This is a genomic window from Streptomyces viridochromogenes DSM 40736 (assembly GCF_000158955.1).
GTDB lineage: Bacteria > Actinomycetota > Actinomycetes > Streptomycetales > Streptomycetaceae > Streptomyces > Streptomyces venetus.
In genome coordinates this window covers 2,391,914-2,435,721 of the sequence record NZ_GG657757.1, presented here as the reverse complement: position 1 = coordinate 2,435,721, position 43,808 = coordinate 2,391,914, and the positions used below count along the sequence as shown (strand labels likewise).

The window sequence follows — 43,808 nt, the reverse complement described above, 5'->3', positions numbered from 1 at the left end:
TGCCCGTCGTGCACTTCTCCGCCGCCGCGACCGCGCCCGGCGACCGGTGCCGGGGCCTGGACGCGGGCGGGGACGCCTATCTGACCGTGCCGGCCGAGCCACAGGAGATCCAGGCCGTGGTGCGGGCCGCCGTGCGCGGGGCGCGCCGCGCCACGGGCGCCGAGTCGGTCGTCCAGCGTCTGACGCTGCTGTCCGAGGCCATCATCACCGTGCAGGCGGCGCGTTGCCCGCAGGAGCTCGCCGCCGCGGCCGCCGAAGGCACCGCACGGCTCACCGCCTCGCCCGCCGTGGCCTTTGTGATCGGCCCGGACGGCGAGACGCACCGGGGCACGGCGCACTGCCGCCCCGCCCCGGCGGACAGTGCCGCCCACCGCACGGCGGCCCGGCTGGTCACCCGGCTCGCCGAGGGCCGCACGGGTGTGCACAGCGCGGTCGTCCCCGCGCCGCTGTGGCCGTCCGGGGTCTTCCGGCCGGGCGTCGAGGAGGACGCCCGCCTGACCGTGGCGCCGGCCCAGGACGGCCGCTCGGCGGTGGGCCTGGCCACGCCCGTACGGCGCGTCCCGGCCACCGACCCCGCGGACGACGGACTGCTCGCCCGCCTCGCCCAGGCCACCGCGCTCGCCGCCGAACCGCTGCTGCTGTACCAGGTGGAGCGGCACGTCGCCCTCACCCTCCAGCGCAGCTTCCTCCCGCAGCCGCACAAGCTGCCCGACCTGCCCGGCGTCGACATCGTCGTCCGCTACGTGCCCGCGTCCCAGGAGACCGAGATCGGCGGCGACTTCTACGCCGCCCTGCGCACCGGTGAGGGCGTGCTCACCGCCGTCGGGGACGTCGTCGGGCACTCGCTGGACGCGGCCACCGTCATGGTCGAGATCCGGCACGCCCTGCGCGCCTACTGCGTGAGCGAGAGCGACCCGGCGGTGCTGGCCGGGCGGCTCGACCGGATGCTCCAGCTGTACCACCCCGACGTCACGGCCACGGTGTGCCTGACCCTGGTCGACCCCGGCAGCGGGCGGATGCGGATCGCCAACGCCGGACACATCCCGCCGCTGATCCTGAGAGGCGGAGGCGGCGCGCGGTACGTCGACGCGTGCGGCCCACTGCTCGGGCTCGGGCTGGAGCGTCCCCCGCCGACCGAGGGGCAGCTGAAGCCCACCGACCGGATCCTCATGGTCACCGACGGGCTCATCGAGACCCGCGGCATCCCCCTCGACACCTCCATGGAACAGCTGCGCACCGCCGCCGCCGACGCCCCCGACGGCCTCGACACCCTCTGTGACGTGCTGCTCGGCTGCTTCGGCCACGACCGGGACGACGACATCGCGATGCTGGCCCTGCGGTTAGGGTGAGCCCGTTGGCCGCCCACAACAGGAGTACAGATGCCGCAGATCACCGTCGACTATTCCGCCGACCTCGCGGACGACTTCGACCGGCCCGGGTTCGCGAAGGCGCTGCACGAGGCCACCGTCGAGATCGCGGCCGCGAAGCCGCCGGCGTGCAAGACCCGGTTCCGCCCGACCGAGGACATCGTGGTCGGCCCGGAGGCCGAGGGACACTCCCATGTGCACGTCCACCTCGCGTTGCTCGCCGGCCGCACCGAGGAGACCAAGGCCCGGCTCACCGAGGCCGCCCTCGAACTGCTGCGGACGTACCTCAAGCCCGCCGCGGGGATCGTGCTGCACGCCTCCGCCGAAGTCCGTGACCTGGACCCGTCGTACCGGAAGTTCGAGGGCTGACGCCGGGCGGGGTCAGGACGCCAGCGCCACCAGCCGGCCGGCCAGGTTCGCGAACGGGCCGTCGGCCGGCTCGTCCTTGACGATGCGGCGCAGCAGGGCCGCCATCTCCTCGTCGTAGGTGGCGCTGACGGCGGCGAGCGCGGCGAAGTCGTTGACGAGCTGCGGTTCCAGCTCGGCCCGCGGGATGCGCCGGCCGTCCAGCCAGATCAGGGCCGTCGACTCGGCGAGCGAGATCCAGGACCGGACGACCAGTTCCAGACGCGGCGGCGGATCGGTCACGCCCAGGTGCGAAAGGATCTGGACATACGCGGCCTGCCGCACGGAGTCGATCAGGGCGTTGGTCCTCGAGGAGCCGACAGCCGGACCGCCGCGCATGAGGGCGGCGAAACCGGGTCCGTGTTCCTCGACGAAGTCGAAGAAGCGGTGCATCACACGCAGCAGCCGCGCCCCCAGCGGGCCCTCGTGCGGCTCCACGAAACGCGCCGCGAGCTCGTCCGAGGCCCGCTTCAACGCGGCCTCGTACAGGCTGAGTTTGCCGGGAAAGTAGTGGTAGACCAACGGGCGTGAAATGCCCGCGGCCGACGCTATCTCGTCGATGGAGACCTCGTCGGGCGAGCGGCGGCTGAACAGTTCGAGGGCGACGCCGATCAACTGCTGCCGCCGCTCCTCGACTCCCAATCTGCGGCGAACCCCGGTAGTCATGCGAACACCTTACCGATTGATTCCGGCCGCGAACGGACCGGATCGATCGGGGAGGTTCGGGCGCACGCGCCGGGTGGGCACCTCAACTGCGCTCAGCGCAGTCCGCCGACCGGCCGTCCGTCCCGCAGCGTCCCCTTCAGCTCGGCCCGCACCCCCCGCTCGGCCGGCACGCTCAGCAGACTGCCCCGCGCCGACCCGCTGACCCCGCCCTTCGCCCGGATCGACGCGGTCTCCCGGCTGCCGGCGGCCAGCAGATACCAGTCGCCCGCCCCCGACTTCCACAGCACACCCGCCAGCACATGCGGATCGCGGGCCCCGCACGCCGGGACGTCCTCGGCCTTCGCCGCGACCGCCCCGTACGTCCCGCCCGGCGTGTGGAACTGCGCCAGCACCCGCGCCCCGCCGCCCCGCCAGGTCTCGGCCCGCGTGCACACCCACGCGGCAAAACCGCTCACGTCGGGCAGCCGCTGCTCGTTGAACGCCCAGGCGTTGACGCTGCGGACACCCGCGGAGCGCACCGTGCCCAGTGAGCACGCGTACGGCTTCCAGGTGCGCAGCGCCTCGGCACCGGACACCTCGCGCGGGGAGCCCGGCCGCCCGGTGGTGAGCCGGGCCGGGACCAGTTCGCCGAGGTCGGTCAGCAGGCGCTTGCCCGTGCCGTCGGTCAGTTGCAGCACGTTCCACGAGGTGCACCCGCCGGAGCGCAGGACCGGGCTGGCCAGCGGCGCCGTGACCCCGTCGGTGAGGGCGAGGTCCATCGCGCCCGAGCCGGGCTTCATCAGGTCCCGCTCGCCCGCCTTCTCCACCCAGGGGGCGGTCAGATAACGGACGTTGCCGTCGGCCCGGCCGAGGACCACCGCACTCGCCTCGGCCCGGCCGGCGCCGTCGACCCGCGCGAAGTCGAGCGCGGCGCCCTGCGTGCCGTCCTTCGGTTCGGCGTACCGGGCGACGCGCCAACCGTCGTGGAGGATCACCACCCGGGCGGCGTCGACCGTCCCCGCGTACAGCAGCTGCGGCGGTCCGGCCGGGCCACCGGACGGGGTGCCGGGCGTCGCCGACACCTGGACCGTCCCGCCGGGGCGGGCCCAGACGGCCAGGGCGCGGCGCAGCAGGGCCGTGTCGCCGGTGAGGTCGCCGCGGGCCGGCCACACGGAGAAGTCGGTGCGCGCCGAGCTGCGCCAGACGGCGGGGGAGACCCTGGTCAGCTTCGCCGGGTCCAGGGCGGCCTGGGCGGCCGGGTTCCGCGCGTACGCAGGCGCGGCGGCGCCGTCCGGGCCCCAGCCCCCGCCGGGCAGACCGAGCGCCCCGCAGACCAGCAGCGCGGCCCCGGCGGCCAGCGCCGCCTTCAGATGCTGGCGGCGGCGCATCAGGTCGGTGGGGCGGGCCTGGAGCGAGCAGGGGTCGAACTCGGGCGAGTCGAGCAGCCCGTACTGGGCGGGGATCCCGTCGGCCTCCAGCAGCGCGCCGTCCGGGTCGGCGACGCCCGCGGCCGTGAGCACCTTGCGCACGCCGTCGTCCTCCAGCCGTTCCAGTCCGCGCAGCGCGTAGGCGGCCCGGGCCGGCCCGGACAGGGTGGACAGCCGCTGGTCCAGGGCGAGTTCGTCGGCGCCGCCGGAGCGCGGGAACAGCTTCAGGCCCCACACCTGCGGCAGCAGCGGCGGCAGCTGGGCCCGCCTGGGCCACGCCTTGCGTGTCAGCGGCAGCCCCGCCTCCAGCGCCGTACGCAGCACCTGGAGACGGATCAGGGCGTAGCCGGGGTCGCCGTCACGTCCGGTCGACTGGGTGGGGATCACCGGTGCCGGTGTGCGGTTGCCGCGGGGCAGCGCCCGCTGGGTGAGGGCGTGTGCGGTCAGGACGCGCCTGCCGCGGCCCGTGCCCGGCGGCAGCACCAGGTAGGCGAGCCGCACGAGCCGCGGGTAGTGCTCGACGAGCGCGGCCTCGGCCTGCTCGACGTCGACGACCGGGCCGGCGGGGGAGGGGGACGCGGGGCGCTGGGCGACATCCTGTGACTGCACGTTCAGCAGAACGAGCGAATCGTTCGATGGTCACCTGACCGCGGAGCGTCACGCCCCCGGCTGCTCCTGCGGGCCCGGCTCCACGAGCAGCCGGGCGTAGTTCGCCATCGACCGCTGGTAACGCGGCAGATGCGGGGCCAGGGCACCCAGGGCGAGCGACAGTGCCTCGCGGTCCCGGCCCAGGCTGGACAGACACAGGGCGAGACAGGCGCGCACGGGATCGTCGAGTTCGTCGGACGGCGCGACCAGCTCGGGCGTCAGCAGCGCGACACCCTCCTCGGCCCGGCCGGTGTTCCGCAGCGAGCTCGCCAGCTGGATCTTCGTCCGGCGCGCCTTGTAGGGGCTCACCTCGGCGAGCCCGCGGGCCAGCGCCTCCCGGTACAGCGGGACCGCCTTGCCCGAGTGGCCCGTGGAGTCCCAGGCGCAGGCCTGTTCGAAGGGCCCGTGGGGACTGCCCTCCGGCAGCTCGGCGACGAGGGCGTCGACGTCGGCCCGGAAGCGCGCCTCGGCCTCCTCCCCTTCGCCGTAGTCGTCGAATCGGCTCCACAGGGCGGCCACCCGGTCTTCCCAGTCCTGGTTCACCGGGACACCCTCGCACGGACGTGCCCACCCGGGCACCGGAAATTTGAGCACCGGGCGCTCCCCAGCCGTACCGAAGGCCAGAGAGCCTCTTGCCGGGGCTCCGTGCGGCATGCGTCCGGACCGTGCCGTGACAAGGACCGGAGGAACAGATGAGGGTGACCCGACCGATGCTCGCGCTGAGCGGCGCGGTGGCGATACTGGCGCTGGCAGGCTGCGGATCCGGCGGCAAGGACGAGGCTGCCGTCCCCAAGGAGGTGACCGGCAGCCTGGAGCACATCGCGGCCGAGGCCGAGTGCAAGCCCAATATGCAGACGGACGCCGACACCATCCGCCAGGCCATCTGCAAGAAGGGCAAGGAGAAGTACATCCTCGCCACCTTCGCCACCGACCGCGGCCAGCGCGAGTGGCTGAACAGCGCCAAGGACTACGGCGGCTACTACCTCGTCGGCCGCAAATGGGTCGCGGTCGGCCAGGAGAAGACGGTCACGTCGCTGCAGGGCACGCTCGGCGGGACCATGGAGGAGGGTTCCGAGCACATGAACCCCGGCGGCAGCCACAACAAGGGCGGCCACCACGGCTGACCGCACGGTCCGGGAAGACGAGAAAGCCGGCGGTGGGAGATCCCACCGCCGGCTTTCTTCTGGGCGAGGACTACTTGCAGTCCTGCCCGCTGTTGATGCACTGGACCATCTGGTTCATCACGTTCTCGTCGAAGAAGTTGATGAAGTCGTTGTGGTCGGTGATCGGCTTGTGCAGCTGCTCCGGGAAGGAGTCCACCGCGAAGGCGTTCTGCACCTGCCCGTTGTTGATCTGCGGCGCCTGGACGTCGTAGACCAGGCGGACCTGGAGCTGGGGGATGGCCTTGAAGCCGTTCGAGCAGCTGCCGTCCGCCTCCACGAAGTCCACGTGGGTGCGGTGGTTGGCGCTGTCGATGTTCTGGCCGTCCCAGCAGCTCTGGAAGTTGGACAGCCGGACCACGCTGCTGCCGTCGGGGCAGATCGGGTACTTGTCCGTCACCTGACGGTCCTCGAAGCCCGTGCAGGTCCAGGACGTGTTGGCGTTGTTCAGGCCGTTGGTGAAGGACTTGGCGTCACCGGTGATGATGCGCAGGGCCTTCGGCATGGCGACGACGTCGCTCGTCTTGTTGCCGACGAACTTCAGCTGCGCCTCGGCCGGCTGGACGATCTTGCCGACGTTGCCGTCCTGACCACCGCCGGGCTGACCGGCGTCGATGTCGTCCGAACCGTCCTGGACGCGGATGACCGGCCAGAAGTACGTCGACTTGTCGCCCTGGTTCTGGCAGGTCGTCTGACCGTTCTCCAGATCCTGGTCGCTCGCGAAGGCGTTGTTGTTCTGGTTGCCGACGTAGTCGTGCTGGTGCTGGGCACCGTTGGACACGCCGGGCGCCACGATCACGTTGTCCGAGTTGCGGTTCTCGTTCTCGTTGGTGCCGCACTCCGTGGTGAACGTACCCGTGGAGCCGCCGTTGCCGTTCGCGGCAAGACCGTTCGGCAGGTTGCGGGAGTTGGGCTGGACGTCCTCGATGTTGATGAAGTCGTCGGCCGCCGGGCCGTTGCCGCCCTGACCGCCGTTGCCGCCCTGCCCCTGGTCCTGACCGCCCTGGTTCTGACCGTCCTGGTTCTGGCCGTCCTGGTTCTGGCCGTCCTGGTTCTGGCCGTCCTGGTTCTGACCGTCCTGGTTCTGACCGTCCTGGTTCTGGCCGTCGTTGTTCTGCCCACCGCCGGCCTGGCCGTCGGTGGTGTTCGCGTCGGCGGCCATGCCCTTGCACTCGGCCATCTGGGCGAGGTTGTCCGGAGCCTTTCCGCCCACCCGCTTGATGTTGATGCCGATCCGGTCGATGACCGCGGTCCGCTTCGACTTCAGCGGGCTGAGGATGGCGTTGTTGACGAAGCCGGAGTCACCGGCCTGGGCCTGACGCGTGGAGGCGAGCCGGGTGTAGGCCTCGCTGATCTGCTTGTCGAGGTTCGCCAGCTCCTTGTCCACGCCCTGACGCGCCCCGTCCGGCACGTCGGTCAGCTGCTGTCCGACGTCCGGGCACTGGATCGTGGCGACCTGTGCGCCCGCGGACTTCGTCTGGTTCGCCGAGTTCTCCTCATGCGCCGAGGCATAGAAGTTTGCCCAGATCAGCCCGCCCCCACCGAGCGCTAGGGCTGCCGATGCGGCTATGGCCTTGGTGGCCAGCGGCGTCCGGCGTTTTCTTGTGTTGCTTCCCATGGAACTCCTCTGACTTCCTTTTTCGGGGGCATCGAGGCGCCCGACAGGAGTGAAGCGGCTCCCATCCATACGGAGGTGGTCCCACAGGTGTTCAGATGTCTCGGAAATTGATGCGAGATGCGTGAGGGCCTTCTGCCCTCAACAGCCCCTTTGCCACCGGGAGTTGTTGATCACCCACAGCGGGTGCATGGGCCCGTCCGGTTTCACCGGCCGTGGTCGAGATACGCGAGAACCGCCAGCACGCGACGGTTGTCGTCGTCCGAGACCTCCAGTCCCAGTTTGGCGAAGATGTTCGCGGTGTGCTTGGCGATCGCCCGTTCCGTCACGACCAGCCGCCCCGCGATCGCCGCGTTGGTCCGCCCCTGCGCCATCAGCTCCAGCACCTCCAGCTCCCGGGGCGTCAGCCGCGCCAGCGGCCGGTCGTCGCCCGAGCGGCGCGCCAGCAGCTGCTGGATGACCTGCGGATCCATCGCCGTGCCACCGGCGGCGACCCGCCGTACGGCGTCCACGAACTGCTCGGCGTCGAACACCCGGTCCTTCAGCAGGTACCCGACCCCACCGCTGCCGTCGGCGAGCAGTTCACGCGCGTACAACTGCTCCACGTGCTGGGAGAGCACCAGCACCGGGAGCCCGGGCCGCTTCCTTCGGGCGTCGAGCGCGCACTGCAGCCCCTCGTCGGTATGCGTGGGCGGCAGCCGGACATCGACCACGGCGACGTCCGGCTCCAGTTCGGCCAGCGCGGCGGCCAGTTCCGGACCGGACTCGACGGCCGCCGCGATCTCGAACCCGTGCGCCTGGAGCAGCCGGACGAGTCCGTCGCGCAGCAGGAAGAGGTCTTCGGCCAGGACTACGCGCAAGGGATCTCCATGGTGACCATGGTGGGACCGCCCGCGGGGCTGCTGACGGCCAGGACGCCGTCGAATGTACCCAGCCGCCGCTCCACCCCGGCCAGTCCCGAACCGGCCTCGATCACCGCGCCGCCCTTGCCGTTGTCGGTGACGGTCGCCCGCAGCATGCCGTCCGCCCGGTGCAGGTCGACCCAGATCCGGTCGGCGCCGGAGTGCTTCACGGCGTTGGTCAGCACCTCGCTGACGGCGAAGTACGCGGCGGACTCCACGGGCGCCTTCGCCCGCCCGGGCAGGTCCACGCTCACCTCGGTGGCCACCGGCAGCCGCAGCGCCAGCGCCCGTACGGCGTCGCCCAGTCCGCGCTCGGCGAGGACCGGCGGGTGGATGCCGCGCACCAGCTCGCGCAGCTCGGACAGGGCCTCGACCGAGGAGGCACGGGTCTGCGCGATCAGCTTCTTCGCCTGGTCCGGGTCCTTGTCGAGGAGCGCCTCGATGGTGCCGAGGTCCATGCCGACGGCGACCAGCCGGGCCTGGGCCCCGTCGTGCAGGTCCCGTTCGATGCGCCGCAGTTCGGCGGCGGAGGTGTCGACCGCGTCCCGCCGGGTCTCGGTCAGGACCCGTACCCGCTCGGCCAGTTCGCCCTGGTCCGCGCCGAGCACGGCACGGGTGAGCCGGAAGTGGACGTCCAGCAGGCGCGGGGTGAGGAAGTACGCGCTGAACAGCAGGGCGAGGCCGAGGGCCGCCGCGCCGAGCGCGGACGCCTGCCCGGTGACCGGCACGAACCCGTACCAGTACCCGTCGGGGAAGACCCGCCACAGCCCGGCCGCGATCGCGAAGCCCTCCAGCGGATAGAGCAGCAGCACCGCGGGCAGCAGCGCGGTGACGAACCCGGCCGTCATGTCCACCGGCAGCCACAACAGGTCCCGCCAGGTCGCCGGGTCGGACAGCATTCCGAAGGTGCGCGCCCAGGGGTTGGCGTCCTTCGGCAGCGGCCGGTACGCCGGGGGGATCCGCACCCCGCCCCACTCCGCGGCGAGCACCCGCCGCCAGTTCGCGAACGCCCGCACCCCCGCCAGCACGTACGGCGTCGTGACGAGCCCGACCCCGATCGGGATCAGCGCGATGGAGACGAGGGACAGACAGAAGCACAGCACCGCCCCCGGCAGCGAGATCAGGGCCAGCGCCAGCCCCCGCACCGCGGCGAGCCCGACGCCCCGCCCCTTCGTCCGCACGTCGCCGTTCTTCGTGTCCATGGTCATGGCGTCAGTCTCGCGGAGCGGGGCCGCGGGGTCACTGGGGCGGAACACCCGGTCACGGGGTGGTGTTACGTACACCTCCGCCGTCCGTGCCGGGGGCGTCGGCGGTCGCGAGCACCTTCGCCTCCACCTCCGGGTCCAGCCCCTTTCGCGTCCGGTCCGCTCGCTGGGGCGCGACACCGCCTATGCCCCGCAGCCAGTTCCAGGTGTCGGCCACGGTCTCCGCGACCGGCCGGCAGCGCAGGCCCGTCGCCAGCGCCCTGGAGACGTCGGCGCTGTGCAGGGCGTCGTGCATGTCGCTGCCCGGCGGCACCCACACCGGCAGCTGGACCCACGGTTCGACGCCCGCGTCGAGGATCACCTCGGGCTCGGTCCACCGAAGCTCGGCCGCGCCGCCCGTGACCTTCACGCACGCGTCGAGGAGCGTCCCCATCGTGGCGTGCCCCTGGGGACTCACCAGGTTGTACGGCCCGTTCAGCCCCCGCTCCACGGTGCCGAGGATCCACTCGGCCAAGTCCCGGACATCGACGTACTGCAGGGGGAGGTCCCGCGGCCCCGGCGCCAGGACCGGGCCACCGCGAGCCGTTCGGGTCAGCCACCACGGGAGGCGGCCGACGTTCTCGTACGGCCCGAGGATCAGCCCGGCCCGCACGAGCACCGACCGGTCCTCGCCGAAGGCGTCCAGGACGGCCAGCTCTCCGCCGCGCTTGTCCTGCGCGTACGCGGTCTGCTCCGCGCCGGCCGAGGCGCCCTCCACCACGGGCGCGTCCTCGGCGTACCCGGCGGGCGGGGACCACGCGTACACCGAGCAGCTCGACACGTACACGTACCGGCCGGCGCGGCCCCGCAGCAGCCGCGCCGTGTCCCGCACCGCGCGGGGCGCCGCCGACCAGGTGTCGACGACGACGTCCCACTCGGCCTCGTCCGCCGTGAGGGCGGCGAGACCGCCGGGCGCGGTGCGGTCGCCGAGCAGCGACCGCACGCCCGGGGGCGCCTCGTGCCGTCCCCGGTGGAAGACGGTCACGTCCCAGCCCCGCCCCAGGGCCGCCTCCACGACGGCCCGGCCCACGAACTCCGTACCACCCAGCACCAGAAGTCTCATGCCGGTGACTCTGCCCGGCCCGGTGGTCCGGCGGAACCGAATCTGCCGTCAGCAGAGAGGCCCGGTCGCTTCGGAGGTCAGGCTCCCGTCGGCGGCACGTACTTGTAGCCGACGCGGCGTACCGTCCGGATCGTGTCGCGGTGTTCCGCACCCAGCTTGCGGCGCAGGCGGGCGATGTGGACGTCGACCGTGCGGCCGTCGCCCACGTGCCCGTAGCCCCACACCGTGCCGACCAGTTGGTCACGGGTGTGCACCCGGCCCGGGTGCGCCACCAGGTGGGCCAGCAGTTCGAACTCCAGGTACGTGAGGTCGAGCGGACGCCCGGCCACCTGTGCGGTGCGCTGCACGGTGTCGACGCTGATCAGCGCGTCGCCGCCCGGCTCGGTGCCGGACGCGGGGCCGACGGACTCCGGCCGGTCCGGCACCGCCACGGGAAACGGCGGCTGCTGGTCGGCCGGGACGAGCACCAGGTAGCCGATCATCGGCGGCTGCCCCGGCAACGTGGGCAGGGTGTGCTGCGGCGCCGGCAGCCATGTGGCGCCCGGCGGCAGCAGGTCCGCGACGGTGACCACCTCGTCCCGGTCGACGGCACGCAGCCGGTGCCGGGGACCGTTCGTCGAGGGGGCGTCGAGTGTGGCGGTGGACAGGGAACGAGTGGTCGCCATGAGAGGTCAGCTCTTTCGCGCGAGAGGTTCGTCGGAGAGGTCGACGGCCGCGAGTTCGTGGTCGGGGTCGCCGAGGACGTACGCGGTTCGCGCTGGCCGAAGGCCGGGGTGTACGGCTTTAGAGGGCCGGCGCGTTCGTCGCGCGGCAACACACCCGGTCGAAGTCGTGGTGCTGACGGGACGGCCAGAAGGGCTCGAGGTCGTGACGACCCGTCGCGGTGTGCTTCTGGTAGCTGGCCATGGGTCCATTGAACCAGAGGGGACCCGGCACCGGCAGTCTTCTCTCACTGCTTGGACAAGTGCCCCGAAGGGGCGCGGGGAACTGCGCGACAAGCCACGGCGTCGCGGCAGACGAACGGAGGCGCCCACCGCGAACGGTGAGCGCCTCCTCGGGAACGTGCGGGGCAGGTCAGACCTGGCCGGCCTTCTCCAGCGCCGAGCAGCAGGTGTCGACGAGCAGACGCGTCACCACGTACGGGTCCACGTTGGCGTTCGGACGGCGGTCCTCGATGTAGCCCTTGCCGTCCTTCTCGACCTGCCACGGGATACGGACCGAGGCACCGCGGTCGGAGACGCCGTAGGAGTACTCGTTCCACGGGGCGGTCTCGTGCAGACCGGTCAGGCGGTCGTCGATGCCGGCGCCGTAGTTCTTGACGTGGTCGAGCGGCTTGGAGCCCTCACCGAGCGACTCGGCCGCGGTGATGATCGCGTCGTAGGACTCGCGCATCGCCTTGGTGGAGAAGTTGGTGTGCGCGCCGGCGCCGTTCCAGTCGCCCTTGACCGGCTTCGGGTCCAGGGTGGCGGCGACGTCGAAGTCCTCGGCGGTTCGGTAGAGCAGCCAGCGGGCCACCCACAGGTGGTCGGAGACCTCCAGCGGGGAGACCGGGCCGACCTGGAACTCCCACTGGCCGGGCATGACCTCGGCGTTGATGCCGGAGATGGCGAGACCGGCCTTCAGGCAGTTGTCGAGGTGCGCCTCGACGACGTCACGGCCGAAGATCTCGTCGGCGCCGACACCGCAGTAGTAGCCGCCCTGCGGGGCCGGGAAGCCGCCCTTGGGGAAGCCGAGCGGGTAGCCGTCCTGGAAGAAGGTGTACTCCTGCTCGATGCCGAAGATCGGCTCCTGAGCGGCGAACCTCTCGGCGACCTCGGCCAGCGCGGCACGGGTGTTGCTGGCGTGCGGGGTGAGGTCGATGTTCAGGACCTCGCACAGCACCAGGATGTCGTCGCCGCCACGGATCGGGTCCGGGCAGGTGAAGACCGGCTTCAGGACACAGTCCGAGGAGTGCCCCTCGGCCTGGTTGGTGGAGGACCCGTCGAAGCCCCAGATCGGCAGCGCGTCGAGACCGGCGGGCTGACCCGTGATGATCTTGGTCTTGGAACGGAGCTTGGCCGTCGGCTCGGTGCCGTCGATCCAGATGTACTCAGCCTTGAAGGTCACGGGCCACATCCTTCGGGGGTGTGTCTGGCGCGTTTCGCGGGTGCTTGCGGCGCAGCGGCACCGGCGCGCCGCGTCTGCTGCCCGGCAGCCTGTCAACAGGCGATTACCCGTCCATTGCTCGAATGTGAACCCCGTGTTACCTGGCGGCACTGTGCCCCACCTCACGCCGTGCGGGCGTTCGGCGGCCCCTTGGTGCCGGTCACCGGCTCCCCTCCGTCGAGCCGGTGACCGGCGCCGGGTGTCCCGGACGACATGCCGGTCCCGCTGCTCCTGGCCGGGAGCAGCAGGACCGGTGACACGTACGAGGGGCGGCCGAGGGGGTGGCCGCCGCCTCAGTGACTCAGTCGTCCGTACGGCGTCACCCCACCTTCTCGATCACGGCCCGGCGGATCAGGAACTTGCCGGCCTCACGGACCTGTTCGAAGGCCGCGTTGTTGAGCAGCACACAGCTGCCGGAGACCGAAGTGACCTCCACCGTCGTGGACTTGTTGTTGTCCAGGTTGGTGACCTTCAGCTTCGTGCCGGCCGGGAACTGGTTGCTGGACGCGGCAGGGGCACCGCCCTCGCCGGAGAGCGTGACGGTGGAGCCGTTGCAGACCTGCTGACCGGAGGCCGCAGCGCCACCACCCGCGTTTTCCGCCGGTGCGGACTCCGCGGGCTGCGAGGCCTGGGCACCCCCGGCCTCCTCAGCGCCGCCGGCCTGCTCTCCGCCGCCGGCCTGCTCACCGCCCTGCGCGGGCTGCGACGGCTGCGCGGTCTGGGAGTCCTGAGCCGACTCCCCAACCGTGCACCCCGACGCCTCCTGCTTCCGCTTGATCTCCTCGATGACCGCCTGGCGGTTGGCGATCCGGGCTTCCGACTGTGCGTCGGGGTTGGCCTGCTGGTCGGCGATGAACTTCTCGTTGTTGCCGAGTGCGGTGGCGAGCCCCAGGCAGGCCGTCGACTCCGCGGCCGACTTGGTGGTCGGCGGCGAGGCGTTCGACGTGCTCGCCATGACGAAGGCCCCGCCGCCCGCCACGGTCACCGCGCTCACCAGCAGCGCGATCTTCTTCTTCGGGCCGAGAGTTCTCCTACGCGACATGCGCGCCTCCTGAAGAGGTAGGGGAGCGTACGTCGCTATGTACGAGATACCGAACGAAGTTACTCAGCGGTTCCGGGAGTAGCTGACGTGACCTGCGTCACGGTGGGGCCGTCAGCGGGAGAGGGCGTCCCGTACGGCCTCGTCGGTGCGCCCGACCACCGCCGTGCCGTCGTCCGCGGTGATGATCGGCCGCTGGATCAGCTTGGGGTGCTCGGCCAGGGCCTTGATCCACTGGTCCCGTGCACTCGCGTCCCTGGCCCACTCCTTGACACCGAGTTCCTTGGCTTCGGCCTCCTGGGTGCGGGTGATGTCCCAGGGTTCGAGGCCGAGGCGGTCCAGCACCTGCCGGATCTCGTCCTCGCTCGGCACGTCCTCCAGGTAGCGGCGGACGGTGTAGTCGGCGCCCTCGGCGTCGAGCAGCTGCACGGCACTGCGGCACTTCGAACAGGCCGGGTTGATCCAGATCTCCATGGGGCTCACCGTACGCGCCCTCGGCTCTGTTCGATTTTTCCGCCGACTCATACGCCCCTCCCGGACCTGCCGTGACGCGGCGCCAATTTCCTTCTCCACCTGGGCATTTGCCGGGCTCGGCGGACTCCCTGATGTCAGTGCCCGGCGGTAAACTGTAAGCAGTGTTCGAGGGTGGCGCCGGGGACGCCGAAGTCTCCGTGGGCCACCCGACCGCGACAGGAGGATGCCTGTGCCCGCTGCCGCTCTGAAGCCGAAGCCGTTGCCCACCCAGTCCACCGCGAAGCGCCCTGTCCAGCTCGACCTGCCGTACGCGCCCGTGGCGAAGCGGCCGTTGCCGCCGGGCCGGCCGCGCGAGTGGTACGTCACGCACAACCGTCGCCTCAAGGCGATGCGACTCGCCATCGCCCTGCTCGACTCCGGCGTCCACATGCCGAACCAGGCCCGCAACGAGACGATCCGTGACGTGGCGGAGCTGATCGGCGTCCACCCCCCGTCGGACACCACCTGCCACATGGTGCGGGCGCTGATGCGTTACGCGCGCTGACACCGACCCGCTCCGGAGCGCCGGGTGCCCCGCTCGGCGGGGTGCCCGGCGCCGCCGCCCCGTCGGCGCCTCGGCCATGTCGTCGTGGTGCGGGGCCGTGTCAGCCCGCCGCCAGCTCCTTCTCCAGGGGGGTGCGGAAGCGCGGGGTGACCTTCGTCGTGCCGAGCCAGCCGGTCAGCCGCTCCGCCTCCCTCTCGATCGCCGCGTGCGCATCCCGGCCCAGGCCCGCCTCGTCGAGGACGCGCCAGACGATCTCCCCGCCGGGCCGCTGGGCCCAGCCGCCGACCACGCGCCCGTTCCACCACACCGTCGGCCCGACGTTCCCGCTGCGGTCGAACATGTGGGGCCGCAGCTCGGGCGCGAGATACCAGTCGCGCTGCTGCCAGCCCATCGCCGTCGGGTCGAGGCCGGGGAGGAGGGCGGCCCAGGGCTCGTCGAACGCGGCCGGCGGACCGGCGTCACCTTCGGTCACGTATCCCGTGCCCTCGTCCAGCGACACCGGCTCCGCCCCGATCGCGGCCAGCGCCCCGCGGACCTCCGTCACCCGCCACCCCGTCCACCACTTCAGGTCGTCCTCGGTGGCCGGACCGCACGCGGCGAGCCACCGCCTGAGCAGCTCCGCCTGCGCCTGCGCGGTGTCCAGCTCGGGGTGCTCGGGCGCGACGGCCCAGCGGAACTGGCTGGACGTCCAGGAGCCGAGGGGACGGCCGCGTACGACCTTCCCCTCGACACCCAGCACCCTCAGCAGCCGGGTCGAGACCGTGTGCACCCCCTCGTAGCGCTTGCCGGCCGCGTACACGAACTGCTCCCGCAGGCGCGGCTCGTCCTGGGCGAGCTCGGCGGCCGTCGCCTGTCCGCGCCGGGCGAGAGCCGCCAGGGCCGACTCCTCGACCTCCTTCAGCCAGGCCGCGTCCGGCGCCCCTGCCGTCGCCATGTCCTTGAGCAGCGCGGCCCGCTCCCGGGCGGCGACCGCCAGACCGGTCGAGGCGTGCACGACGGCGGTCAGGGCCGTGGGGAACACGAACACCGTGTGCCGCATGCCGTGCATCCGCACCAGGGAACGGTCCTCGTACAGCGCGCGCCCGGTCTCCGCCACCGTGTGCCCGGGATCCGCCAGACGCGCGCCCACCGCCAGGTACACCGTCGCCGGGTCCGTGCCGTGCAGGGCGACGAGCGAACCGGCGACCTCCTCGGGCGTCCGCGCCCGCGCCGCTCCGGCCAGCCGCTGCCGCAGCGCGAGCCGCGCCCGCCGCTCCGCCACCCCGATGAACCGCCGCGCCCCGCCCATACCGGCCTCCACTCCTCGCGCCCGTCCGGACCTCACCGCATCATCGCCAACACCACTGACAATCGACCGTCGGCGCATGACTCAGGCGTACCGCTCCAGCAGCCCCGCCACATACGCCTGAAGCCGCCCGGCCAGCACCTCCGGCGTCAGATCCGTCCGGCCCAGCTCCCGCCACGGGCCCGCCAGCTTCGCCGCGTCGGGGACGTAGGCCAGCGCGTCGAGCAGCCGCCAGTACAGATGGTCCGGCCCGGCGGCGAGCGGGCTCCCGCCGTGCGCCGCGTAGCGCTCCCGGAAACGGAGGCCGTACTCCGGCCCGTGCAATAGCGCGAGCCCCGTCGAGCAGTGGGAGACGTCCAGGTCGGCGGGCCCCCACGAGGTCTCCACCCAGTCGACGACCCCGCTGATCCGCAGACCTTCCCCCGCGCCCGTGAACAGCACGTTCCCGGGGTGGAAGTCCCGGTGCAGGAAGCAGCCCTCGTACGGCGGCGGATCCCGGCGGATCACGTCCACCGCCCGCTCCCACATCGCACCCTCCGGGGCGCGCACCCGCTCGGGAGAGGTCCACGCCTGGTAGGCCCGGGGCCGCACCCCGGGAACCACCCGGTGGATCCGGGCCAGCTGGGCCGCCAGCAGGTCCACCCGGCGGTCGAGGTCCTCCTCGTCGACCCGGACCCGCCCCGGCAGCACGGACATCAGCAGGGACGGGTGGTCACAGTGCTCGGCGGTCGCGTCCACACCGACCAGCCCGGGAGCCGGCACCCCGTCCTCCCCGGCCAGCAGGGCGAACATCTCCGCCTCGCGGGCCAGCAGCCCGGGCGCGTGCCGCCGGAAGAAGGGCTGCACGAAGGTCCGCAGGGCGAGTGCGCTGCCGTCGTCCAGGGTGAGCCGCCGCATCTGGGCGCTCCAACCACCCGTCAGGAAGGCCGACTCGCTGACGGTGCGCCCCTCCGGGAGCTGCTTGGCCACCCAGGCGCGGGTCGCCGTCCAGCCCCGCTCGCCGAGCCCGGTCAGTAGCGCGCCGACGAACTTCTGTCCGTCCTCGGGATGGTCACGGAACCACAGACCCAGCCGGTGCTCCGCCTCCGGCAGCTCCCAGTGGGTGAACTGCGCGCGCCGGGCCAGCGCCTCCGATACGGCCTCCGTCACAGCGGGCGGGATGACCTCGTCCGTGCCCGGCACAGCGAGCACGGCCCGCCCCTCGTACGCCCGCAGCACGTCGAGCGCGGGCGACGTCCGCCAGCTGCCCGGCCGCCGGATGACCTCGCTGAACCGCCCGTCGCCCGCCCCGAACGGCACGTCCCAGGCCTGTGCCGCGTACACCGCGGGCGCGCACAGTCCCAGCGCCTCGACCCGCTCCCCGTAGTGCCGCACCAGGTCGGCCACCGTCTGGCCGCTCATGCTGAACCCGACCAGGACCAACGGCTCGTCGACGCCCGCGCGGGCGTCGATGACGGAGACGGCCTGGTCGAAGCGGCGGCGCAGGCTCAGCTCGCTCAGCAGACCGGTGCTCTCCCCGTGCCCGGAGAAGTCGAAGGCGAGGGTACGGCAACCGTGGGCGGCGAACTCCGACAGCAGCGGCACCAGCCGCTCCTTGCTGCCGTTGCCCGCCCCGTGCAGCAGGACGACGGTAGCCCTGGCCGCCTCACCCGCGCGAGTGCCGCCATACCACCCGCTGAGTAGTTCACCGTCGACGGCATGCGTGAAGGGCATCAGCTCACTCATCCGGCCATTCACTCACGCGGTACGTGGGCGCGAGGGGCGATCGCAGACCGGGCATGCGGGGCGATCAGAGGCCCGGCGCTCCCCAGAGGGGGAACCAGCGCCCCAGGTCCTGCTCGATCGGCAGGTCCTCGGCGAGCGCGGCCCGCACCTGCAGTTCCAGCGCGTTGTCCCGTCGCTCCGCCTCGCCCGGCAGGGGCCCGAACGGGTAGAACGTGCCGCGCTTGTAGAGGTACACCAGCGCGAGCCGCCGGCCCGACCGGTCCCGGAACCCGGCCAGGGAACACAGCAGCTGGGGCCCGAACCCGTTGACCTCCATCTGGCTGTTGACGGCGTGGAGGTCGTTCACGAGCTCGGGAAGTTGGTCGGGCGCGCGGGATGAGATCAACCAGGAGTAGCCGTAGCCGTCCTGCCGGAGCTCCACCGGTGGGCCCTCGCGGTCGGTGTCCGCGTCCAGCAGCGCCTGCACCTCGCGGTGGCTCTGCTCGAAGGCCGCGCCCTCGACCGTGGCGAAGCAGACCGCGCCCTGCCCGGTCGGGGTGAAGCCCGCCGCGGCCTCCAGCGTCACGGCCGCCGACGGCAGGGCGAAGAGCCGGTCCAGATCCGGCGCGACCGGCTTCGTCCTGCCGAGCAGGATGTCCAGCAGCCCCATTCGCTCACACCCCTCCGGGTGTCGCCGCCTCGCCCAGCTCGGTGGAGATCCGGCCCAGCTGTTCGAGCCGCTGCTCCAGGCTCGGGTGGGTCGAGAAGAGCCGCGCGACACCGGGCTCGCTGCCCAGCGCCGGAGTGAAGTAGAAGGCGTTGAAGGCCTGGGCGGTGCGCAGGTCCTTCGTCGGGATGCGGGCGATGTCCCCGGACACCTTGGTCAGCGCGGAGGCCAACGCCGAGGGCCGGCCGGTGAGCAGCGCCGCCGCCCGGTCCGCCGCCAGTTCCCGGTACCGGGACAGGGCCCGGATCAGCAGGAAACTGATCGCGTACACGGCCGCCGACACACCCATCACCACGGCGAAGATCGCCGCCGTGTTCTGGTCCCTGCGGCTCTCGCTGAACAGCTGCGAGTAGAAGGCGAACCGCACGATCAGCCCCGCGATCACACCCAGGAACGACGCGACCGTGATCACGGCGACGTCCTTGTGCGCCACGTGGGACAGCTCGTGCGCGAGCACGCCCTCCAGCTCGGCGGGATCCAGCCGCCTGAGCAGCCCGGTCGTCACACAGACCACGGCGTGGTCCGGGTTCCGCCCGGTGGCGAACGCGTTGGGCATGTCCATAGCGGACACGGCGACCACGGGCTTGGGCATGTCGGCCATGGCACACAGCCGGTCGACCACGCTGTGGAACTCGGGATACTCGTCCCGCTCCACGACCCGCCCGCGCATCGCGAACAGCGCGACCCGGTCCGAGAACCAGTACTGAGCACCCAGCAGCCCCGCCGCGACCACGACGACCAGCACCCACGACTTCAGCACCACGATCAGCGCGGCGACGAACCCCACGTACAACAACCCGAGCAGAAACAGCGTGACCCCCATCCGGGTGGTCAACCGCCGGTCGCTCCGGAAGCGGCTCTGCATCTGCATCACCCCGCAGTCAGGCACTCGTCCCACTGCCAGTGTGCACCCGCCCCCGCCCATGAACGGGTCGCGCTCGCCCCCAGGACGAGCAAAGGAGTCCTAGGGGGTGCCCGGCTCCCCGTCCACCGCGTATCCGGGCACGGACGGCCATCGAACGGTCAGCACCACCGACTCCTCCTCGGCGAACCAGGAGTGATCGACTCCACGCCCCCACACGATGTAGTCCCCCTGCCGCTCCAGCAGCACACTGCGCCCGGGCAGCTCCACCCGGAACCGCCCGCTGATCAGCACCAGCAGCGCCGTACGCTCCTCACCCCGCACCCACCGCGCCCGCGCGTCCCCCCGGGGATGAATCCCCCACTTGACCTCGACATCCTCACTGCGCCGCGGATCCCCGACGCCCTTGAAGTGCCCGAGGATCCACCCCCGGTCCAGCGCGGCGTCCTCACCGGCGTTGCCCACGTACACCCTGTCGCCCACGAGGCCGGACGCTAACAGCCGCGCGCTCTAGTACGGCGCCCGGAAGTTGATGTACCCGAGCAGCAGGATCACCGCCGCGACGCTGCCGAGGACGATGGCCGTGGAGACCCACGACGACCGGGAGCGGCGGCCGGAGTACCTGTGGTCGGGGTCGGGGCGGAAGGGGACGGGCCCGGGCGGGTTGTGCTTCCAGCGGGCGGCGAGCATGCGGGCCCGTGCGGAGGGCTCCTTGTGTTCGGCCCGGTCCGCCCATCTGAGGTCGAACTCGCGCTCCTGGCCGTCCTGTTCGTGCTCGGGCATACCCTCTCCACCCCCGTGTGGTCCTCTCAGCAGAATAGAACATACGACCGCGCCCCCGCTGGGCGTAAGCCGGCGGGGGCGCGGTCGATCTGCCTGGGTCAGGCGCCGATCACCTGTCGATCACACGTCGAAGTAGAGCTCGAACTCGTGCGGGTGCGGACGCAGCTGCAGCGGGGCGATCTCGTTCGTGCGCTTGTAGTCGATCCACGTCTCGATCAGGTCCGGCGTGAAGACGTCGCCCGCGAGCAGGAACTCGTGGTCGGCCTCCAGACGGTCGAGGACGGCCGGGAGCGAGGTCGGGACCTGCGGGACGCCCGCGTGCTCCTCGGGGGCCAGCTCGTAGAGGTCCTTGTCGATCGGCTCGGCCGGCTCGATCTTGTTCTTGATGCCGTCCAGACCCGCGAGCAGCAGCGCCGAGAAGGCCAGGTACGGGTTGCCGGAGGAGTCGGGCGCGCGGAACTCGACGCGCTTGGCCTTCGGGTTCGAGCCCGTGATCGGGATACGCATGGCCGCGGAGCGGTTGCGCTGCGAGTAGACCAGGTTGACCGGCGCCTCGAAGCCCGGCACCAGGCGGTGGTACGAGTTCACCGTCGGGTTGGTGAAGGCCAGCAGCGACGGGGCGTGCTTGAGGATGCCGCCGATGTAGTAGCGGGCGGTGTCCGACAGGCCCGCGTAACCGGCCTCGTCGTAGAAGAGCGGCTGGCCGCCGGTCCACAGGGACTGGTGGACGTGCATGCCCGAGCCGTTGTCACCGAAGATCGGCTTCGGCATGAAGGTCGCGGTCTTGCCGTTCTGCCACGCCACGTTCTTCACGATGTACTTGAAGAGCTGGAGGTCGTCGGCCGCGGCGAGCAGCGTGTTGAACTTGTAGTTGATCTCGGCCTGGCCGGCGGTGCCCACCTCGTGGTGCTGGCGCTCCACCTGCAGACCGGCACGGTCCAGCTCCAGGGAGATCTGGGCACGCAGGTCGGCGAAGTGGTCGACCGGCGGGACCGGGAAGTAGCCGCCCTTGTAGCGGACCTTGTAACCACGGTTGTTCTCGAGGGCACCGGTGTTCCAGGCGCCGGCCTCGGAGTCGATGTGGTAGAAGGACTCGTTCGCGCTGGTCGCGAAGCGGACGGAGTCGAAGACGTAGAACTCGGCCTCGGGGCCGAAGTACGCGGTGTCCGCGATACCGGTCGACGCGAGGTAGGCCTCGGCCTTCTTCGCCACGTTGCGCGGGTCACGGGAGTACTGCTCGCCCGTGATCGGGTCGTGGATGAAGAAGTTGATGTTGACCGTCTTGTCACGGCGGAACGGGTCGACCCGGGCGGTCGACAGGTCCGCGCGCAGCGCCATGTCGGACTCGTGGATGGCCTGGAAGCCGCGGATCGAGGAGCCGTCGAAGGCCAGCTCCTCGGCCGGGTCGAAGGCCGATGCGGGGATCGTGAAGTGCTGCATCACGCCCGGCAGGTCGCAGAAGCGGACGTCGATGAACTTGACGTCCTCGTCCGCGATGAACTTCTTGGCCTCGTCGGCGTTCTGGAACATCCAGCTCCTCCTACTCCCGACCGTCCCGCCGGGGTGGTAGTTCGATCGTGCGGCCAGTGCGGGTGGCACACGCTGACCTAGACCCTAGGGACGGGTGATTTCTCTGGCGTGACTCATTTGTTTCGCACAAGTTAACCGGCTGCCTCCCACCGTAGCCCGGACCCACCCCGACGTGCCCTGGTCATTTACGGGCGCAGTACCGTGGACGGGTGGACAACAGGCAAGCACTCGGATCGTGGCTTTCCGGGCCCCGCGCGGCCGCGGAAGAGGCCGGTGTCGACTTCGGATACCGGGGTGAGCAGCTCGGTCTGCCCGAGGAGGGGTCCGGGTCGATCGCCCGCCCGGGCCGGCGGCTGGGCGCCCTTGCCGTGGACTGGGGCCTGAGCCTCCTGATCGCATACGGGCTCATCACGCAGAGCTACAACGAGGCGGCCCAGATCTGGGCGCCGCTCATCATGTTCGCGCTGATGGTGCTCACGGTCGGTACGGTCGGCTTCACGCCGGGCAAGAGGCTCCTCGGCCTGCGGGTGCTCGCCCTGGACACCGGCCGCGTCAGCCCGTGGCGCGCGGTGCTGCGTACGGTCCTGCTCTTCCTGGCGATCCCCGCCCTGATCTGGGACCGCGACGGCCGCGGCCTGCACGACCGGCTGGCCGGCACCGTCGAGGTCCGCATCTGACACAAGGCGAACCAAGACGAGCGAAGGGGCGTCCGGATCACTCCGGACGCCCCTTCGCTCGTGTCGGGGTGCGGGGTCAGCGAGCCCTCGGCCCGCCCTTCGGCATCCGCATGCCCTTCGGCATGGGGCCCTTCGGCAGCGGCATGTTGCTCATCAGGTCGCCGAGGGAGCGCAGCCGGTCGTTGGTGGAGGTGACCTGTGGGCCGGTCAGTACGCGCGGCAGCTTGAGCATGGTCGTGCGCAGCTTCTTCAGCTCGACCTGGCCCTCGCCCGTGCCCACCAGCAGGTCGTGCACCGGGACGTCCGCGACGATGCGGTTCATCTTCTTCTTCTCGGCGGCGAGCAGGGACTTCACCCGGTTCGGGTTGCCCTCGGCGACCAGCACGATGCCGGCCTTGCCGACCGCGCGGTGCACCACGTCCTGGTTGCGGTTCATCGCCACCGCGGGGGTCGTCGTCCACCCCCGGCCGATGTTGTCGAGCACCGCCGCGGCGGCGCCGGGCTGGCCCTCCATCTGCCCGAAGGCGGCCCGCTCGGCCCGGCGCCCGAACACGATCGCCATCGCGAGGAAGGCGAGCAGGAGGCCCAGGATGCCGAGATAGATGGGGTGACCGATCAAGAAACCGATCGCGAGGAAGACACCGAAGGTGACGATTCCGATAGCCGCGAGTACAAGACCGATCTTCTTGTCGGCCTTGCGGGTCATCTTGTAGGTCAGGGCGATCTGCTTCAGTCGCCCGGGATTCGCAGCGTCCGCTGCAGGTTCCTTCCTCGCCATGGCACGAAGTCTACGTGGCCCCACAAACGCCGACGACGGCAGTGTCCGCGGGAGCCGGCGTGGAGGGAGCGCCGGAGGTCGGTCCGGAGTCAGTGACGAACGGAAACGGACACGGACTGATCGAGGACGCGCTGCGCCTCGACCCGGTCCTTGGCGCGTCGGCGGTCCTCCAGCACGGAGGTCCACGCGTTGCGGCGGGCGGTGCGCTGACCGCTGCTCATCAGCAGCGACTCGACGGCACGCAGGGCGGTGGTGAACGACGGGATCGCGGTGGCGCGAACGGGCGCGGCCTGCATGAGTGAGGTCCCCCCTCGGGAGCGGGTGTACGTGCTGTGAGTCCAGCGTCACTGATTGGTGTTACCAGGGCGTGACCGACCGGTCAAACACCCATGAAGCCCCGGAGGGGAGTGGTGGAACGCGGACGCGGTCCTGACGTGCGCCCTCATCTGCGAGGACGGTCAGGACCGCGTCGAATCGGTCACTACCGACGAGTAGTCTCTTGTGCGCGAATTCACACGCTTGTCTCACCTCGCGATGGGCAAGGGAGGTGACGGTTCGTCAGACCGCCTGGGCCGCGATGCGCGCGTCCCGCTGCTCCATGGCCATCTTGTAGAGCCGTCCGGCGCGGTACGAGGAGCGCACCAGCGGGCCGGACATCACGCCGGAGAAGCCGATCTGCTCGGCCTCCTGCTGCAGCTCCACGAACTCGTGCGGCTTCACCCAGCGCTCCACGGGGTGGTGGCGCACGGAGGGCCGCAGGTACTGCGTGATGGTGACCAGCTCGCAGCCCGCGTCGTGCAGCTGCCTGAGCGCGTCGCTGACCTCCTCGCGGGTCTCGCCCATGCCGAGGATGAGGTTCGACTTGGTGACCAGGCCGACGTCGCGCGCCTGCGTGATCACCTTCAGGGAGCGCTCGTAGCGGAAGCCGGGGCGGATCCGCTTGAAGATCCGCGGGACTGTCTCGACGTTGTGCGCGAAGACCTCGGGGCGGGAGGAGAAGACCTCCGCCAGCTGCTCCGGGACGGCGTTGAAGTCGGGGGCCAGCAGCTCGACCTTGGTGCGGCCGGCCTCGCGCCCGGCGGTCTGCTGGTGGATCTGGCGCACGGTCTCGGCGTACAGCCAGGCGCCGCCGTCCTCCAGGTCGTCGCGGGCGACGCCGGTGATGGTGGCGTAGTTCAGGTCCATGGTGACCACGGACTCGCCCACCCGGCGGGGCTCGTCACGGTCGAGCGCCTCGGGCTTGCCGGTGTCGATCTGGCAGAAGTCGCAGCGCCGGGTGCACTGGTCGCCGCCGATGAGGAAGGTCGCCTCGCGGTCTTCCCAGCACTCGTAGATGTTCGGGCAGCCGGCTTCCTGGCAGACCGTGTGCAGGCCCTCGCTCTTCACGAGGTTCTGCATCTTCGTGTACTCGGGACCCATTTTCGCCCGGGTCTTGATCCACTCGGGCTTGCGCTCGATGGGGGTCTGGCTGTTGCGGACCTCCAGGCGCAGCATCTTGCGTCCGTCGGGTGCGACTGCGGACACGACCGGCTCCCTAGCGTTTGATTCTTCGGCGCCCTCAAGGGTACGCCCGTCGATTTGAATGCCTGTGTGGGTGCTAGCCCCTCCACGCGCGCGTTTATGCCGCGGGCGTCCTCTCGATCTCCCGCGGCTTCAGCTCGGCGTTCCCCAGGACCTCCCGCAGATGGCGCTCCACCACCGGCAGGACCTCCTCGATCGTCACGTCCCTGCCGAGCTCGTAGGCGAGCGACGCCACGCCCGCGTCACGGATGCCGCAGGGGATGATCCGGTCGAACCACTTCATGTCGGGGTTCACGTTGAACGAGAAGCCGTGCATCGTGACGCCCTTGGCCACCCGGATGCCGATCTGGGCGATCTTGCGGTCCTCCCGGCGCTGGCCCGCGTTGGAGGGCGCGTACTCCGGGCCGTTCATGCGAGGGTCGAACTCCTCGTCGTCCAGACGGGGGTCGAGGTCCAGCGACAGTCCCGCCCGTCGCCCGCCGCCACCCTCAGCCGAACCGCTGCGCGCTGCCCCTCCATAGGGCGCGGGACGCTGCTCGACCGGGTCGCCGAGGACCCACACGCCGCTGCGCCCCTCGACCCGGGTGGTCTCCAGGCCGAACTCCGCGCACGTGCGGATCAGGGCCTCTTCGAGCCGGCGTACGTGGGCCACGACGTCCACCGGTCGCGGGAGCTTCTGGATGGGGTAGCCCACCAGCTGGCCGGGGCCGTGCCAGGTGATCTTGCCGCCGCGGTCCACGTCGATGACCGGCGTGCCGTCGAGGGGCCGCTCGTTGTCCGCCGTGCGCCGTCCCGCCGTGTAGACCGGAGGGTGTTCCAGCAGCAGCACGGTGTCGGGGGCCTCGTCCGCGAAGCGTGCCGCGTGCACCCGGCGCTGTTCGTCCCACGCCTCCTGGTACTCGACGGCCTCGTCACCGAACCCCATGCGGACGAACCGCAACTCACTCACGGCAAGCGCCTCCCTCGAACGGGTGTGTAAGGCACGTGGAGCGCCCGAGCCACTGTACGTCCGGCCCGGACGCGTCAGTCCCGGGGTCAATCCTCACACGATCGGATGAATGTGCGGGAAAATGTGTGATGGGGTGCTTACTCTCCGCTACATTCGCGCCGTTCGGCAAGGCATAAGGCCTGCTCACAGGTAATCCGCGCACATCGCGAAACATCACGAAGGCCGGAAGGCAGGAGACCGCACCGCAGATGACGGAACGACCCGCGCAGCGCACCCCCAACCGACAGCTCGCCGCGCTCATCGCAGAAGCGGGGTTCTCCAACGCGGGTCTCGCCCGTCGCGTGGATCAGCTCGGTCTCGAACACGGCCTCGACCTCAGATACGACAAGACGTCCGTCACACGATGGCTGCGGGGCCAGCAGCCCCGGGGCACCACTCCCGCGCTGATCGCCGAGGTCTTCACCCGGCGCCTCGGCCGCCGCCTCACCGCCCAGGACCTCGGCCTGGACGCCTGCGCCCCCGTCTACGCGGGGCTGGAGTTCGCCGCCACCCCCGAGGAGGCGGTCGACATCGTCAGCGGGCTGTGGCGCAAGGACTCCGGCAGCCACGCCGAGCTGCGCAAGATCGCCTTCACGCCGGCCGGGCTCGTCGTGCCGAGCCGGGACTGGCTGATCGGCCGGGCCGACGACAAGGTGGCCCGGGGTGAGCCGGCCGCCGCCCGCATCCCGGCGCAGGGCCGCGCCGCCCTCCGGCCCCCGGGCGCGGCCGAGCAGGGACTGCCGTCCCTGCCCCGCCAGCGCGCCCAGGCCGAACGCGGCCCCGGCCAGAAGGTGACCGCCGGCGACATCGCCGCCCTGCGCTCGGTCGGCGAGCTCTTCCGCACCCTCGACGACGCCTACGGGGGCGGCCACGCCCGCCAGGCGCTCGTGCGCTACCTGGAGCACGAGTGCGAGCCGATGCTGCGCGGCACCTACGGCGAGCAGACCGGCCGCCGCCTCTTCGCCGCCGCCGCCGACCTGACCCGGCTCGCGGGCTGGACGTCGTACGACATCGCCGCGCACGGACTCGCCCAGCGCTACTTCGTCCAGGCGCTCCGGCTCGCCCAGGCGGCCGGGGACCGGACGTACGGGGCGTACGTGCTGGTCACCATGAGCCGGCAGGCCGTCTACCTCGGGCACGGACGGGAGGCCGTGCAGCTCGCGCGCGTGGCGCAGCAGGGCGTCGGCACCTCCGCCCCGCCCGTCGTCCAGACGCTGCTGCACGCCAGCGAGGCGCGCGGGCACGGGGTGCTCGGCGAGGTGCGGGCCTGCACGGCCGCACTGGTCCGGGCCGAGCGCGCCCTGGAGACGGCCCGGCCCGGCGACGACGTGCCGCACTGGGCGAAGTTCTTCGACGAGGCCCAGCTCGCCGATGAGTTCGGACACTGCCACCGGGACCTGCAGCAGTTCCGCGCCGCCGCCCAGCACGCGGAACGCTCACTCCAGCTCCGCGCCCCCTCCTACGCCCGCAGTCGCCTCTTCTGCCGCGTGGTCCTGGCCACCGCCCGCCTGGGCCTCGGCGAACTCGACCAGGCCTGCCAACTCGCCGCGGAGGCGGCGGGCCAGGCGGCGGAGATGCGCTCGGTGCGGGCGGTGGAGTACGTGAGGGACTTTGAACGCCGCCTGGAGCCGTACAAGGACGCGGCCCCGGTGCGGACCTACCGCGACAAGGTGTCGGCCTTGGGGTGAGGGCCCTTCAGGGGCGCGGGGCTGTGCCCGTGTGCGGCTTCGCCGGGTGGCGCCATTGGCAGCGGCTGTGGGCCGACCCAGGGGCGCGGGGCTGTGCCCGTGTGCGGCTTCGCCGCGGGGGTGCGACAAGCCACAGCGCACGCGCACCCGAAAACCACCTACGCGGCCCGGGGCACAGTGGGCACGGGGTCGGCGACATGCAGGGACCGTCCGGCCCCGAGGTCGGCCAGGATCGCCGCCGACGCCCGATGTCCGGAGTGCAGAGCGCCCTGGACCGTACTGGTGTCCCGGTGATCCCCGCACACGTACAGGCCCGCGAGCAACCGCACCGGCCGCCGCAGATCATGCGGCGGCCGCATCGCGGGCACCGCCTCCGCCGTGTGACGCACGGCCAACGTCTCCCACCGAGCCGTCGACACCCCGTACAGCCGCGCCAGATGCATCCGCACCGCCGTGTCGACGTCACCCGGCGGCCGTCCGAGAACCGTCGAGGACACCAGCGCCCGCCCCGCCGGGGCGCGAGACGGATCGACCCGGCTGACCACGGCCGTATGGGCGACCGGCCCACCGAGGTCCGCGTCGAGCAGCAGAGACGCCCCGGTCGCGGGAGGCTCGTCCGTCGTGTGATGCACCACCGTCACCGGATGGAAGTCCGGCACCCGCAAGCCGGGCAGCAGCTCGGCCGCGGCCCTGGCGTCCGTGGCCACCAGCACCGCCCGGCAGCGGATCTCGCCGTGCTCGGCGGTCGTCACCGAGGTCGTGGAGACGGAGGTGACGCGCACGCCGGTGTGCACGGAGCCCGGCGGCAGCGTGCTCGCCAGCAGCTCCGGCAGGGCCTCCGCGCCGCCCTCGGGCACACACAGCCGCCCGCTCGCGAAGGAGCGCAGCGCCAGGTCCGCGCACCGGCTGGACGTCGTCAGGTCCGGGTCGCACAGCAGGGCGGCGAGCAGCGGACGCAGGAAGCCGTCGATCGTCCGGGCGGGCAGCCCGCGGGCCGCCAGGGCCTCACCGGCGGGCAGCTCCGGGCGGGCCAGCAGCCGTTCGGCCGGGGTGCCCGCCAGCCGGGTCAGCGCGGCGCCCAGACGGGCCTGGTCGACGGCCGTGCCCAGCGGGGCGCCGGACCGGCTCCGGGGCACCGAGACCTGCCGGCCGGGCACGGCCACCGGCCTCCTGGGCGGGCGGGTCGCCGACGGCGGACGAGGGGCGCTCGCCAGAGCGCGAACCGCATGCAATGCGCCCCGTGCGCCCCCCGCGCCGGGCTGGAGGCCCGCGCGGTGGTGGCGTCCGTCGCCGTGCAGCAGGACACCGGGAGCGAAGGGGCGCAGCACGAGCCCGCCGAGCCCGGGTGTCTGCCGTAGTTCCGGATACGCCGTGGACAGCAACTGGCCGACCCTGTCGAGCCGGAAGCCGTCGATCTTCTCCGTCGCCATGCGGCCGCCGACGCCGTGGGCGGCCTCCAGGACCATGGTCGTCACTCCTGCGCTGGTCAGCCGGTGCGCGGCCGAGAGTCCGGCGACCCCGGCCCCCACGACGACCACGTCCGCCTGGTACGCGGGCTCAAGCACGTGCCCCTCCTCGAGGTTGCGCGGGCGCTGGAGACGTCATGCCCTCAACAGGCCGCGTGGATACGCGAGTTCTGGTCGAGGGTAGGACCGTGATCGGTCAGGTGGAGTCGCGCATCGGCAGAGCACGGTCGCACAGCGGTCGCATATGGACGCCTGGTGGGCATGAAGTGGTTGCAGGGGGCTGGTGTGCGGCGCGAAGCGCTGTCTCAGAACGACCGGCGCGGTGTGCGGGAACGCCCTCACAGCGCCGCCCGGATGGCCCCCTCGATCTCCGGGAAGGCGAACCGGAAACCCGATTCCAGCAGGCGCGCCGGCAACACCCGGGCGCTGCCGAGCACATCACCGGACATCTCGCCGAGCACGGTCCGCAGCACCGGCGCGGGCACGGCGAAGACGGTGGGCCGGTGCAGCACGCGCCCCATGGCCGCCGTGATCTCACGGTTCGTCAGGGGGTTCGGGGCGGTGACGTTGAACGGCCCGGACAGGCCGTCGGTGTCGATGAGATGCCGGATCGCCGCCACCTCGTCGTGCAGCGCGACGAACGACCAGTACTGCCGCCCGTCGCCCATGCGCCCGCCGAGTCCCGCCTGGAACAGCGGGAACAGCCGCCCCCACGCCCCGCCCCGGCGGGACACGACCAGCCCGGTCCGGCTGAACACCGTGCGCACGCCGGCCTCCTGGGCCGGTGCCGTGGCACCCTCCCACTCCACGCACAGGGAGGGCAGGAAACCCTCGCCCGCCGGTGCGCTCTCGTCGACGGCACGGTCCCCGGTCTCGCCGTAGTAGCCGATGGCGCTGCCGTTCACGAAGACCCTCGGCCGGTCCCGCTCGTCCAGCGAGGCGACCGCCCGGGCGAGCGCCGCGGTGCCGTTCACCCGGCTGTCGCGGATCCGCTGCTTGTAGGCGTCCGTCCAGCGGCGGTCGCCGACCCCGGCCCCCGCCAGGTTGACCACCGCGTGACACCCGGCGAGCCCGGCCGCGTCCGCGCGCCCGCCCTCCGGGTCCCACCGGACCTCGTCCGCCGCCCGGGGCGTTCGGCGCACGAGGCGCACCACTTCGTGCCCGTCCGCGGTCAGGGACCGCACCAGGGCGCTGCCGATGAGACCGGAGGCGCCGGTCACCGCGATGCGTCGCATGACTCAATCTTGCCGGTCGCCCCCGTAAAACCCCCGTCGGCAGCCGCTGCCGCCGACGTAGATTGCCGCCATGCCCACTCCGCGCATACGCCAGGCACGGCTCGACGACGAGGAGGCGCTGGGGCACCTCGACCGTGCCACCTGGTCGCCGCTGCACTCCGTCCAGCCCCGCCCCGAGCCGCCGTACGGCCCCTTCTTCGACGAACAGCACCCGCCGCGGGAGGTTCTCGTCGCCGAACTCGCCGGGGCCGTCGCCGGCTACCTCCGGCTGGGGACCGCCACACCGCTCGCCTGCAACGCCCACGTACGGATGATCCGCGGGCTCGCCGTCGCGCAGGAGGCGCGCGGACACGGCATCGCCCGGGCCCTGCTGCGGGCGGCGGGGGAGGAGGCGCGACGGCAGGGGGCGCGGCGCATCACCCTGCGCGTGCTCGGGCACAACGCGCCGGCCCGGAGGCTCTACGCGTCCGAGGGGTTCGTGGTGGAAGGGGTCCTGCCGGAGGAGTTCCTGCTCGACGGCGCCTACGTCGACGACGTGTTCATGGGGCGCTCCCTGACGGCTCCCTGACGGCTCCCTGACGGCCGTCAGGGAGCCCATGACGGGAGTCAGGACGGGGCGAGGGCCCCCGTGTCCACCGGTGACGTCGCGCTCGCCGCGCGCTTCGCGTCGGGGGAGACCTCGGCCGCCGTCAGCACGTAGCCCGTCTCCGCGTCCGAGGTGGAGCGGGCGAAGACCACGCCGAACACCCGGCCGTCCGTGGTCAGCAGGGGGCCTCCCGAGTTACCGGGGCGGACCGTGGAGCGGATCGAGTAGATCTCCCGGGTGACGGTGTCGTCGTTGTAGATGTTCTGGCCCGTCGCGCGGACCCGGTTCGCCACCGTGGCCGCCTGCAGGTTCAGGTCGCCGTCCTGCGGGTAGCCCGCGACGACCGCCGAGTCGCCGCGCTCGGCGTCGTCGTCGAAGCGCAGCACGGGCGCCTCGAGACCGGGCACGTACAGCACGGCCACGTCCTTCTGCGGGTCGAAGAGCACCACCCTCGCCTCGTACCTCCGCCCGACCCCGCCGATCTGCACGGTCGGCTCGTCGATGCCGGCCACCACGTGGGCGTTGGTCATCACGTGCTCGCGCGCGTACACGAAGCCGCTGCCCTCACGGCCCTGGGCGCCGGCGACGCCCTCGACCTTCACCGTGCTCAGCTTGGCGGCGTTGGTGGCGGCGGCGGTGACGCTGTCGCCGGAGGGCTCGGCGACCTCGGCCGTCGACTCGTTCTCGAACGGGTTGAAGACCTGCGGGAAGCCCGCCTCGGTCAGCGCTGACGTGGCCCCCGAGAACCACGCCGGCGTGGTGTCCGGCATCGTCCGCTGCACGGCGCCCAGCAGGCGTGAGTCCCGGATCGCCGAGGTGACCAGCGGCGACGAGGAGGCGCCCAGGACGCTCGCGGCCACCCACGCCACGATCAGCACGGCGACCGAGTTGGCCACGGCCCCGCCGATCCCGTCCGCCACCCTGAGCGGCCCCCTGTCCAGCTCCCGCCGCAGCCTGAGCGCGAGACGCCCCGCCAGCTCATGCCCCACCACCGCCGGGAGCAGCACCGTGAACACCGCCGTCAACGTCGCGCGCGTCGTCCCCGGCTCCACCAGGTCCATCACCCACGGCAGCACCCACACGCCGACGACCGCGCCGCCGACGAAACCCGCCAGCGACACGCAGCCGGCCACCAGCCCGCGCCGGTACCCGGACGCCGCATACGCCAGGACGACCAGCAACAGCAGGATGTCGAGCAGGTCCACGCACGCCTTCTTTCTCTCGGAACCCCTAGGGGGTGTCCACGATGTCCCGCCCGCCCCGCCCCATGGGCGGACGACGCGACGTCGCGGCCACCCCCTAAGTACGTGGGGGAAGGGCCCGGTGATCAGTCACACGCGCGCGGATGATCAGAACCGGCCACGCACCGTGCACTCGGAAAAACGTCGCGGACCGTGACGATGGTTCCACCGGGTGGGCACATCACACATCGCGGACGCACCGGAACAGGCCGACAGTGGGTCTATGCGTGTCTTCCGAAGACGGCGAGGTGCGCACCGGCACCACGCCGCCCGGACACCCGGCATAGGCGGCCTGCCGCGCGCCGCCCGGGCGACACTCGGCTGCCTGCCGGGCCTCGCCGCCGTCGCCGCCCTGGTGCTGTGCGCGTACGGCGTCGAGGACGCCGCCGACACCACCGCAGGCCCGGCCACGCCGCGCTCCACCGCCACGTCCTACGCCGCCCCCCGGCCGCACATCGTGCCGAGATCGCACTGGCTGCACGACGCCGCCCACGCGCAGCCACGCACGCGCTACGACGACCAGGTCACCGCCGTCTTCGTCCAACACACCGACTCGCCCAAACGGCTACGACTGCGCCGACGCGCCCGGCATCATCCAGGACCTGTACACCGGCCAGACCGGCACCCGCGACTGGGACGACATCGGCTACAACTTCGTCGTCGACCGCTGCGGCACCATCTACGAGGGCCGCGCCGGCGGCGTCGAGCGCGCCGTCACCGGCGCCCACACCCAGGGCTTCAACCACCGCACCACGGGCATCGCGGCCCTCGGCACCTTCACCGAGGGCATGCCCGTACCGAAGGCCATGGTCCACGCCATCGCCGCGCTGTCCGCCTGGAAGCTCGGCCTGGCCGGCATCGACCCGCGGGCGAGCGTCCGTCTGGTCTCCAGCAACGGACTGAGCCGCTACGCGGCCGGCACCACCGCCGAGCTGCCCGCCCTGGCGGGCCACAGCGACGGCTACATGACCAGCTGCCCGGGCGCCGCCCTGCACGCCCGCCTGCCGGAGATCAGGGAGCTGGCGGCCCGGATGCAGGGCCGGACGGGCGACCCACAGCAAGACCACAGCCGGCGCGCGGTGTCCTCAGATCCCGGCGCCCTACGGTCGTCCCCACAGCCGGCCGACCGGAGGTGGGGATCATGAACAGCAGCCGTACGGAGAACGACACGGCGACGCGTCACGGGGCGTCCCGCGGCCCCTGGGCGGTGCTCTGCGCGGTCGCCACGGTCGTCCTCGGCCCGGCGGCGGCCACGGCGTCCGCCCTCGACCAGGCCAACGCCGCGCCCCTGCACCAGGCATTGAAAGCCGACGGGACGCACGCGTACGTCCCGGCGGACACCAGCCGCCGCAAGGCGGCCTGATCAGCCCCTGAAGCGTTCCCACAGCCGCGGATAGCGCTCTGCGAGCCGCCGCTCGTTCTCGAAGTCGAGCGGGGTGCCCTCCGGCTCCGCCGGCGCGGGCGGGATCTCCAGGTCGGGGGCGACCACGCCGGTGAGCTGCTCGTAGGCCTCGTCGGCCACGTAGCCGAGCTCCTCGCCGTCGCCGTCGATCTCCTCGTCGAAGTCGCCCAGCAGCTCGGCGAGGGCGTCCGGGTCGTGCAGGGCGCCCTCGAAGACCACGCGGCCCTGCCCGATCAGCCAGCACCGGAAGAAGTCGAAGGCGTCGTCGCTCGCCCCGTCGAGCAGCACCCACGCGGCACCCCACAGGTCCCAGCGGTAGGCCCGGTTGTAGCGGGACTCGAAGTGACGGGCGAAGTCCAGGACCATGTCGGGGTCCAGCTCCAGAAGCCGCGCCACGAGCAGGTCGGCCTGCTCCTCCGGGTCGCCCTCGGCGGCCTCCCGGGCGTCGTCGACCAGCTCCCAGAACTCCGTCTCGTCCATCACGGGTCAAGCATCGGCCCTGGGGCACAGGGTCGCACCCGGAGTGCGCGGGATCGTTATGCGCCGCCCCGGGGGCGGTGGCGCCCCGGGTGGTACAGCCCTGCCAGCCGCAGCGCGTCCCCGGCGAACCGCTCGCGCAGGCTCTCCGGAGCCAGTACCTCCACCTCCGGGCCCAGCGCCGTCAGCTGGGTGTGGGCGACCTCCTCGGACTCCACCGGCAGGTCCACCGTCACCCATCCGTCGTCGTCCGGGGCGTCCGCGTCCGCGAGGGCCTCCCGGGCGGACAGCGAGTCGAGGGCGTACGGCAGGCCGTGCACGCCGTCGGGGGAGAGCCGCACCACGACCCGCGCCCGCAGGATGGACCGCGCGAACTGCTCCGCCCGCTCCTCCCAGAAGGCGGGCAGGTCGAACTCGGGCTCCCGCTCGAAGCGCTCCCCGTCCGCGTCCACCGCCGTGAAGCGGTCGATCCGGTACACCCGGAAGGCCCCGCCCCCGGTCACCCGAGCGCACAGGTACCAGACGCCCGCCTTCAGCACGAGCCCGTACGGCTCCAGCTCCCGGACGACCTCGTCCTCCCCGCGCCGGTAGCGCGCCCCGATCCGCCGGTCGTCCCACACCGCGTCGGCCACGGCCGGTAGCAGCGCGGGCGTCCTCGGCTCCTTGAACCAGTTCGGCGCGTCCAGGTGGAACCGCTGCGCCGCCGTCCGCGAGGCGTCCCGCAGGGAGGGCAGCAACGCCGCCGACACCTTCAGCCGGGCCGCGGAGGCCGCGTCCTCCAGGCCCATCTCGCGCAGCGCCCCCGGCACCCCGGACAGGAACAGCGCCTCGGCCTCACCGCGGTGCAGTCCGGTCAGCCGCGTCCGGTACCCGCCGACCAGCCGGTACCCGCCGGCCCGGCCCCGGTCCGCGTACACCGGCACTCCCGCCTCCGACAAGGCCTGCGCGTCCCGCGTGACCGTCCGCTCCGACACCTCCAGCTCACGGGCGAGCTCGGCGGCCGTCATGGCGGGCCGGGACTGGAGCAGCAGCACCATCTTGATGAGCCGGGCAGCACGCATGAGCACATCATGCAGCAGGCCCCCGCCGAAGCGGGGGCCTGCTGATCAAGGGTCCTCACAGACCGTACTTCTCGCGCGCTTCCTTCACGGCCGTCGCCTTGACCTCGCTCTTCCTGGCGAGCTGGGCCAGGGCCGCGACGACGATCGACTCGGCGTCCACACCGAAGTGGCGGCGGGCCGCCTCACGGGTGTCCGACAGGCCGAAGCCGTCGGCGCCCAGAGAGGACCAGTCCTGCTCGACCCACTGCGCGATCTGGTCCGGGACCTGGCGCATGTAGTCGGAGACCGCCAGCACCGGGCCCTCGGCACCCTGGAGCGCCTGCCGCACGAACGGCACCCGCTCCTCGCCGCGCAGCAGAGCCTCGTCGGCCTCCAGCGCGTCCCGGCGCAGCTCGCTCCAGGACGTCGCCGACCACACGTCGGCCGCCACGCCCCACTCCTCGGCGAGCAGCGTTTGCGCCTTGAGCGCCCAGTGGATCGCCGTACCGGAGCCGAGCAGCTGGATCCGCGGGGCGTTCGCCGGCACGGTCACGCCCGCCGACTCCGCCGTGTTGAAGCGGTACAGGCCCTTGACGATGCCCTCGTCGACACCGTCGGCGGACGGCTTCGCGGGCTGCGGCAGCGGCTCGTTGTAGACGGTCAGGTAGTAGAAGACGTTCTGGTCCTCACCCGGGGCCGCCTCGCCGTACATCCGGCGCAGACCGTCCTTGACGATTGCCGCGACCTCGTACGCGAACGCCGGGTCGTACGTCAGCGCCGCCGGGTTGGTCGCCGCGATGACGGGGGAGTGGCCGTCGGCGTGCTGCAGGCCCTCACCGGTCAGCGTGGTGCGGCCGGCCGTGGCGCCGACGAGGAAGCCGCGGCCGAGCTGGTCGCCGAGCTGCCACATCTGGTCGGCCGTGCGCTGCCAGCCGAACATCGAGTAGAAGATGTAGAACGGGATCATCGCCTCGCCGTGCGTCGCGTACGACGTCGAAGCGGCGATGAAGTCGGCCATCGAACCGGCCTCGGTGATCCCCTCGTTGAGGATCTGGCCGTTCTGGGCCTCCTTGTAGTACATCAGCTGGTCGCGGTCGACCGGCTCGTACGTCTGACCCTTGGGCGAGTAGATGCCGAGCGACGGGAACAGCGACTCCATGCCGAAGGTGCGCGCCTCGTCCGGGACGATCGGCACCCAGCGCTTGCCCGACTCCTTGTCGCGGACCAGGTCCTTGACCAGGCGGACGAACGCCATGGTGGTGGCCACGTTCTGCGAGCCGGAGCCCTTGTCGAAGGAGGCGAACGCCTTCTCCGCCGGGGCGGGCAGCGGCGCGACCGGGTGCACACGGCGGGCCGGGGCCGGACCGCCGAGGGCGGCACGGCGCTCCTGGAGGTAGCGGACCTCGGGGGAGTCGGCGCCGGGGTGGCCGTAGGGGACCACGCCGTCGACGAAGTCGCTGTCCTTGATCGGCAGCTCCAGCAGGTCGCGCATGTTCTTGAACTCGTCCACCGTCAGCTTCTTCATCTGGTGGTTGGCGTTCTTCGACGCGAAGCCCTCACCGAGGGTGTGGCCCTTGACCGTCTGGGCCAGGATCACGGTCGGCGCGCCCTTGTGCTCGACGGCGGCCCGGTACGCGGCGTACACCTTGCGCGCCTCGTGACCACCGCGCGAGAGGTGGAAACACTCGAGGATCTTGTCGTCGCTCAGCAGCTTCGCCAGCTCCACGAGCGCCGGGTCGGCGCCGAAGAAGTCCTGGCGGATGTAGGCGGCGTCGCGGGTCTGGTACGTCTGGATCTGCGCGTCCGGTACCTGGCGCAGCCGGCGTACGAGCGCGCCCGTGGTGTCGAGCTGGAACAGCTCGTCCCAGGCCGTGCCCCACAGCGTCTTGATCACGTTCCAGCCGGCGCCGCGGAACTGGGCCTCCAGCTCCTGCACGATCTTGAAGTTGGCGCGGACCGGGCCGTCGAGGCGCTGCAGGTTGCAGTTGATGACGAAGGTGAGGTTGTCCAGCTCCTCACGGGCCGCGAGCGCGAGGGCCGCCGTCGACTCGGGCTCGTCCATCTCGCCGTCGCCGAGGAACGCCCACACGTGCGAGGCGGAGGTGTCCTTGATGCCGCGGTTGGTGAGGTAGCGGTTGAAGCGCGCCTGGTAGATGGCCGAGAGCGGGCCGAGGCCCATCGAGACCGTCGGGAACTCCCACAGCCAGGGCAGCCGGCGCGGGTGCGGGTAGGACGGCAGGCCGTCGCCGCCCGCCTCGCGGCGGAAGTTGTCGAGCTGGGCCTCGTTCAGGCGGCCGTCGAGGAAGGCGCGGGCGTAGATGCCGGGGGAGGCGTGGCCCTGGATGTAGAGCTGGTCGCCGGAACCGTCGGCCTCTTTGCCCTTGAAGAAGTGGTTGAAACCGGTCTCGTACAGCCACGCGGCGGAGGCGAAGGTGGCGATGTGGCCGCCCACGCCGTACTTGCTGCCGCGGGTCACCATCGCGGCCGCGTTCCAGCGGTTCCACGCGGTGATGCGCTGCTCCAGCGCCGCGTCACCGGGCACGGCCGGTTCGGCGGCGGTGGGGATGGAGTTGACGTAGTCGGTCTCGAGGAGCTTCGGCAGCGCGATGCCGGCGCCCTCGGCGCGCTCCAGCGTGCGGCGCATCAGGTACGCGGCACGGTGCGGCCCGGCAGCCTTGGTGACCGCGTCCAGCGAGGCCTGCCATTCGGCGGTCTCCTCCGGGTCGCGGTCCGGGAGCTGGTCGAGCTCGCTCGGCTGGATGGCGTTGGGGTCGGTCATGTCGCCGCCTTCCTCAGTCGAAGGGGGTTCCCTCATCGGTAAGGGGATCGGGGTGCCCTTTGTCTTTGGCAGGACAGGGCTGAGGCTTGGGTGGCAAGCCCGTGGGTGACTTTAACTCCCTGATCGATGATCGATCAAAGGGTTGAGGGGCAAAACCTCTTGATCACGAGAAAGTCGGCACGGGGTGCCTTCGGCAGCGGCACGCAGTGACCTTCATGCGGCGGGGTTTTCGCAGGTCGGAAGGCGTTTGAGCGGGGTCGTGCTCGGGTGTCACGCCCGGGGCGCGCAGCCCAGGACGTGGGCCTTCACCAACTCCGCGATACGGGGGTCGCGGCGCTTGAAGGCGGCGACGAGCTCCTCGTGCTCCTCCGCGTACGACTGCTGCTGGGTGCCCAGCCAGCGGATCGACAGGGCGGTGAACACCTCGATGCCGAGGCCCTCCCAGGTGTGCAGCAGCACGGAGTTGCCGGCGGCGCGGACCAGTTCGCGGTGGAAGGCGACGGTGTGACGGACCTGGGCGGTGCCGTCGGTGACGCGGTCGGCCTCGTACAGGGCGGTGACGTGCGGCTCCAGCGCCGAGCAGTCCGTCGCCAGGCCCTGCGCGGCCAGCTCCGCCGCGATGGCCTCGAGACCGGCCCGGACCGGGTAGCTCTCCTCCAGGTCGGCGGCGGTGAGGTTGCGTACGCGGACGCCCTTGTTCGGAGCGGACTCGATGAGGCGCAGGGACTCCAGTTCCCGCAGGGCCTCGCGGACCGGGGTCTGGCTGACCTCCAGCTCGGTGGCGATCCGGCGCTCCACGATCCGCTCGCCCGGCTGCCAGCGACCGCTGATGATCCCCTCCAGGATGTGCTCGCGGATCTGCTCGCGCAGCGAGTGGATGACGGGCGCGGTCATGTGAGCTCCTTAGGCGGGATTGACGTTTAGACAATACGGCCGGTTCGCTCCGCGGGTGAGGTGGGTGGGGGTGTCTTGGTGCAGGTGAGACGAGACTTACACGGGGGCTGTGAGGTTGTCGTTCGGCTGGCGGAGGTCTGTGGCTGGTCGCGCAGTTCCCCGCGCCCCTGGGTGCGACGGTGCCCCGCCCGGAAGATCCGAACGGGGCACCACTCAGCCGTGAAGGAAGGTCAGAGACCGAGTTCGACCTCGAACTCGCCTGCTTCCAGGATGGCCTTGACCGCCGTCAGGTAGCGGGCGGCGTCGGCGCCGTCCACCAGGCGGTGGTCGTAGGACAGGGTCAGGTACGTCATGTCGCGGACGCCGATGACCGTGCCCTCCTCCGTCTCGATGACGGCGGGGCGCTTGACCGTGGCGCCGATGCCGAGGATCGCGACCTGGCCCGGCGGCACGATGATCGTGTCGAAGAGCGCACCGCGCGAACCGGTGTTGGAGATGGTGAAGGTCGCGCCGGACAGCTCGTCCGGGGTGATCTTGTTGGCGCGGACCTTGCCCGCGAGCTCCGCCGTGGCCTTGGCGATGCCGGCCAGGTTGAGGTCACCGGCGTTCTTGATGACCGGGGTCATCAGGCCCTTCTCGGAGTCCACCGCGATACCGATGTTCTCGGTGTCGAAGTAGGTGATGGTCCCCTCGGCCTCGTTGATCTTGGCGTTGATGGGCGCGTGCGCCTTCAGCGCCTGGGCCGCGGCCTTGACGAAGAACGGCATCGGGGAGAGCTTGACGCCCTCGCGGGCCGCGAAGGAGTCCTTCGCCCGGGCGCGCAGCTTCATCAGCCGGGTGACGTCGACCTCGACGACCGAGGACAGCTGGGCCTGCTCGTGCAGGGCCTTGACCATGTTGTCGCCGATGACCTTGCGGATCCGCGGCATCTTGATGGTCTGGCCGCGCAGCGGGGACGCCTCCAGCACCGGGGCCTTCTTGGTGGCGGCCGGAGCGGCAGCCGCGGCCGGGGCCGGGGCGGCGGCGGCGGTCTTCGCGGCCTCGGCGGCGGCGACGACGTCCTGCTTGCGGATACGGCCACCGACACCGGTGCCCTTGACGGTGGCCAGGTCGACGCCCTGCTCGGCGGCGAGCTTGCGCACCAGCGGGGTGACGTAGGCGCCTTCGTCGACCGGCTTGGCGGCGGCCGGAGCGGCCGGGGCCTGGGCCGGAGCCGGGGCGGGCGCCGGGGCGGCCGGGGCCGGCTCGGGAGCCGGGGTGACCTGCTGCTGCGGGGCCGGGGCGGACGGAGCCTGCGGGGCCGGAGCCTGCGGAGCCGGGGCGGGCTGCGCCGGGGCCGGAGCCGGGGTGGGCTCGGGCTGGGCCGGGGCGGCCGGGGCCTCCTGCGCCGGGGCGGCGGCCGGAGCGGCACCCGCCTCGCCGATGACGGCGAGCTTGGCGCCGACCTCGGCGGTCTCGTCCTCGCCGACCACGATCTCCAGCAGGGTGCCGGAGGCGGGGGCGGGGATCTCGGTGTCGACCTTGTCCGTCGACACCTCCAGCAGCGGCTCGTCGGCCTCGACGCTGTCACCGACCGACTTCAGCCAGCGGGTGACGGTGCCCTCGGTGACGGACTCGCCGAGCGCGGGCAGGACGACGTCCGTGCCCTCGGCGGAGCCGCCGCCGGCAGCGGCGTCGGCGGTCGGAGCGGGCGCCGGGGCGGCCTGCTCGGTGGACGGGGCGGCCGGAGCCGGCTCGGGAGCGGGCTCGGCGACCTCCTCGGCCTGCGGGGCCGGGGCGGCGGCGGGCGCACCGCTGCCGTCGTCGATCAGGGCCAGCTCGGCGCCGACCTCGACGGTCTCGTCCTCGGCGACCTTGATGGAGGCCAGGACGCCCGCCGCGGGGGAGGGGATCTCGGTGTCGACCTTGTCGGTGGAGACCTCGAGCAGCGGCTCGTCGGCCTCGACGCGCTCGCCCTCGGCCTTCAGCCAGCGAGTGACAGTGCCCTCGGTGACGCTCTCGCCGAGCGCCGGAAGGGTTACGGAAACCGCCATGGTTTCGGTTGCTCCTTACGGAAAGTGCGGAAGTCTGTGTCGTCGCTTCTCGACCGAGGGGTCAGTCGTGCGAGTGGAGGGGCTTGCCGGCCAGGGCCAGGTGGGCCTCGCCGAGCGCCTCGTTCTGCGTCGGGTGGGCGTGGACGAGCTGTGCGACCTCGGCCGGCAGCGCCTCCCAGTTGTAGATCAGCTGGGCTTCGCCGACCTGCTCGCCCATGCGGTCGCCGACCATGTGGACGCCGACCACGGCACCGTCCTTGACCTGGACGAGCTTGATCTCGCCCGTGGTGTTCAGGATCCTGCTCCTGCCGTTGCCCGCGAGGTTGTACTTCAGGGTGACGACCTTGTCCGCGCCGTAGATCTCCTTGGCCTTGGCCTCGGTGATACCGACGGAGGCGACCTCGGGGTGGCAGTACGTCACCCGCGGGACACCGTCGTAGTCGATCGGAACGGTCTTCAGACCGGCCAGACGCTCCGCCACCAGCATGCCCTCGGCGAAGCCGACGTGCGCGAGCTGGAGGGTCGGGACCAGGTCACCGACGGCGGAGACGGTCGGCACGTTGGTGCGCATGTACTCGTCGACCAGGACGTAGCCGCGGTCCATCGCGACGCCCTGCTCCTCGTAACCGAGCCCCTGGGAGACCGGACCGCGGCCCACCGCTACCAGCAGGACCTCGGCCTCGAACTCCTTGCCGTCGGCGAGGGTGACCTTGACACCGTCCTGGGTGTACTCGGCCTTCTCGAAGAAGGTGCCCAGGTTGAACTTGATGCCGCGCTTGCGGAAGGCGCGCTCAAGAAGCTTCGAGCTGTTCTCGTCCTCGACCGGGACGAGGTGCTTCAGGCCCTCGATGACGGTGACGTCCGTACCGAAGGACTTCCAGGCGGAGGCGAACTCGACGCCGATGACACCGCCGCCGAGGACGATCGCCGACTTGGGCACGCGGTCCAGGACGAGGGCGTGGTCGGAGGAGATGATCCGGTCGCCGTCGATCTCCAGGCCCGGCAGCGACTTCGGCACGGAGCCGGTCGCGAGGAGGACGTGGCGGCCCTGGACGCGCTGACCGTTCACATCGACGGAGGTGGGGGAGGACAGCCGGCCCTCGCCCTCGATGTAGGTCACCTTGCGGGAGGCGACGAGCCCCTGCAGGCCCTTGTACAGACCGGCGATCACGCCGTCCTTGTACTTGTGGACACCGGCGATGTCGATGCCCTCGAGCGTCGCCTTCACACCGAACTGCTCGCTCTCGCGCGCCTGGTCGGCGATCTCGCCCGCGTGCAGCAGGGCCTTGGTGGGGATGCATCCTCGGTGCAGGCAGGTGCCGCCGACCTTGTCCTTCTCGATCAGGGCGACGTCCAGGCCCAGCTGTGCCCCGCGCAGGGCCGCGGCGTAACCACCGCTGCCACCGCCGAGGATCACTAGGTCGAAAACGGTGCTGGCGTCGTTCGCCACGTCACGTCCTCCATGCATGTGCGCCGTACGCCGGTCTTCACTGACCGGCAGGCGGCTGGTGTCCGGCCGCTCGTTCTTCGGCCCTTAGGTGGGGCCCTGTCCTGCCGAGCCCCATCTTCGCACTTGTCGACACACAAAGAGACGCCGGGCTGCTGTGTGAGACGCCCCACGTTCACATGAGAGACGCGCTCGAAGAGAAGGGGCGCGGGGAGCTGCGCGAACAGCCCCCACGCCCCCGCGCCCGCGACACGACGGACGAGACCGAGCCCTCAGGCGACGATCAGCCCAGGTCACCCGCAGCGGTCAGCTCAGCCAGCCGCACCAGCGTCCGCACCCCACTACCGGTCCCGCCCTTCGGCGTGTACCCGAAAGGCCCGCCCTCGTTGAAGGCCGGACCGGCGATGTCGAGGTGTGCCCACGTGATCCCCTCGCCCACGAACTCGCGCAGGAACAGCCCGGCGACCAGCCCGCCGCCCATCCGCTCACCCATGTTCGCGATATCGGCCGTGGCCGAGTCCATCCCCTTGCGCAGGTGCTCCGGCAGCGGCATCGGCCACGCCGGCTCCCCGACCTCCTCCGCGGCCTCGTGCAGCGTCGAGCGGAAGGCGTCGTCGTTGCCCATGATCCCGAACGTCCGGTTGCCCAGCGCCAGCATCATCGCCCCGGTCAGCGTCGCCACGTCCACGATCGCGTCCGGCTTCTCCTGCGACGCCGCCCACAGCGCGTCGGCCAGCACGAGCCGGCCCTCCGCGTCGGTGTTGAGCACCTCCACCGTCTTGCCGCTGTACATCCGCAGCACGTCACCCGGACGAGTCGCGGAACCGGAGGGCATGTTCTCGGCCAGGGCCAGCCAGCCGGTGACGTTGACCTCCAGGCCCAGCCGGGCCGCGGCGACGACCGCGGCGAACACCGATGCCGCGCCGCTCATGTCGCACTTCATCGTCTCGTTGTGACCGGCCGGCTTCAGCGAGATACCGCCCGAGTCGTACGTGATGCCCTTGCCGACGAAGGCGAGGTGCTTCTTCGCCTTCGAGGAGGTGTACGACAGCTTCACCAGGCGCGGCCCCGACGCCGAACCGGCCCCGACGCCGAGGATGCCGCCGTAGCCGCCCTTGGTCAGCGCCTTCTCGTCGAGCACCTGCACCTTGATGCCGTGCTCCTTGGCCGCGGCCTGCGCGACCGCGGCGAACGCCTCGGGGTTCAGGTCGTTCGGCGGGGTGTTGACCAGGTCACGGGCGCGGTTGAGCTCCTCGGCGACGGCGACGGCACGCTCGACGGCCGCCTTGTACGCCTTGTCGCGGGGCTTGCCGCCGAGCAGGGCGACCTCGGCGAGGGGGGCCTTGCCGTTCTTCGCCTTGGGGTCCTTGCCGTTGTCCTTGTAGGCGTCGAAGGAGTACGCGCCGAGCAGCGCGCCCTCACCGATCGCGCCGGCGTCGGCGGCGTCGGTCAGCGGCAGGGCGAAGGCGGCCTTCTTGGAGCCGGTCAGGGTGCGGGCGGCGACGCCGGCGGCCTTGCGCAGGACCTCGGTGTCGTAGTCGGCGTCCTTCTCGGGCACCGCGCCCAGGCCCACCGCCAGCACGAGCGGTGCCTTGAAGCCGGACGGCGCCGGCAGCTTCGTCACCTCGCCCTCGGCGCCCGAGGCACCGAGAGTCTCCAGAACGCCGGCGAGCCTGCCGTCGTACGCCTTGTCCACGGCCTCGGCGCCCGGCGCGACGACCGGCCCCTTGGCACCCTTGGCGACACCGATCACGATGGCGTCGGCCCGCAGACCGGGCGCCGCGGCGGTGCTGAGAGTGAGAGCAGTCACGGTGGTGAAATCTCGCTTCCGATGTGAAGTTGCGGTGGTCGAACGGTGTGGGTCGACCGGGCCCGACAGCCGACCCTGAGGGTCGGTCGGCAATCTCCCGCCTGCCCGGCGGCGCCTGGCACGCGCATCTGCGGCGTTGTCGTCGGTCACCGACGCTCCGCGTCGACTCCCTCCTCC

41 protein-coding genes and 1 pseudogene are annotated in these 43,808 nt (G+C 71.8%); 9 read left to right on the top strand and 33 right to left on the bottom strand.

The features are described from left to right. Together SSQG_RS10685 and SSQG_RS10680 are read left to right on the top strand one after the other, a co-directional pair. Positions 1-1,349 (top strand): PP2C family protein-serine/threonine phosphatase (locus tag SSQG_RS10685; RefSeq protein WP_063749155.1); only part of this gene is annotated, 1,349 nt, incomplete at its 5' end. 30 nt (positions 1,350-1,379) lie between these two features. Then, entirely contained in the window at positions 1,380-1,736 is a 357-nt protein-coding gene (locus SSQG_RS10680; protein ID WP_003989758.1) for a 5-carboxymethyl-2-hydroxymuconate Delta-isomerase, read from the top strand. Between the two features lie 12 nt (positions 1,737-1,748). On the opposite strand, the gene SSQG_RS10675 is transcribed toward SSQG_RS10680, so the two are convergent. The 3 genes from SSQG_RS10675 to SSQG_RS10665 all read right to left on the bottom strand — a co-directional run bounded on the left by SSQG_RS10675 (position 1,749) and on the right by SSQG_RS10665 (position 5,035). Beyond that, positions 1,749-2,438, bottom strand: coding sequence for a TetR/AcrR family transcriptional regulator (locus tag SSQG_RS10675; protein WP_003989757.1), 690 nt, complete (start codon positions 2,436-2,438; stop codon positions 1,749-1,751). 92 nt (positions 2,439-2,530) lie between these two features. After that, positions 2,531-4,453 carry a hypothetical protein gene (locus SSQG_RS10670; RefSeq protein ID WP_039932344.1) on the bottom strand — a complete coding sequence of 641 codons (1,923 nt, stop codon included), beginning with the start codon at positions 4,451-4,453 and terminating at the stop codon, positions 2,531-2,533. Between the two features lie 48 nt (positions 4,454-4,501). After that, positions 4,502-5,035: a tetratricopeptide repeat protein gene (locus tag SSQG_RS10665; protein WP_003989755.1), complete on the bottom strand. Its 534-nt coding sequence runs from the start codon at positions 5,033-5,035 to the stop codon at positions 4,502-4,504. Positions 5,036-5,184: 149 nt separating this feature from the next. On the opposite strand from SSQG_RS10665, the gene SSQG_RS10660 reads away from it, so the two are divergent. Continuing rightward, entirely contained in the window at positions 5,185-5,616 is a 432-nt protein-coding gene (locus SSQG_RS10660) for a hypothetical protein (protein WP_003989754.1), read from the top strand. A 70-nt stretch (positions 5,617-5,686) separates the two neighbouring features. Here the strand turns inward: SSQG_RS10660 and SSQG_RS10655 are convergent, their stop codons facing one another. From SSQG_RS10655 to SSQG_RS10620, 9 genes are all read right to left on the bottom strand, one after another. After that, the gene (locus SSQG_RS10655) at positions 5,687-7,270 is read right to left on the bottom strand and encodes a DUF1996 domain-containing protein (RefSeq protein WP_039932341.1); all 1,584 of its coding nucleotides are present in this window, start codon (positions 7,268-7,270) and stop codon (positions 5,687-5,689) included. A 203-nt stretch (positions 7,271-7,473) separates the two neighbouring features. Beyond that, on the bottom strand, positions 7,474-8,127 hold the full coding sequence (locus SSQG_RS10650) for a LuxR C-terminal-related transcriptional regulator (protein WP_003989752.1): 654 nt from the start codon (positions 8,125-8,127) through the stop codon (positions 7,474-7,476). Continuing rightward, positions 8,118-9,377, bottom strand: coding sequence for a sensor histidine kinase (locus tag SSQG_RS10645; protein WP_003989751.1), 1,260 nt, complete (start codon positions 9,375-9,377; stop codon positions 8,118-8,120). Before SSQG_RS10645 ends, SSQG_RS10650 begins: the two co-directional genes overlap by 10 nt. A 52-nt stretch (positions 9,378-9,429) precedes the next feature. Beyond that, on the bottom strand, positions 9,430-10,476 hold the full coding sequence (locus SSQG_RS10640; protein WP_039932340.1) for an SDR family oxidoreductase: 1,047 nt from the start codon (positions 10,474-10,476) through the stop codon (positions 9,430-9,432). A 77-nt stretch (positions 10,477-10,553) separates the two neighbouring features. Continuing rightward, entirely contained in the window at positions 10,554-11,141 is a 588-nt protein-coding gene (locus SSQG_RS10635; protein ID WP_003989749.1) for a winged helix-turn-helix domain-containing protein, read from the bottom strand. Positions 11,142-11,259: 118 nt separating this feature from the next. Beyond that, positions 11,260-11,382 (bottom strand): hypothetical protein, encoded by a 123-nt coding sequence (locus SSQG_RS43415; RefSeq protein WP_086025076.1) that lies wholly within the window; start codon positions 11,380-11,382, stop codon positions 11,260-11,262. Between the two features lie 168 nt (positions 11,383-11,550). After that, positions 11,551-12,582 carry a glutamine synthetase gene (glnII, locus tag SSQG_RS10630; protein ID WP_003989747.1) on the bottom strand — a complete coding sequence of 344 codons (1,032 nt, stop codon included), beginning with the start codon at positions 12,580-12,582 and terminating at the stop codon, positions 11,551-11,553. A 358-nt stretch (positions 12,583-12,940) separates the two neighbouring features. Further along, a complete protein-coding gene (locus SSQG_RS10625) occupies positions 12,941-13,663 on the bottom strand; it encodes a hypothetical protein (RefSeq protein ID WP_003989745.1) in 723 nt (240 codons plus the stop codon). 111 nt (positions 13,664-13,774) lie between these two features. Beyond that, on the bottom strand, positions 13,775-14,134 hold the full coding sequence (locus SSQG_RS10620) for an arsenate reductase family protein (protein WP_039932339.1): 360 nt from the start codon (positions 14,132-14,134) through the stop codon (positions 13,775-13,777). A 229-nt stretch (positions 14,135-14,363) separates the two neighbouring features. Here SSQG_RS10620 and SSQG_RS10615 point away from each other — a divergent pair, with 229 nt between their 5' ends. After that, positions 14,364-14,678 carry a hypothetical protein gene (locus tag SSQG_RS10615; RefSeq protein ID WP_003989743.1) on the top strand — a complete coding sequence of 105 codons (315 nt, stop codon included), beginning with the start codon at positions 14,364-14,366 and terminating at the stop codon, positions 14,676-14,678. A gap of 100 nt (positions 14,679-14,778) precedes the next feature. Here the strand turns inward: SSQG_RS10615 and SSQG_RS10610 are convergent, their stop codons facing one another. From SSQG_RS10610 to glnA, 7 genes are all read right to left on the bottom strand, one after another. After that, on the bottom strand, positions 14,779-15,966 hold the full coding sequence (locus SSQG_RS10610; protein ID WP_003989742.1) for a winged helix DNA-binding domain-containing protein: 1,188 nt from the start codon (positions 15,964-15,966) through the stop codon (positions 14,779-14,781). 81 nt (positions 15,967-16,047) lie between these two features. Next, entirely contained in the window at positions 16,048-17,688 is a 1,641-nt protein-coding gene (locus SSQG_RS10605) for an alpha/beta fold hydrolase (RefSeq protein ID WP_039932333.1), read from the bottom strand. Positions 17,689-17,752: 64 nt separating this feature from the next. Beyond that, positions 17,753-18,337, bottom strand: coding sequence for a PspA-associated protein PspAB (gene pspAB, locus SSQG_RS10600; RefSeq protein ID WP_003989740.1), 585 nt, complete (start codon positions 18,335-18,337; stop codon positions 17,753-17,755). 4 nt (positions 18,338-18,341) lie between these two features. Then, positions 18,342-19,259: a zinc metalloprotease HtpX gene (htpX, locus tag SSQG_RS10595; RefSeq protein ID WP_003989739.1), complete on the bottom strand. Its 918-nt coding sequence runs from the start codon at positions 19,257-19,259 to the stop codon at positions 18,342-18,344. Positions 19,260-19,358: 99 nt separating this feature from the next. After that, positions 19,359-19,739 (bottom strand): hypothetical protein, encoded by a 381-nt coding sequence (locus SSQG_RS10590; protein WP_039932330.1) that lies wholly within the window; start codon positions 19,737-19,739, stop codon positions 19,359-19,361. A 27-nt stretch (positions 19,740-19,766) separates the two neighbouring features. Then, positions 19,767-20,039 (bottom strand): hypothetical protein, encoded by a 273-nt coding sequence (locus SSQG_RS10585; RefSeq protein WP_003989737.1) that lies wholly within the window; start codon positions 20,037-20,039, stop codon positions 19,767-19,769. Positions 20,040-20,159: 120 nt separating this feature from the next. After that, positions 20,160-21,569 (bottom strand): type I glutamate--ammonia ligase, encoded by a 1,410-nt coding sequence (glnA, locus tag SSQG_RS10580; RefSeq protein WP_003989736.1) that lies wholly within the window; start codon positions 21,567-21,569, stop codon positions 20,160-20,162. A 209-nt stretch (positions 21,570-21,778) separates the two neighbouring features. Here glnA and SSQG_RS10575 point away from each other — a divergent pair, with 209 nt between their 5' ends. Further along, positions 21,779-22,246, top strand: a complete 468-nt coding sequence (locus tag SSQG_RS10575) for an RDD family protein (RefSeq protein ID WP_003989735.1) — start codon at positions 21,779-21,781, stop codon at positions 22,244-22,246. A gap of 76 nt (positions 22,247-22,322) precedes the next feature. Here the strand turns inward: SSQG_RS10575 and SSQG_RS10570 are convergent, their stop codons facing one another. From SSQG_RS10570 to lipB, 4 genes are all read right to left on the bottom strand, one after another. Continuing rightward, positions 22,323-23,024 carry a DUF4191 domain-containing protein gene (locus tag SSQG_RS10570; protein ID WP_003989734.1) on the bottom strand — a complete coding sequence of 234 codons (702 nt, stop codon included), beginning with the start codon at positions 23,022-23,024 and terminating at the stop codon, positions 22,323-22,325. A gap of 89 nt (positions 23,025-23,113) precedes the next feature. Further along, positions 23,114-23,320: a hypothetical protein gene (locus SSQG_RS10565; RefSeq protein WP_003989733.1), complete on the bottom strand. Its 207-nt coding sequence runs from the start codon at positions 23,318-23,320 to the stop codon at positions 23,114-23,116. A gap of 262 nt (positions 23,321-23,582) precedes the next feature. Then, positions 23,583-24,548, bottom strand: a complete 966-nt coding sequence (gene lipA, locus SSQG_RS10560; protein ID WP_003989732.1) for a lipoyl synthase — start codon at positions 24,546-24,548, stop codon at positions 23,583-23,585. 94 nt (positions 24,549-24,642) lie between these two features. After that, the gene (lipB, locus tag SSQG_RS10555) at positions 24,643-25,494 is read right to left on the bottom strand and encodes a lipoyl(octanoyl) transferase LipB (protein WP_003989731.1); all 852 of its coding nucleotides are present in this window, start codon (positions 25,492-25,494) and stop codon (positions 24,643-24,645) included. A gap of 248 nt (positions 25,495-25,742) precedes the next feature. Between lipB and SSQG_RS10550 the strand changes: the two genes are divergently transcribed. After that, positions 25,743-27,221 (top strand): hypothetical protein, encoded by a 1,479-nt coding sequence (locus tag SSQG_RS10550; protein ID WP_003989730.1) that lies wholly within the window; start codon positions 25,743-25,745, stop codon positions 27,219-27,221. A 158-nt stretch (positions 27,222-27,379) separates the two neighbouring features. On the opposite strand, the gene SSQG_RS10545 is transcribed toward SSQG_RS10550, so the two are convergent. Together SSQG_RS10545 and SSQG_RS10540 are read right to left on the bottom strand one after the other, a co-directional pair. Next, positions 27,380-28,786, bottom strand: coding sequence for an NAD(P)/FAD-dependent oxidoreductase (locus SSQG_RS10545; RefSeq protein WP_003989729.1), 1,407 nt, complete (start codon positions 28,784-28,786; stop codon positions 27,380-27,382). A gap of 239 nt (positions 28,787-29,025) precedes the next feature. After that, complete coding sequence (locus tag SSQG_RS10540; RefSeq protein ID WP_003989728.1) at positions 29,026-29,922, bottom strand: TIGR01777 family oxidoreductase; 897 nt, start codon at positions 29,920-29,922, stop codon at positions 29,026-29,028. Positions 29,923-29,992: 70 nt separating this feature from the next. Here SSQG_RS10540 and SSQG_RS10535 point away from each other — a divergent pair, with 70 nt between their 5' ends. Next, on the top strand, positions 29,993-30,490 hold the full coding sequence (locus SSQG_RS10535) for a GNAT family N-acetyltransferase (RefSeq protein ID WP_003989727.1): 498 nt from the start codon (positions 29,993-29,995) through the stop codon (positions 30,488-30,490). 38 nt (positions 30,491-30,528) lie between these two features. Here SSQG_RS10535 and SSQG_RS10530 read toward each other — a convergent pair whose 3' ends face one another. Next, positions 30,529-31,713, bottom strand: coding sequence for a MarP family serine protease (locus tag SSQG_RS10530; RefSeq protein WP_039932326.1), 1,185 nt, complete (start codon positions 31,711-31,713; stop codon positions 30,529-30,531). Between the two features lie 328 nt (positions 31,714-32,041). On the opposite strand from SSQG_RS10530, the pseudogene SSQG_RS10525 reads away from it, so the two are divergent. Both SSQG_RS10525 and SSQG_RS10520 read left to right on the top strand, forming a co-directional pair. Continuing rightward, positions 32,042-32,894, top strand: a pseudogene (locus SSQG_RS10525) (peptidoglycan recognition protein family protein). After that, on the top strand, positions 32,891-33,112 hold the full coding sequence (locus tag SSQG_RS10520; RefSeq protein WP_003989724.1) for a hypothetical protein: 222 nt from the start codon (positions 32,891-32,893) through the stop codon (positions 33,110-33,112). Before SSQG_RS10525 ends, SSQG_RS10520 begins: the two are co-directional and overlap by 4 nt. Here SSQG_RS10520 and SSQG_RS10515 read toward each other — a convergent pair whose 3' ends face one another. From SSQG_RS10515 to SSQG_RS10485, 7 genes are all read right to left on the bottom strand, one after another. Then, a complete protein-coding gene (locus tag SSQG_RS10515; RefSeq protein ID WP_039932323.1) occupies positions 33,113-33,631 on the bottom strand; it encodes a DUF4240 domain-containing protein in 519 nt (172 codons plus the stop codon). A 56-nt stretch (positions 33,632-33,687) separates the two neighbouring features. Continuing rightward, entirely contained in the window at positions 33,688-34,689 is a 1,002-nt protein-coding gene (locus SSQG_RS10510; RefSeq protein WP_003989722.1) for a helix-turn-helix transcriptional regulator, read from the bottom strand. A gap of 55 nt (positions 34,690-34,744) precedes the next feature. Continuing rightward, the gene (aceE, locus tag SSQG_RS10505) at positions 34,745-37,447 is read right to left on the bottom strand and encodes a pyruvate dehydrogenase (acetyl-transferring), homodimeric type (protein WP_003989721.1); all 2,703 of its coding nucleotides are present in this window, start codon (positions 37,445-37,447) and stop codon (positions 34,745-34,747) included. 270 nt (positions 37,448-37,717) lie between these two features. Next, positions 37,718-38,341: a GntR family transcriptional regulator gene (locus SSQG_RS10500; protein WP_003989720.1), complete on the bottom strand. Its 624-nt coding sequence runs from the start codon at positions 38,339-38,341 to the stop codon at positions 37,718-37,720. Positions 38,342-38,571: 230 nt separating this feature from the next. Further along, on the bottom strand, positions 38,572-40,374 hold the full coding sequence (gene sucB / locus SSQG_RS10495; protein WP_003989719.1) for a 2-oxoglutarate dehydrogenase, E2 component, dihydrolipoamide succinyltransferase: 1,803 nt from the start codon (positions 40,372-40,374) through the stop codon (positions 38,572-38,574). 61 nt (positions 40,375-40,435) lie between these two features. After that, complete coding sequence (gene lpdA / locus SSQG_RS10490) at positions 40,436-41,824, bottom strand: dihydrolipoyl dehydrogenase (RefSeq protein ID WP_039932321.1); 1,389 nt, start codon at positions 41,822-41,824, stop codon at positions 40,436-40,438. Positions 41,825-42,104: 280 nt separating this feature from the next. Then, complete coding sequence (locus SSQG_RS10485; RefSeq protein ID WP_003989717.1) at positions 42,105-43,631, bottom strand: leucyl aminopeptidase; 1,527 nt, start codon at positions 43,629-43,631, stop codon at positions 42,105-42,107. Between the last annotated feature and the right edge of the window lie 177 nt (positions 43,632-43,808).

What these genes read in the sequence shown, in the direction of transcription:
- SSQG_RS10655 (WP_039932341.1), bottom strand. Translation starts at nt 7,270, where the DNA reads ATGGGAAGCAACACAAGAAAACGCCGGACGCCGCTGGCCACCAAGGCC.
- SSQG_RS10565 (WP_003989733.1), bottom strand. Translation starts at nt 23,320, where the DNA reads ATGCAGGCCGCGCCCGTTCGCGCCACCGCGATCCCGTCGTTCACCACC.
- htpX (WP_003989739.1), bottom strand. Translation starts at nt 19,259, where the DNA reads ATGCAGAGCCGCTTCCGGAGCGACCGGCGGTTGACCACCCGGATGGGG.
- SSQG_RS10660 (WP_003989754.1), top strand. Translation starts at nt 5,185, where the DNA reads ATGAGGGTGACCCGACCGATGCTCGCGCTGAGCGGCGCGGTGGCGATA.
- aceE (WP_003989721.1), bottom strand. Translation starts at nt 37,447, where the DNA reads ATGACCGACCCCAACGCCATCCAGCCGAGCGAGCTCGACCAGCTCCCG.
- SSQG_RS10620 (WP_039932339.1), bottom strand. Translation starts at nt 14,134, where the DNA reads ATGGAGATCTGGATCAACCCGGCCTGTTCGAAGTGCCGCAGTGCCGTG.
- glnA (WP_003989736.1), bottom strand. Translation starts at nt 21,569, where the DNA reads ATGTTCCAGAACGCCGACGAGGCCAAGAAGTTCATCGCGGACGAGGAC.
- SSQG_RS10585 (WP_003989737.1), bottom strand. Translation starts at nt 20,039, where the DNA reads ATGCCCGAGCACGAACAGGACGGCCAGGAGCGCGAGTTCGACCTCAGA.
- SSQG_RS10500 (WP_003989720.1), bottom strand. Translation starts at nt 38,341, where the DNA reads ATGACCGCGCCCGTCATCCACTCGCTGCGCGAGCAGATCCGCGAGCAC.
- sucB (WP_003989719.1), bottom strand. Translation starts at nt 40,374, where the DNA reads ATGGCGGTTTCCGTAACCCTTCCGGCGCTCGGCGAGAGCGTCACCGAG.
- SSQG_RS10625 (WP_003989745.1), bottom strand. Translation starts at nt 13,663, where the DNA reads ATGTCGCGTAGGAGAACTCTCGGCCCGAAGAAGAAGATCGCGCTGCTG.
- SSQG_RS10550 (WP_003989730.1), top strand. Translation starts at nt 25,743, where the DNA reads ATGACGGAACGACCCGCGCAGCGCACCCCCAACCGACAGCTCGCCGCG.
- SSQG_RS10680 (WP_003989758.1), top strand. Translation starts at nt 1,380, where the DNA reads ATGCCGCAGATCACCGTCGACTATTCCGCCGACCTCGCGGACGACTTC.
- SSQG_RS10645 (WP_003989751.1), bottom strand. Translation starts at nt 9,377, where the DNA reads ATGACCATGGACACGAAGAACGGCGACGTGCGGACGAAGGGGCGGGGC.
- SSQG_RS10610 (WP_003989742.1), bottom strand. Translation starts at nt 15,966, where the DNA reads ATGGGCGGGGCGCGGCGGTTCATCGGGGTGGCGGAGCGGCGGGCGCGG.
- SSQG_RS10605 (WP_039932333.1), bottom strand. Translation starts at nt 17,688, where the DNA reads ATGAGTGAGCTGATGCCCTTCACGCATGCCGTCGACGGTGAACTACTC.
- SSQG_RS10640 (WP_039932340.1), bottom strand. Translation starts at nt 10,476, where the DNA reads ATGAGACTTCTGGTGCTGGGTGGTACGGAGTTCGTGGGCCGGGCCGTC.
- SSQG_RS10510 (WP_003989722.1), bottom strand. Translation starts at nt 34,689, where the DNA reads ATGCGTGCTGCCCGGCTCATCAAGATGGTGCTGCTGCTCCAGTCCCGG.
- pspAB (WP_003989740.1), bottom strand. Translation starts at nt 18,337, where the DNA reads ATGGGGCTGCTGGACATCCTGCTCGGCAGGACGAAGCCGGTCGCGCCG.
- SSQG_RS10535 (WP_003989727.1), top strand. Translation starts at nt 29,993, where the DNA reads ATGCCCACTCCGCGCATACGCCAGGCACGGCTCGACGACGAGGAGGCG.
- SSQG_RS43415 (WP_086025076.1), bottom strand. Translation starts at nt 11,382, where the DNA reads ATGGCCAGCTACCAGAAGCACACCGCGACGGGTCGTCACGACCTCGAG.
- SSQG_RS10570 (WP_003989734.1), bottom strand. Translation starts at nt 23,024, where the DNA reads ATGGCGAGGAAGGAACCTGCAGCGGACGCTGCGAATCCCGGGCGACTG.
- SSQG_RS10515 (WP_039932323.1), bottom strand. Translation starts at nt 33,631, where the DNA reads ATGGACGAGACGGAGTTCTGGGAGCTGGTCGACGACGCCCGGGAGGCC.
- SSQG_RS10520 (WP_003989724.1), top strand. Translation starts at nt 32,891, where the DNA reads ATGAACAGCAGCCGTACGGAGAACGACACGGCGACGCGTCACGGGGCG.
- SSQG_RS10635 (WP_003989749.1), bottom strand. Translation starts at nt 11,141, where the DNA reads ATGGCGACCACTCGTTCCCTGTCCACCGCCACACTCGACGCCCCCTCG.
- SSQG_RS10675 (WP_003989757.1), bottom strand. Translation starts at nt 2,438, where the DNA reads ATGACTACCGGGGTTCGCCGCAGATTGGGAGTCGAGGAGCGGCGGCAG.
- SSQG_RS10540 (WP_003989728.1), bottom strand. Translation starts at nt 29,922, where the DNA reads ATGCGACGCATCGCGGTGACCGGCGCCTCCGGTCTCATCGGCAGCGCC.